This window comes from Actinospica acidithermotolerans (genome assembly GCF_018139625.1).
Lineage (GTDB): Bacteria > Actinomycetota > Actinomycetes > Streptomycetales > Catenulisporaceae > Actinospica > Actinospica acidithermotolerans.
Genome location: NZ_JAGSOH010000045.1, coordinates 1 through 51319 on the forward strand (window position 1 = coordinate 1; position 51319 = coordinate 51319).

Annotated in this window: 39 protein-coding genes and 2 pseudogenes; 24 read left to right on the forward strand and 17 right to left on the reverse strand. The window is 67.8% G+C overall.

The genetic code is table 11. From position 1 onward, the window contains the following. Positions 1 to 100 precede the first annotated feature (100 nt). From KDK95_RS16425 to KDK95_RS16435, 3 genes are all read left to right on the forward strand, one after another. Positions 101 to 433 carry an integrase core domain-containing protein gene (locus tag KDK95_RS16425; protein ID WP_212519050.1) on the forward strand — a complete coding sequence of 111 codons (333 nt, stop codon included), beginning with the start codon at positions 101 to 103 and terminating at the stop codon, positions 431 to 433. Between the two features lie 47 nt (positions 434 to 480). Then, the gene (locus tag KDK95_RS16430; RefSeq protein ID WP_212519051.1) at positions 481 to 789 is read left to right on the forward strand and encodes a hypothetical protein; all 309 of its coding nucleotides are present in this window, start codon (positions 481 to 483) and stop codon (positions 787 to 789) included. A gap of 287 nt (positions 790 to 1076) precedes the next feature. Further along, positions 1077 to 2387, forward strand: a complete 1311-nt coding sequence (locus KDK95_RS16435; protein ID WP_212519052.1) for an IS701 family transposase — start codon at positions 1077 to 1079, stop codon at positions 2385 to 2387. 123 nt (positions 2388 to 2510) lie between these two features. Here KDK95_RS16435 and KDK95_RS16440 read toward each other — a convergent pair whose 3' ends face one another. The 5 genes from KDK95_RS16440 to KDK95_RS16460 all read right to left on the reverse strand — a co-directional run bounded on the left by KDK95_RS16440 (position 2511) and on the right by KDK95_RS16460 (position 6009). Next, positions 2511 to 2933 carry a hypothetical protein gene (locus KDK95_RS16440; protein WP_212519053.1) on the reverse strand — a complete coding sequence of 141 codons (423 nt, stop codon included), beginning with the start codon at positions 2931 to 2933 and terminating at the stop codon, positions 2511 to 2513. Positions 2934 to 2946: 13 nt separating this feature from the next. Then, complete coding sequence (locus KDK95_RS16445) at positions 2947 to 3144, reverse strand: hypothetical protein (RefSeq protein ID WP_212519054.1); 198 nt, start codon at positions 3142 to 3144, stop codon at positions 2947 to 2949. A 50-nt stretch (positions 3145 to 3194) separates the two neighbouring features. Continuing rightward, complete coding sequence (locus KDK95_RS16450) at positions 3195 to 3968, reverse strand: DUF6928 family protein (protein ID WP_212519055.1); 774 nt, start codon at positions 3966 to 3968, stop codon at positions 3195 to 3197. A gap of 61 nt (positions 3969 to 4029) precedes the next feature. Further along, positions 4030 to 4227 carry a hypothetical protein gene (locus KDK95_RS16455; RefSeq protein WP_212519056.1) on the reverse strand — a complete coding sequence of 66 codons (198 nt, stop codon included), beginning with the start codon at positions 4225 to 4227 and terminating at the stop codon, positions 4030 to 4032. 423 nt (positions 4228 to 4650) lie between these two features. Beyond that, the gene (locus tag KDK95_RS16460; RefSeq protein WP_212519057.1) at positions 4651 to 6009 is read right to left on the reverse strand and encodes a hypothetical protein; all 1359 of its coding nucleotides are present in this window, start codon (positions 6007 to 6009) and stop codon (positions 4651 to 4653) included. On the opposite strand from KDK95_RS16460, the gene KDK95_RS16465 reads away from it, so the two are divergent. The 9 genes and pseudogenes from KDK95_RS16465 to KDK95_RS16505 all read left to right on the forward strand — a co-directional run bounded on the left by KDK95_RS16465 (position 6002) and on the right by KDK95_RS16505 (position 16980). Next, complete coding sequence (locus KDK95_RS16465; RefSeq protein ID WP_212519058.1) at positions 6002 to 6262, forward strand: DUF2716 domain-containing protein; 261 nt, start codon at positions 6002 to 6004, stop codon at positions 6260 to 6262. The two genes, KDK95_RS16460 and KDK95_RS16465, sit on opposite strands and share 8 nt — an antisense overlap. A 290-nt stretch (positions 6263 to 6552) precedes the next feature. Then, on the forward strand, positions 6553 to 7272 hold the full coding sequence (locus KDK95_RS16470; protein ID WP_212519059.1) for a hypothetical protein: 720 nt from the start codon (positions 6553 to 6555) through the stop codon (positions 7270 to 7272). 60 nt (positions 7273 to 7332) lie between these two features. Continuing rightward, positions 7333 to 7638 (forward strand): annotated as a pseudogene (locus tag KDK95_RS38245) (DUF4240 domain-containing protein); the annotation flags it as partial. A gap of 1005 nt (positions 7639 to 8643) precedes the next feature. Next, a complete protein-coding gene (locus tag KDK95_RS16480) occupies positions 8644 to 9453 on the forward strand; it encodes a Crp/Fnr family transcriptional regulator (protein ID WP_212519060.1) in 810 nt (269 codons plus the stop codon). Between the two features lie 122 nt (positions 9454 to 9575). Then, complete coding sequence (locus KDK95_RS16485; protein WP_212519061.1) at positions 9576 to 10523, forward strand: hypothetical protein; 948 nt, start codon at positions 9576 to 9578, stop codon at positions 10521 to 10523. A gap of 47 nt (positions 10524 to 10570) precedes the next feature. Continuing rightward, positions 10571 to 11125: a Pycsar system effector family protein gene (locus KDK95_RS16490; protein WP_212519062.1), complete on the forward strand. Its 555-nt coding sequence runs from the start codon at positions 10571 to 10573 to the stop codon at positions 11123 to 11125. 25 nt (positions 11126 to 11150) lie between these two features. Next, positions 11151 to 13082 (forward strand): dynamin family protein, encoded by a 1932-nt coding sequence (locus KDK95_RS16495; protein WP_212519063.1) that lies wholly within the window; start codon positions 11151 to 11153, stop codon positions 13080 to 13082. Positions 13083 to 13156: 74 nt separating this feature from the next. Then, a complete protein-coding gene (locus tag KDK95_RS16500; RefSeq protein ID WP_212519064.1) occupies positions 13157 to 14662 on the forward strand; it encodes a dynamin family protein in 1506 nt (501 codons plus the stop codon). Positions 14663 to 14754: 92 nt separating this feature from the next. After that, positions 14755 to 16980 (forward strand): Hsp70 family protein, encoded by a 2226-nt coding sequence (locus KDK95_RS16505; RefSeq protein WP_212519065.1) that lies wholly within the window; start codon positions 14755 to 14757, stop codon positions 16978 to 16980. Between the two features lie 10 nt (positions 16981 to 16990). Here KDK95_RS16505 and KDK95_RS16510 read toward each other — a convergent pair whose 3' ends face one another. From KDK95_RS16510 to KDK95_RS16520, 3 genes are all read right to left on the reverse strand, one after another. Next, entirely contained in the window at positions 16991 to 19474 is a 2484-nt protein-coding gene (locus tag KDK95_RS16510; protein ID WP_212519066.1) for a hypothetical protein, read from the reverse strand. A 642-nt stretch (positions 19475 to 20116) separates the two neighbouring features. Next, positions 20117 to 20446: a helix-turn-helix domain-containing protein gene (locus KDK95_RS16515; protein WP_212519067.1), complete on the reverse strand. Its 330-nt coding sequence runs from the start codon at positions 20444 to 20446 to the stop codon at positions 20117 to 20119. Positions 20447 to 20692: 246 nt separating this feature from the next. After that, positions 20693 to 20908: a hypothetical protein gene (locus KDK95_RS16520; RefSeq protein WP_212519068.1), complete on the reverse strand. Its 216-nt coding sequence runs from the start codon at positions 20906 to 20908 to the stop codon at positions 20693 to 20695. Between the two features lie 449 nt (positions 20909 to 21357). Between KDK95_RS16520 and KDK95_RS16525 the strand changes: the two genes are divergently transcribed. From KDK95_RS16525 to KDK95_RS16550, 6 genes are all read left to right on the forward strand, one after another. After that, positions 21358 to 22152 carry a nucleotidyl cyclase domain-containing protein gene (locus KDK95_RS16525; protein ID WP_212519069.1) on the forward strand — a complete coding sequence of 265 codons (795 nt, stop codon included), beginning with the start codon at positions 21358 to 21360 and terminating at the stop codon, positions 22150 to 22152. A gap of 299 nt (positions 22153 to 22451) precedes the next feature. After that, a complete protein-coding gene (locus KDK95_RS16530; protein WP_212519070.1) occupies positions 22452 to 24437 on the forward strand; it encodes a hypothetical protein in 1986 nt (661 codons plus the stop codon). Further along, positions 24434 to 26203 carry a vWA domain-containing protein gene (locus tag KDK95_RS16535; protein ID WP_212519071.1) on the forward strand — a complete coding sequence of 590 codons (1770 nt, stop codon included), beginning with the start codon at positions 24434 to 24436 and terminating at the stop codon, positions 26201 to 26203. Before KDK95_RS16530 ends, KDK95_RS16535 begins: the two co-directional genes overlap by 4 nt. Then, a complete protein-coding gene (locus KDK95_RS16540; RefSeq protein WP_212519072.1) occupies positions 26203 to 26889 on the forward strand; it encodes a vWA domain-containing protein in 687 nt (228 codons plus the stop codon). Before KDK95_RS16535 ends, KDK95_RS16540 begins: the two co-directional genes overlap by 1 nt. A gap of 305 nt (positions 26890 to 27194) precedes the next feature. After that, positions 27195 to 28058, forward strand: coding sequence for a protein phosphatase 2C domain-containing protein (locus tag KDK95_RS16545; RefSeq protein ID WP_212519073.1), 864 nt, complete (start codon positions 27195 to 27197; stop codon positions 28056 to 28058). Further along, on the forward strand, positions 28055 to 29698 hold the full coding sequence (locus KDK95_RS16550) for a hypothetical protein (protein ID WP_212519074.1): 1644 nt from the start codon (positions 28055 to 28057) through the stop codon (positions 29696 to 29698). Before KDK95_RS16545 ends, KDK95_RS16550 begins: the two co-directional genes overlap by 4 nt. A 413-nt stretch (positions 29699 to 30111) precedes the next feature. Here the strand turns inward: KDK95_RS16550 and KDK95_RS38845 are convergent, their stop codons facing one another. Further along, positions 30112 to 30480 carry a Pycsar system effector family protein gene (locus KDK95_RS38845; RefSeq protein WP_504798556.1) on the reverse strand — a complete coding sequence of 123 codons (369 nt, stop codon included), beginning with the start codon at positions 30478 to 30480 and terminating at the stop codon, positions 30112 to 30114. A gap of 226 nt (positions 30481 to 30706) precedes the next feature. Between KDK95_RS38845 and KDK95_RS16555 the strand changes: the two genes are divergently transcribed. Beyond that, complete coding sequence (locus tag KDK95_RS16555) at positions 30707 to 31456, forward strand: Crp/Fnr family transcriptional regulator (protein WP_212519075.1); 750 nt, start codon at positions 30707 to 30709, stop codon at positions 31454 to 31456. A gap of 136 nt (positions 31457 to 31592) precedes the next feature. Here the strand turns inward: KDK95_RS16555 and KDK95_RS16560 are convergent, their stop codons facing one another. Beyond that, complete coding sequence (locus KDK95_RS16560) at positions 31593 to 31760, reverse strand: hypothetical protein (protein ID WP_212519076.1); 168 nt, start codon at positions 31758 to 31760, stop codon at positions 31593 to 31595. Positions 31761 to 32927: 1167 nt separating this feature from the next. Between KDK95_RS16560 and KDK95_RS16565 the strand changes: the two genes are divergently transcribed. Together KDK95_RS16565 and KDK95_RS16570 are read left to right on the forward strand one after the other, a co-directional pair. After that, positions 32928 to 35201, forward strand: a complete 2274-nt coding sequence (locus tag KDK95_RS16565; protein ID WP_307844397.1) for a tetratricopeptide repeat protein — start codon at positions 32928 to 32930, stop codon at positions 35199 to 35201. A 12-nt stretch (positions 35202 to 35213) separates the two neighbouring features. Beyond that, the gene (locus KDK95_RS16570) at positions 35214 to 38000 is read left to right on the forward strand and encodes an ATP-binding protein (protein ID WP_212519078.1); all 2787 of its coding nucleotides are present in this window, start codon (positions 35214 to 35216) and stop codon (positions 37998 to 38000) included. A 217-nt stretch (positions 38001 to 38217) separates the two neighbouring features. Here the strand turns inward: KDK95_RS16570 and KDK95_RS16575 are convergent, their stop codons facing one another. The 3 genes from KDK95_RS16575 to KDK95_RS16585 form a co-directional block, all read right to left on the reverse strand. Further along, entirely contained in the window at positions 38218 to 39060 is an 843-nt protein-coding gene (locus KDK95_RS16575) for an SMI1/KNR4 family protein (RefSeq protein ID WP_212519079.1), read from the reverse strand. Positions 39061 to 39127: 67 nt separating this feature from the next. Beyond that, a complete protein-coding gene (locus KDK95_RS16580; RefSeq protein ID WP_212519080.1) occupies positions 39128 to 39664 on the reverse strand; it encodes a hypothetical protein in 537 nt (178 codons plus the stop codon). A gap of 156 nt (positions 39665 to 39820) precedes the next feature. Continuing rightward, on the reverse strand, positions 39821 to 40621 hold the full coding sequence (locus tag KDK95_RS16585; protein WP_212519081.1) for a retropepsin-like aspartic protease: 801 nt from the start codon (positions 40619 to 40621) through the stop codon (positions 39821 to 39823). A gap of 423 nt (positions 40622 to 41044) precedes the next feature. Here KDK95_RS16585 and KDK95_RS16590 point away from each other — a divergent pair, with 423 nt between their 5' ends. After that, on the forward strand, positions 41045 to 42334 hold the full coding sequence (locus tag KDK95_RS16590) for a tyrosine-type recombinase/integrase (protein WP_212519082.1): 1290 nt from the start codon (positions 41045 to 41047) through the stop codon (positions 42332 to 42334). Between the two features lie 307 nt (positions 42335 to 42641). On the opposite strand, the pseudogene KDK95_RS38250 reads toward KDK95_RS16590, so the two are convergent. Continuing rightward, positions 42642 to 43106 (reverse strand): annotated as a pseudogene (locus KDK95_RS38250) (DUF4232 domain-containing protein); the annotation flags it as partial. On the opposite strand from KDK95_RS38250, the gene KDK95_RS16600 reads away from it, so the two are divergent. Next, entirely contained in the window at positions 43039 to 44748 is a 1710-nt protein-coding gene (locus tag KDK95_RS16600; RefSeq protein WP_212519083.1) for a hypothetical protein, read from the forward strand. The pseudogene KDK95_RS38250 and the gene KDK95_RS16600 sit on opposite strands and share 68 nt — an antisense overlap. A 175-nt stretch (positions 44749 to 44923) precedes the next feature. Here KDK95_RS16600 and KDK95_RS37425 read toward each other — a convergent pair whose 3' ends face one another. Then, complete coding sequence (locus KDK95_RS37425) at positions 44924 to 46483, reverse strand: restriction endonuclease (protein ID WP_212519084.1); 1560 nt, start codon at positions 46481 to 46483, stop codon at positions 44924 to 44926. A gap of 216 nt (positions 46484 to 46699) precedes the next feature. Beyond that, a complete protein-coding gene (locus tag KDK95_RS16610) occupies positions 46700 to 47188 on the reverse strand; it encodes a hypothetical protein (RefSeq protein WP_212519085.1) in 489 nt (162 codons plus the stop codon). On the opposite strand from KDK95_RS16610, the gene KDK95_RS16615 reads away from it, so the two are divergent. Beyond that, the gene (locus KDK95_RS16615) at positions 47181 to 47483 is read left to right on the forward strand and encodes a hypothetical protein (protein WP_212519086.1); all 303 of its coding nucleotides are present in this window, start codon (positions 47181 to 47183) and stop codon (positions 47481 to 47483) included. The genes KDK95_RS16610 and KDK95_RS16615 overlap by 8 nt on opposite strands. A 1429-nt stretch (positions 47484 to 48912) precedes the next feature. Here KDK95_RS16615 and KDK95_RS16620 read toward each other — a convergent pair. Then, a partial coding sequence (locus KDK95_RS16620) for a DUF8371 domain-containing protein (RefSeq protein ID WP_212519087.1) occupies positions 48913 to 51319 on the reverse strand: 2407 nt, incomplete at its 5' end.

A 51319-nucleotide genomic window follows, 5' to 3' on the forward strand; every position in this document is an offset into this window, starting at 1 on the left:
GCTGTCGCCCTGGCGATCAACAATCGGCCCCGCAAGATCCTCGGCTGGCGAACCCCGGCCGAAGTCTTCGAAGAACAACTATACTCGGTATCAGCAACCGGTGTTGCAACGACCCCTTGAACCCAAGCAATATACGAGTTTTCGCCTCGCGGCCCACCTGGCCGGGGAGCACATCGCCGCCTCGATCGGCACCGTCGGCGACGCGTTGGACAACGCGCTGATGGAGTCCACGATCGGCCTGTACAAGACCGAGCTGATCAAGCGGCGCGGCCCGTGCCGCACCCTGACCGACGTCGAGCTCGGCACCGCCGAGTGGATCGACTGGTACAACAACCGACGCCTGCACGGTGAGATAGGACACGTCCCACCCGTCGAGTACGAAACAGCCTTCTACCTCAGCCAGCCAAACCTGCAGCTGGAAGCCCAACCCTAGAGTCTGGCGGGAAGCCGGAGCGGTTCAACGCCGAGGTCGCCCAGCAGTTGGTCAACGCCAGCGATGGCATCAACAAGCAGGTCGCAGACGAGATTTCCGGTGCCGCGCGTGATCCCGCGCAGTTCAACATCACAGGCCTGCAATCCGTGGTGGGGCAACTTGGCGAGGTTCTCACCGAGGTCACCGCCGCGGTCGCGGTCCTTCGAAGCGACACCGGCCGCACCGACACCGCCCCCACACCCCCGGCCCGAGGAGCGGCGGCAGCCGCCAAGACGGTGTTCTACGCATTCTTGTGGGGAGTTGTGGCTGGCGCAATCGCGTGGGCCTACCTCGCGCACCACCTCGCCCAACGCTGAACTGCGCCCGGACTGCGCCGCCGGCGTCGAGACGGCGCTCAACCAGTTGACCGGCAAGATGGAGCCGAACGCTTACGCTTCGTGGTTTCGCGCATCCCAGGTCTGATCGCTCGGGCTGACGTAGAGGTGGCTTTCAGCTACCTCGGCTTTCGTCGTTCTGGCAGGGGTGTGAGGGGTAGCCGGATCGGGTGGTTTGGGGCTGATTGGCGGCCGGTTGCGCCCAGCAGCAGAGAAGCATCGGCGGTGTATATCACCTCGGGTGAGGGGATCCGCCGATGCTTCCGGACTTGACGTTACCCGCATCGCTGCTCGCGGTGCTGGAGAATCTGCGTGGTTCGTTCACCGCGCCGACGTTCGCCACCTTCGCCGCCATGGTCACCGGCCTGATCGCGCAGACCGGCAAGGGCACGGTGACCGGGATGCTCACCGGCGCCGGGCTGGCCCGGGCCTGGTCGCACGATCGGGCCCACGCTTTCTTCTCCCGGTCGGCGTGGAACGCCGAGATCCTCGGGATCGTGCTCGCGCATCTGATCGTTCGAACCCTGCTGCCATCCGGGGCGGTGGTGACGGTGGCGGTGGACGACACGCTGTTCAAGCGGCGCGGGAAGAAGGTGTTCGGCGCCGCGTGGCAGCATGACGGTGCTGCGACCGGCGAGAAGCAGGTCGGGCGGGGCACCTGCTTCGTGGTGGTCGGGATCATCGTGGAGCTGCCGTTTCTCACCCGGCCGGTGTGCCTGCCGGTGATGGCCCGGCTGTGGCGCCCGAAGACCGGGCCATCGAAGGTCGAGCTGGCGGCATCGATGATCCGGTTGCTCTCGGTGTGCCTGAACCGGCCGCTGCACGTGGTGGCCGATGCCGCCTACCACGGCAAAGCCCTGCGGCACCTACCCGCCTCGATCACGGTGACCACCCGGCTGCCGAAGTCCGCCGTGCTCTACGACCTCGCGCCGCCGCCCACCGGCAAGCGCGGCCGTCCCGCGCTCAAGGGTGAACGGCTGGGCACTGCGGCCCAGTCGGCGGCCACTGCGCACTTCACCACCGCGCAGGTCAACCGGTACGGCCGCACCGACGCGGTGCGCATCGCCGAGATCAGATGCTTGTGGTACGGGTCCTTCCACACCCAGGTGGTGCGCGTGATCCTGCTGCGCGAGCCCGGCACCGACACCGGCTACGACCTGGCCCTGGTCAGCACCGATCTGCACAGCCCGGCCGCAGCGCTGATCACCCGCTATGCCTGGCGATGGTCGATCGAGGTGACCTTCTCCGAGGCCCGCGAGCACCTCGGCGCCGGCCAGGCCCGCAACCGGACCGAGAACGCGGTGCGCCGCACCGTCCCGTTCGGCCTGTACTGCTACACCATCACCGTCATCTGGTACACCCTGCACGGCCACCACCCCGCCGACGCCGCCGCCCGCCGCGAACAGTCACCCTGGTACACCAGCAAGACCGAGCCCGCCTTCGCCGACATGGCCGCCAAGCTCCAACGCGTGATCGTCGCCGCCCGATTTTCCGCTATCAGCCCAGGCAGGCCCACAGAGGCCGAAATCCGCGCCGTCCAGAACGCCTGGGCCCAAGCAGGACTCGATCTCGCGGCTTGATCAGCCCAAGCCTGCCAGAACGGCGAAAGTCGAGAGCTACTGATTTGGCCCCATTTCATCCGGCGGATCCAGCTGTGGCCCCGGCGGCTTCGATGATGTGGGCGATGGTCATCGTCCGTTCTCTCATGCGGCTCCGTCGTCTGCGGTGCTCCAGCGGGCCGGTCCGGCGGGCCCCTGGCCATCCATGAGCAGGGCGGCGGCACGTTCGGGATCGCGCATGTGTGTTCGGTACGTCAGCGCCCGAGTGACAATGTGCACCGCAGTGCGATCAACATCCTGATCGCCGAGGGCGGGGAGCAGCAGGAGCAGGCGGGCGTGCGGATCTGCGGTGGTGCCGCCGGGTAGGCCGTTGGACGCGGCCGCCTCGAGTTCGCGCCAGGAGAGCCCAGGTCCGGCGAAGTGGCCGTCGTCGCTCGCCAGTGTCTCCGCGTGATCCCAGCCCGGGTGGTGAAGGAGGTAGTCGACGCCGTGGTCCTCCGGACTCGTGCGGTAGACGATGTAGAGCCGATGGCTGCGGGGGAGTGGAAGGGAGAAAACGACGGCCACTGTACGGACGCCATCAGTTCACTGTGGAACTGCTCGGCTGCGTCGTAAGCGTCGCCGAACAGCGCTTCCTCGGCCTCCTCGCTGTGCACGCACCCGTGAGGTGGGCCAGGATGAACAGCGGCTCGTCGGGCAGTTCTGGCCGGTGGATGAACGGGCCGCCCTCGTAGCCGGGGATGTGCGCCGGTATCGCTCCGGCCGACTGGTGGTTCACGGCTTGCCCTACCGCTTCGTCACAGGGGCCTCGGACCATGACCCGTCGGGTTATAGGTAGAGCGAGCGGCGTGGCGGCATCCGCGCGATCAGCGCGAGGCGCTCGGCATCGCGCTCTTCCCTGGTCGGGCCTGCCGGGTCACGTAGTTCGAAGCCGTGGACGGGGATAGCGGAGGCGTCGATGTCGCCCGGCTCGCGTCGACCTTCGATCACGAACCCGGCCAGCGCCCGCAGCGCGGCCTCTCCGAGCGCGAGCGGGTGGAACGGCAGCGGGTACCGGTCACCGCCAGGTGGGCCCAGCGTCGGGCGGACCGGGTGCTCACCTGCCCAATAGGCTTCCTCGAACCCCAGGCGATTGCCGAGGTCCTCGGCGATCCCGCCGTGCGGCGAGATGCTAAGCGAGCGCCCCAGTAACCCCTCCTTCCACACGGCGAAGGCCAGTGTGTCGCTCGCGCTGTGCATCGCGTGCAGAATGACGGTGCTGCTCTGGCCGGCGTCGAGGTAACGCTGCGGCAGCCGGGAGGGGTAATCGGTCATGACATTCCGGTCGCACAGGATCTGGAGGCCGGGGAAACAGGCGACGTAGGCGACGTCCTGCGGCGGGTACACCGATTCGGAGAGGTCGACGACCGCATCGGGGGCCTCGTACGGCTCGATCTGCCAATCCGGATAGATCCTGCGCAGCAGCGCCTCGGCGGTCTCACGCCCCGATTCGATAGGACGAGTGCGCAGGGGCTGGGCCGCGTCGTGCGCAGCGTAGATCAACAGAGCCGTCTTCGCCCCCACCAGTGCGCCTGCCTTTCGCGTACGCGCCTTGTCGCGCATGGGAGCGTACACCGGGCCGATGACAGCCGCTCACCTGCGTGTCGGTTGCCATGCCGAGTGTTCAGTACCACTGCATTACGCCGATGGCTCCGAGACCGCGGGCCTCCGCTTCGCACAGGACGCCAAGAGGGCCGCTCAGAAGCGTCAGCGGCTCGAGATTCGGTTCGTCGGCCATGACCGAAATCCACGCCGCGCATCGTGCAACGAAGTCTAGCTGGGCAAGACCGGGTCCCTGGAGGAGGGCTTCGAGTTCATTCATGGAGGAGCGCACCGCGGTCGCATCGAGCAGGAAGCAGCCGAAGCGTCCCGGGAGGCGGCGTGCCGCGGAGAAGCCTAAGCCGTAGCAGAGGGCGGCGACGGGATCGCCGCCCTCTGCGCATGCCGACGTGGAAGATCTCCGGGGTGCTTGCTGAGTCGAACGCGTCCATACACCGGTCGCGGAACTCCGGGTCTGGACGGTGCGCCTCGATCGCGTCGGCGAAGCACAGCGCGGCGTCGGTGGGGCAGTGGCTGCCGTGGCCGTGCTTAGCGGGCTCAGCCAGGGCGGCATCCTCCATGGTGCGCCACCACGCGAGGTCCGCATCGGCCGGTAGTGGCGTGTACGCGCTCGCGGGAGCAGTTGAGCGCAGTTCTTCGACGAGGGCGGGCTCGGTTGACCCGATAATCCAATGTCCTGTCACGCTCACTCGCTGTTCCCCCTCGTGTGGGGAGCGGATATCAGCCTCTGGATGGCTCGGCGGAGGTTGTCGTCGCTGCGGACGCTTGCCGTTTCCAGACCTGCGGACAGAATCCGGCGTTCCCGCTCGGCCAGTGCGTGTAGGCGTGCTTGGATCGGTGGGGGAAGCGGAGTGCTGAGGTGTGCGAGCACGTCGACGGCGCGGTGCTGCGCGGGGAAGGAGGTGCCGTTCTCGATTGCCTCGGTCAGGTATGCGGCGAGTTCGTGCCGGCTCTCCCCGCCCCAGCGTTGCGGGTTGATTCTCAGCAACGCGTGCGCGGCCGCGGGGCAGGTGGTCGGGTGGCTCAGTAGCCTCTCAAGGTCGGGCAGCAGGTTCTGCGCGTCGGCGGCGAGGTGGGCGGCGACGTCGGCGGCTGCGACTGCGGTCCACTGGGTGTGGTCGTGCTCTGCTGCCCAGTCGAGCGTGCTGCGCACGGCGGGCAGGACGAGGTCCGTGTCACCGGTGTGCTGCCAGTGGGCATGGGCTGCGTGAAGACGGGCCTCGACGTCTGGCTTGGTCCGCCCGGCCGCCGTGCTCGCGCGTAGAGCGCGATCGAGGTTGGCGCCGAGTTCGGTGTCCGGGCCGGGCAGTTCCATAGCCGCGATCGCCGCGGCGGCGAGTTCGGCGCGCTGGCGGCCGAGGCCGACGATGACGGCCTCGCGCAGGGCCGTGGTCTCGCCCGTGAGTATCTGGAGTGCGCGCCCGATGGCCAGGCGGTCGGCGATCGTGCCGCTCCCGGGCGCCTCGCGCAGTCGCTCGAGGCTGTCGGGGGAGAGGTGGGCGAGCGCGGCGAGCGCGTCGGCGGCCTGGATCGGGTGGTGGGGCAGGAGCTTGGCGAGTTCCGCTTGCGCTCCGGCGGCGCCCGGGCCCCAGGCGCGCAGGATCCCGGCGAGGTAGATCGGCTCGTTATGGCCCTGGAGGCGCTCGATCAGCCCGGACGGGCTCCCTCCCGTCGGCACGGCGAGGTCGCATAAGCGTTGGCGTATCGCCTCAAGCAGATGCTGGTCAAACCTGATCGGTGCCCGGTACGGGTCTCGTGTGTGGTCGAACGCGGCCTGCAGAGCGAGCGGCCGTGCCGCGATCTCCTGCGCCAGTAGTTGGAGGGCTCGCGGGTCCTCCCATTCGATCAGGCATGCCAGGGCGCGATCGGCGATCGGGGTCTCGGTGTTGGAAGCCAGCTGCAGGATTGGCGCTGTGGCCTCCGGTGCTGCTTCGGGGCCGATCAACCGCAGAAGGCTGAGAGCGTCATTGCGGTCGTCCGGCCGGTCGAGGAGACGGGTCAGCGGCCGTATGAGGGTGGCGGCCGTGCCGGGGTAGGTGCGCACGAGATGGCGTGCCGCTGCTCTCAACGGTTGGGAGTTCGATCCTCACCGCGTCGGCGCGCCGGGACAGCCGCTCTGGCCCGGTAGAGCCCTTGCCGACGACGAGTACCAGTTCCTCACCACCTCAGACGCCCGCCTGGGCACGTTCGCCCACTACACGGAGCAGACCCTCGTCGTCTTCGGATACGACCTCATCGAGCAGGTGACTGAAGATCTCGATGACCTTCTCGGCGGTGGGACCTGGACGTTCAACTAGACAGGCTGCAAGAGGCCAGGTACCGCCGGTGTCGTCGGGATACGGTTTTCGAGCCCAATGGCGTGTCTGAAGCTGTTGCTAGGGTGACCGCCGTGACGAGCCGCAGTTGGACGACGATGCCCTGCCCAGTGGATCTGTCAGCTCGGTTTCCGCCGCTGGCCGACACGGCGCGCGAGACCATACGCCTGCACCCGCGCCCGGGTGCGCCCGATGCGCGCAGCAGCTCATTGGGCGGGCCGCTGCTGTGGCCGCCTGGGGAACCGTGGCCTACCTGCGACTCGCCCTGGTGCATGCTCGAGGACTCGCACGCGCCGGAGAAGATCCCGCAGGGGGACTCGCCGCTGGTTGCGATCCTGCAGATCTTCCGCCGGCACGTGCCGAACCTGCCATTCCCAGACGGCTGCGACGTCCTGCAACTGCTGTGGTGCCCGTTCTCGCACCAGGCGTGCGAACCGCTCCCACGCGTCGTCTGGCGGCGTGAGGCGGACCTCGACGACGCGGAGCCGAGCTACGGTACGCCCCACGCCGACGCCCCGCCCGAGTCCGTGCCCACGCCGTGCACCGTCGCGCCCGAGCGCGTCATCGAGTACAGCTCGGAGGAGCTCAGCCGCGAGCAGATCGGGAAACTCGCCGAACTCTCGGACGTGCTCAAGGCCGAGACCGGATGGGACGTGTGGTCGGATCTGCTGGTCGCTCCGGGTACGAAGCTGGGCGGTCACCCGTCCTGGGTCCAGGATCCGGAGTGGCCGGAGTGCGCGTGCGGGGTGCGCATGGAGCATCTGGCAACGATCGCGAGTTGGGAGTACGACGGGGCGTTCAGCCGCCGCTGGGTCCCGCTCGAAGAGCAGCCCTTGTTCGATCTGGAGGCGACGGCGGGGGAGCTGTTCGCGCAGCATCCTGAGATACGCCGCCCGCACGGGATGATGCTGGGCGACGCGGGCAACTTCCACGCGTTCGTCTGCGCCACGTGCCCGGACCGGCCGACCGAGCACCGATGGGCGTGCTCGTGAACATCGAGGAGTTCTGGACACTCATCGAGTACTCCGCGCACGACGGCCGAGTCGGCGACCCGAGGGCACCGGTGGCTCGAGGAGAAGCTCGCGCTGCTGCGCGGGCGTGCGATCGTCGACTTCGAGATCCATCTCAAGGAAACACGCCATCGCGCCGACACCTACGACATGTGGGGCGCGGCAGTTCGCATCACCGGCTCCGGCTCCCAGGACGGCTTCTTTCCTTCCTGGCTCATAGGCCTGGGCCGCGAGGTGTTCGACCGCGTCGTTGCCCATCCCGACGCCCTCGCCGAGGTACCTGTGGTCCGCGTGCTGGCCACACTCCCACCAGGTCCTGACCCCCTATGCGGGCGCCGACCAGCGTAAACGCATAGCAGTGCTGGTTAGCAAACGTTATCCATGACGAGGCGAGGTCGAATCTGCAGGTCAGCGCCGCGTGGCTCGAGCTGGCGCGCCACAACGAACTTTATGCATGACAGTGACTGCGGGGCGGCGCGTAGGTGCAGGTCAAGGCCAGATCTGCCTGCTGCGCCCACACGTGGCCGCGCATAGCGCTCGTTACGGCCGATGCTGGGCGTACTGGGCTTTGACCTGCGACTTTGTGCTTAATGCAGCCATGTACGGGGCGAAGCTGGGGAAACGCGCTGATCACTTAGCGCGACATTTGGCCCGTACGTTCGGGCCGACTCAGGTAAATCTCAAGGCTGCGGGCTATGAACTACCAGTTCAGCGAGCCGCAAGAATGTTCTGTACCTGATTACTCTTCGTTCTCAAACATAATCTCTCTTGTGGCATGTGGGGGTCGGTGACCTGCGAGTATTAATCGGTCACCGGCTCCCGCCTCGCATTATGCTGCGATCCCGTGCGGTTCTCTGCAGATCTCTGCCATCTGCTGCCGGGTTTCGCTTCGGATCTTCCCCAGATTTTCCCCACTTCAGAGGTCTGATACATAGCACGCGGGTGATGGCGCCACCTGGGACATTGTAGTCGAGGGCGGCGCAGGGAGTTGAAGTGAGCCGTCGGCGGGAAGTCCGGCCGGGGACGGAGTCGGCAGCCTCTCCCCTCGGACGCAGACTGAGACCGGAGTGTCTGCGGGTCCGCATTGAGTCGTCAACGGCTCGCGACGCGGGTGCCCGGACGTGCGCGGCGGCTAGCGCCGGTTCGGCACGCGGTACACCACGGGAGCGCGGTGAGAAGCATGCTGAGTGTCTCCGGTGCAGGAGAGATGTCCGATCAGGTCCGGTCGGGCAGCTCGTAAAGCCGCCGCAGGTTACCGCTGTGGCCATGCTTGAGTACCACTGCCGTCGCATCTCGATCACCTATAATCAAACTCGTTGATTCCCGACTTCGTCTGCTGTGGCCCGAAGGGCGGTGCTCGATGCGGAGGCGCGGCTCCTCGATCTCCTCGGGCGTGCAATGACCGGGCGCCCACACGCTGCTGGTCCGGGCGTTGGCCTTGCAGCCCGTAGTTGGCCGCCTGGAACCCTGCTGCATGAGCTGCATCCGGCCGGTCGTTTGGCACTGATGCGATTTGGGGCAGGCCGCAGGTTCCAGGCCGGTGAGACGCTCATCGTCGCAGGCGACCCGCCCGGAGATGTCTTTGTGCTGCAGGACGGCTGGGTTAAGGCCGTTGGGAGTGCTGTGGACGGGCGTGCGGTTCTGCTTTCGCTGCGGACTACAGGCGATGTGGTGGGCGAGATGGCCGCGCTCGACGGTGGACCCCGCTCGGCGTCGGTGGTGGCCGCCACCGGGGTGGCCGCTTTCGTCGTTGCCCGTGACCGCTTCTTGGCCATCGTGAACAGCGATCCGGCGGCAGCGATGGCGGTGAGCCGGTGCGTCACCGCGAAGATGCGCCTGGTGACCCGGCACCGGATTGATGTCACCGGCGCGCCGGTGCTTCAACGCCTGGCCAGGGTCCTCGTATACCTCGCTGAGTCGTACGCCACGGAGTGCGCCGAAGGCCTGCGCATCGGGGCGCCGCTCAGCCGCGCCGACCTCGCCGCGCTCATTGGCGTCGCGGAACCGAGCCTTTACCGGGCGCTCGCGTACCTGCGCGACCAGGAAGTTCTGACCACGAACGGACAAATGCAGATCGTGCGCGACTTGACGGCGCTCGACATGATCTCCCGCGGGACGGGCACCGCGGCGGACGGCCGCAGCGATGAATCGGGCCGTGCATGATTCCGCAGGATCTCGAACTCGGGTCGGCTTTTTCGCTCATTTGATAGGTGCCGCCCCTCGGCTTCGACTTATCATCGGGGCAAAGAGAAGAGGCGACGAACTGCCGTGGGAGGGGAGCCCGCATGTCCAGGTCGTACCGGAACCGCCTTTGCGTGGTGACGGACATCGAAGGCTACAGTTCGCATCCCGGTTCACAGCATGCTGATGCTCAGCGCAGGCTCTCGCAGATCATGAAGTTCGCGTGCCGGCACGCCGGGTACCCGTGGATCCGGTCGGAGGACCGCCAGGATCGCGGCGACGGCCGGCTCTTCCTGTTGCCGACGCAGATCGATGAGATGGTGGCGATCCCCGCCCTGGTGATGGGGCTGCGTCACGGGATTTACCTGGCGAATGAGGCGCCGGGGGAGTTCGGCCGGATGCGGATGCGCGTGTCGATGGCGCGCGGTGCGGTCACGCATGGTGACACCGGCCTTCTGGGGCAGGCACCGATCACCGCCTGTCGGATCCTCGATGCCGAACCCGTCAAGAGGCGCCTGCTGGAGACGCCGTCGGCTGACATTGTCCTCGCGGTCACCGACGAGATCTACAAGGACGTCATTCGGCAGGAGTTCCCCGGCCTGCCTTCGGCCGGGTTCTCGGGGATCGACGTGCGCGTTAAAGAGTTCCACGAGCCGGCGTGGGTCCATCTGCCCGAAGCCGGTCCCACCCTGCTCAGGCGGGCAGACGCTTCGTGGTCGGCGATCGCGGCGAGTGCCGCTATCGCTCCGGCTGCCGTCGGGATCGGGGGGGCCATGCACCCGGATGGAGAGGGCTGGTGGACCGAGGACGGTGATGAAGTCGACGGAGCGTGGCCAGACGAGGGAGTCGGAGGTCACGGGGATCACGCGGTCTGCGGCGAGTTCGGTGAGGGAGGCGGGGCGACGGCGGCGGACTGGCTCGGCTTCGGACCCGGTCCGGACGACGGGGGCGATCGCGGCGGCGCAGTCGGCTCAGATGAGGTGGATGGCGACACTGACGGCGATCAAGACGGCGATACGTTCGACGACTATGGCGCGGAGTTGGTGATCTGATGATCGGTTCCGGTTCCTCGGTCTCGATGCGCAGGCGGTTCCGGCCGTTGGCCGGCCACGAGACCGCGAACAGCGCCGTAGCACAAGTCGATTCGGCAGCGCCCGGCGAACCCGAGCGGGCTTGGCGGGTATTCGACGCGACTGTGCAGTGGATTGCGCATGCCGATGGAAAGGCCGGTCTCACACTCGGCAGCGCCGGCGTGGTGGGCGGTGTGCTCTTCAGTATCGTCGGGCGGCAGAGCCGACCAGACGTCGCCCTCGTCTGCATGGCAGGGCTCTGCGCTGCGGCGGCCGCGGCGGCCTGCCTGTTCGCGACGGTCGCCCTCTGGTCCCGGTTGCAGCCTCCCGTGCAATCGGCGAACCCGATCTTCTTCGGCGACATCGCATCCGGCTATCCGGACGCGGCGGACCGCGACCGGTACACCGCGTCAGTGCTGGAACTCACCCGAAGCCCGGAGCGGCTCACCCTGCTGATCGCCGAGCAGGTCTGGGCGAATTCGCACGTCGCGCGCCGAAAGTATCGCTGGGTGAACCTCGCCCTCACCTCCCTCGCGGCGGCGCTGGTCGCCCTCGCCGGAACGTGTGCCCTCGTGTATCTCTGACCGACCGCACGACGAAGGATGGAGCATGCGCTCTTTCGACCAGTTGCGCGAGATCGTCCTCGCGCTCTTCGATCGCTTGGACCGGCTCGCCGCGGATCAGCCCGGTGACCGGCCGGTCGGCACGCAGCGCTTCGCCGCGGCACGGGAGCGGCTGGAGGAGGGCCGGCTGGTCACTGCCGTATGCGGTGAATACAAAGCCGGCAAGTCGACCTTACTGTGCGCGCTGCTCGACGAACCAGGGCTCTTCCCCGCGGACACGCTCCCGGCCACCAACGCCGTCACCGTGGTGCGCTGGGGTGAGACCGAGCGCGTTACCGTCACGACGCGTATCGGCGACGACCGTACGGAGACGATGCTGATCGACCGGAGTGAGATCGCCGACTATGTGACCGAGGGCGGTAATCCGAACAACGAGCGTGAAGTCTTGCTCGTCGAGATCGAGTTGCCGAATCCGAAGCTTGACTCGGGTATGGTCCTGGTGGACACACCCGGGGTGGGCGGAGTCCAGACCGATCACGAGGCGGCGACGTTCGCGTATCTGCCCGCCGCAGACGCGCTGCTTTTCGTCACCGATGTGGAGAAGCCGCTTCTGGAGAGCGAGTCGGACTTCCTGCGTCGGGCGATCGGTGCGGCGCAGCTTACTGACGACGCCGACAGCGTGGTCGGCGTCATGACGAAGATCGACCAGGGGGGAGAGTATGAAGTCCTGCTGGACGAGATGCGCGCCCGGGTCGCCGAGCTGACCGGACGCGACGTAGACGAGTTGGCCCTCGTCCCGATCTCCGCCTGGTTGAAGCTCCGATACTTGGAGACCGGGGACGAGGAGTATCTGGCGGAGAGTAACTTCCCCGCACTCGACGAGGCTTTGTGGGCGGCGCTCGGCCGCAAGCGGTCACGGGTACTGCTCGGCGACGCGTTGCGGGCGCTGTACGACCGTGCGAACGGCTGTCTCGCCCCGATCGCGGCCGCCGAGAAGGCGGCCAGAGATGAAAGCGGGCAGACGCTCGAGATACTGCGCAAACAGGCAGCCGAGCGGAGCCAGTACCTGGCGAAGCTCGCTGCCGACAGCAAGCTGTGGCGGCCGAAACTCGAGGAGGAGTTGAAGAAGGCCGCGAAACGCGTCAACGCGAGCGCGAGCGCGCGGCTTGAGGACAACTGGACGGTGTTCCGCGATCAGTACACAGCCGAGAACAGCGAACTGCTCGACGCGCCCGAGCGGCTCTCCGCGCAGTTGACCGCGGACTTCGCCGCACTGCTGGGTGGCCTGCTCAAACTCGTGCGCAAGGAGGTGGCGAAGGCTGTCGAGCGTTTCTCCGTCGATCAGGGATTCACGCTCGCGCCGCCGCGGATCTCCGCGCTGCCGGATCTGCCGGAGCCTAAGCTGCCCAGCGGTTCCTCGATCATCGTGAGCAATACGTATAAGGGTGCCGGCGCGACCAAACTGCGTACCGCAGCCATGGGCGCTGGCATCGGGGCCGCGATCGGCGGCGGGATCGGCGCCCTGTTCGGGCCTATCGGCATTGCCGTGGGTGGCGCTGTCGGCGCTTGGCTGGGCGCCAGGATCGGCCATGACGAAGGTCAGTTGGCTGTAGAGGCGAACACGGAGCAGAGTCGGCGAACCGAGATCATCAGGGTCTTCAGCCCGTCCAAGATAGCCCAGGCTACGTACATCCAGTCGCTGATCACGTTGCAGTTCGACGAGATCCGTCCGAACGCCGTGACCGAGCTCACTAGTCGGCTGGAACAGGAGAAGGAGGCTGCCGAAAACATTCTGGGGCGCCTGGGTGCGGACCAGCGGGAGGTCGAGAAGGACCTGACCGTGCGGCTGGCCGGGTATGCCGCAGAGCGCAAGCCGTTCGACGATATTCTCATCGAGCTTGAGACGAGAGCCCGGGACATCGACCTCCTCGGGGTGCGTCCCGAAGCCGGCGTGGGTCCTGATGGCGGTGAGGCGTGACCCTGCGCGAGCGCGCGGATGCCGCATTCTCAGCCGCGCTGGCCGAGCTGTGGGCCGACCCCGAACTCGCCTCCGTGCACGACCAGGTCGCTGATCTGCGCGAACTCTACGCGCGGAAGATGAGCGTCGCGCTGATCGGCCGGGTCAGCTCGGGCAAGTCCACGCTCGCCAACGCCCTGCTCGGCGGCGCCTTCGCGGCGACCGGAATCGAGGAGTTGACCTACAATGTCTCCTGGCTTCGCCGTGGAACCCTGCCCGGTGTGACCGTGCATTTCACGGACGCGGACGGCCGCCCTCCCGAGCGGCGGGCGCGAGACGAGCTGGACTCGCTGGCCACCAGGGCGCATGCCGATGCACGCGCGAGGCAGTACCTCGCCGCGATCTCCTACTTGGATGTCGTCGATCCTTGCCCCGCCCTCGAGCCCTTCGACCTGATCGACACGCCTGGCCTGGACGCCGTTGCCGGAACAGTGCAGACCCGCAAGACCCTGGGCATCCTCGGGCGCACCGTGCGAGACATGCGCGCCGACACCGTCGCCTTCGCCGCCCGCGCCGACGCGCTCATCCTCGTCTTCCCGAGGGCGATGGCCGGATCGGACGCACAGGTCGTCGACGACTTTCTGCGCGCCGGCCTCGACACTACGGACCCGATCACCGCCGTAGGCGTGCTCACCCAGATCGAGAAGCACTGGCCCCGGTACGATCCCATGACCAAGGGGGCTGCGGACGCTCGACGTCTGATGGCCGCGCCGTACGCGCGTCAACTGCTGTTCGAGCTCAAGCCGGTGGCCGGGAAGCTGGCCGCGGGCGCAGCGCTCCTCGACGAGCGTGACTACGAAGACCTCTGCGCGCTGAGCCGGTATCCACAGGACGAGCTGTTGCGACTGCTGGAGCTCGGCAACAAGTTCCGTGTCGCGGAATCCGCGAACCTGCCACTCCCGGCGGCTCGGCGCACCGTCCTGTTCGATCAGTTGAGCGGCTACGGCATCCACCTCGCATGTGACCTGGTCCGCGGTGCCCCCGATGTGCGACAGGCGGCTTCGGTGGAGCAGTTGCGCGAGCGACTGGTTGAAAACACCGGCCTGCCGGACCTGCGTCGCCTGCTGTCCGACCACTTCGCCCGGCGAGCCGACGTCATCAAGCTACGTCGCGCCATCGGTGACGCGTCGGCGCTGCCCAAGCGACTGCCCTCCGGGCTCGACGAGCGGCAGCGGGATCGAGTCGGGCGCGCCGCGGCCATGGTGACAGACCTTGAACACGAGCTGGTCTTCCGCGTGCTGAACGCGCTCGGTCACTACCAGCGGGGCGAGCTGGGCTTCACTGTGGAGGAAGGCGAGGAACTGCTGCGGGTCAGCGGCGAACATGGTGTCGGCCTCGAGGCGCGCCTCGGCCTGCCGACTGGAACCCCGGGGACCGAGATGGCCGCGGCGGCCACGGCGAGGCGACGCTACTGGTCTGCCGCCGCGCGCAGCCTGCGATATCAGGGCCCGAGCCACGGCGCGTGTGAGGTCATGCGGCGCGCGTACGACGGGATCGCCGAAGAAATCCGAGCGCTTGAGACATCGCGGGAGGACCGATGAGCGAACGGTTCCGGCTGTGGCAGAACCCGTACTCTGGAATCCGGGCGTCCCATCCGGCCGCCCCGGTCCCGGTCCACGAAGAAGAGCCCCGTATGGCAGCTCCCATACTGGCGATCGACTTCGGCACGTCGAACACGTCCGCAGTGATCGTCGTGGACGGCCGTATGCTGCCGCTACGCAACGCAGAAACCGGCAGGTTCTCCTGGCCCACCGCTGTTTTCCGGGACGGCGACGAGCTGAAGGCGGGGTCCCAGGCGGAGTGGGCGAAGCTTTCCAGACCTGACCTCTACTGCGACGGCTTCAAGCGCTTTCTGGGGTCGCCGGAGACGGTGGCCCTGGGCGACGCGGGCTTCCCGATCGTGGATTTGATCGCCAGGATGCTGCGACACCTGCGCGACGAGGCCACCGCGCTAATCGGCCAGCCGATCGGGCGGACCGTGCTCACCATCCCGTCGAGCTACGGCGAGCACGACCGTCGGCGAACGCTGATGATCGACGCGGGCCTCAAGGCCGGGTTCACCGATGTGGAACTGCTGCCCGAGGCCGTGGCCGCCGCGCTCGCGCCGCTGGTCCGCGCTCCGCTCGCGCCCGGCAGCCTGGCCCTGGTCTACGACCTGGGCGGAGGTACGTTCGACGCGGCCCTGGTGCGCATGGCTGACGACGCCGAGGTCACGGTGCTCGACCAAGCCGCGTTGGAGCACAGCGGCGGCCGCGCCGTCGACGAGCGACTGGTGGAGTACATCCGAATGCACACGGGACCAGAGGCGGCCGCGATCCTGGACCCCGAGCCGGATCAGGCGCCTGAGGTCGCGGCGCGCGCGGAACTCATGGCTCACGATCTTGTGCGCAGGCTCAAGCTCATACTCAGCGGGCAGCAAACGGCGACGGACTACTCGCTGCCCTCCGTGCCCCCGATCCGGCTCGCCCGCGACGAGATGAACAGCGTCATCGACGACCTACTGGACAACACGGTCGAGTGCTGCAAAACACTGGTCGCCAGGGCCGGCCTGACCTTCGACGACCTGGACGCGGTGATCCGCGTCGGCGGCAGTTCGCGAATCACCAGGGTCGGCGAAGTACTGGAGCGGCTGGGCCCTCCAGTGTGCGAACCCGAGGACCACGAACTGGCCGTCGTCCAGGGCGCGGCCCGCTGGGCGGCGCGGGCGGTGCAACGCCGGCTGCCGCACTCGCCCGCCGGACCGGGTGACCGGCCACTGCGCTTCGACCTGCCGGGAGGCCAGACCGCGCGGCTGACTCGCTGGCTGATGCCGCGCGGCGCCGTCTACCCCGCCGGGTCCGCTCTCGCCGTGGTGCGGCTGCGGGACGGCTCGCTCTGGCACTTGTACGACAACGCCGCCTCGCCCGGTCTTCTGCACCACCGGCAGATCGACGCGGGGGATCAGATCGCCTCGGGGGACTGGATCGCCACCGTGCGTCCGCCCGCGCCGGCCAGCCGCTTCGGCGAGGACGGCGGCGGCGCGACCGAAGCGGCGTTCAGCGCCGACGGAGGCTCGCTTGCGGTGGCTGTCGACGGCACTGTCAGGATCTGGAAGACAGCGGACGGCACCGAGCCTCAACTGTCCGAGCAGGCTGGCCGCACCGCCCTCGCACGGGGACTGCAGCCGGGTGACGGAATCAAACTCGTCACATACCACAACGGAACCGTGACCCTCTGGGAGCCGACCGACGGCGCGCAACTGCTGCGCATCGACGCCCCGGAGCCTCTGATCCCGGCCGCCGCGCATATCGCCAGCGGCCAGATAGCGCTCGTGGCCGGGAACGGTGAGAGCGCCGTGATTCGGCGATCCGACACGTCGGGGCTGGGCGAAATCCGGTACTCCGCCCACGTCCAGATTCATGACATCGTTCTGAGCCCGGACGGGAGAGCTGTCCTCGCCGCCGGCGAGGACGGATTCGCCCGGATCTGGAATGTCGAGACTGAAGAATCGCTCGCGGCTTTCGAGCACGACTCCGCGGTGGTCACCGCGCGGTACAGCGCCGACGGAGCTCGTGTGGTCACCAACGCTGAGAACTACGTGGCGCGCGTGTGGGATGTGGCGAGCGGCGAGCCGATCACGGAGTTCCGGTATGGGAACCACCTGCACTGCATCGCGCTGAGCCCGGACGGCACCTTGCTGGCGGTCGGCGGTTCGGGAGGCGGCGTGCGGCTGTGGGACGTGAATGCCAGCAAGGAGATGCTGGCGCTGCCGGGGTCGGGGTCCGTCAGCGCCCTGGTGTTCAGTCCCGATGGCAACCGGCTCGCGGTAAGCGCGGCCTCCCGGCCGGTCGAGGTCTACCTCCTCGCCCGGCCGGTGTGAGCGGCGTGGCTCAGTGATCGGTCGCCATGAGCTCCCGCAGGGAGAGGAACACCGGGAGCATGAACGCGTATTCGGACAGTTTCGCGTTCGGCGGATGGCTCAGCCGCGGCTGCCGGACGGGGTCCGCCCCGTCTTCGGTCGGCTGCCTCTTCGGCGGATTGTCGGAACCCTGCGCCGAGATCGGCAGGAAGTAGACATCCTCCTTGCGGAAGACCGACTCCAGCCGGTCGATCAGCCGCGATCGGACCAGGTCGGAGAGCGACTGGGTATCCGCGGTGCGCCCGCCCTGCTGATCGGTGGGTTGATGGCCGAGCGCATCGCCGAGCGCGCCGAGTGCTTCCCTGGCCCGGTCCGAGATGGTTCGGGCCAGCTTCAGCTGCTGCTGGACGACCGGGTGGCCGAGCTCCGCGACCTTGCCTGCCGCAGCACCGGGGCCGGCGGCCTTCCAGCCGTAGCCCGCGGCGGAGCGGTACGCGGCGATGTCGGCCTCGCCGCCGTCGGCGCGGCCGCCCTTGACCGTCGCCGAGCGGGCGGAGCGGGCGAGCACGCCGTCCGCGATCAGCGACTCGTAGAAGGCGGTCAGGAACTTGACCTGCGGTTCGCCGGGATGCGCGCCCGTGCCCAGAGGACCGACGTAGAGGTCTGCCTTCGGGATGATGCAGACCACGTTCGGGCCGCCGCCACGTAGGTCGTCTCCGCGGATCTCGCGCAGATCGGAGATCATCCGCTCGAGCAGGTCGAGCTGGCTTACCCGGGCACGGCTGCTCTCGTCCTTGGGCGTCCCGTCGGCGTTCTTTGACGTACGGGCCTCGAGGACTGATTCAGTGTTGCGCAGCAGTGCCTGCCACTGTGCGGAATCGTGCGAGTGCTCCAGCTGCTTGAGCACCGCCTGCTCGATGGAGAGGTCGAACAGGAAGACCAGCGTCTCGGCGTGCTTGAGCACGCCGAGCACGATGGGATCGGCGCCTTCGCCGCGTACGCTGCGCGCGGCCTTCTCGCCGGGGATGTCGGTGAAGACGAAATTCGCCCCGAGCGAGGGCACCTTGGTCGACTCCACGCGAAGCTGGATGCTGTTGCGGGCGCCGGTGGGCGTCGGGTCGGGGAGGATCCCCTGCCAGTAGCGGTCGACATAGCTGTCGTATTCGCGCAGATCCTTGTCGGATTGGAAGCCGACCGTCGCGCCGAGGGCCTGTGCGTTGTTGTAGAACTGCAGCAGTCCGGTGAGCATCAGCGTGGACTTGCTGGTGCCCGGGCTGCCGATGAACACCACCGGGTGGGTCTGTTCGGCCTTCGGATACCAGCCGCAGAAGTCGGGCTCCTTCGCGGCGTAGTCGGGCGATGTCGCGCCGGGCTGGGCGGACGGGTTGATCGGGCGGCCGGACGGGCCGCGGCAGACGAAGACGACCAGCTTGTGTGTGTCAGGGCCGAGCAGTTCGACGAACTCCGCCACCGTCGCCGAGACGTCCCCCGGAGCCGGTGCGCCCAGATCGCCCGGCCGGGCCCCGTCGCCGGCGAGCAGGTTGAAGTAGTCCTCGGACAGCCGCAGCCCGGTCAGATCGGCGGCCGAGGCGGAGACGAACAGAAGCGGCAGCAGCTTCGGAGCCACGACTACCCGCCGCGGCAGCGTGTACGGGACGTGCGGCTCCACCAGGCCGGGGAACGCGGTCCAGACGTCCGGGCTCTCATGCCCGAGGAGCAGGACGAGCATGAGCCGGACCCGCCGCAGTTCTCCGAGCATCCGGCCCGCGTTCTCGACCTGCTCCTCGCCTATCAGCTGCCTGATCAGCTCGGGTTTGCCGAGTACGTCTTCGAGTAGGGCCAGATACCGCGAGAGCGTCGGCGCGATCTGCGGCTTCCCGCATAGAGCCGCGACCTTGTCCTCAGCGGGCCGGGCACCGGGGGAGTCGGGGGCCGTGGCGGTCAGCCAGCGCCGGATCTGCGGCTGGTCGAATACCAGCGACATGACATGCCCCATCATCCGCAACGGCTCGATCCCGCCGAGCAGCACCTCCACCACGGCCGCGAAGGGCGGTTCGGCGTCCTCGTAGCCTGACGCGCCGCCCCCGAGGCTCGCCGCGCCGTTCTTCGCGGCCGCGAGCGCGGCCTCCAGCTTCGCGATCGGCAGGAGGTCCTCGTGGATCAGCCTATGGAACGCGTAATGGTCGAACCGCTCCCACCACTGCTCGCGCACCAGGTCGGCCCCCTTCGTCGTGAAGATGCCGCGGGTGAAGACCCTCTCGGGGAGGTCGTCGCTGACGCGGTGCGCGTACGGCGCCGTGTCATCCCGAGTGGAACTCGCGATGTTCCGCGACGTCGCCTCGGCCTCAAAGTGAGCCAGGAAGGCGGCGTACTGCATGATGATCTCGTTGAACTCCTTGCGGGCGTTAATGGTGAGGTTGAGCTCGAACGAGCCGGGATTGCGCAGGCTCATCGGCACACCACAGGCCGGGCAGGCGAACTCCTGCGCCGAGCCCGGGACGATCGTTCGGAGCAAGTCGGCAGCCGTATTGTCGGGCATCGTCTCCCCCAGCAGAAATAGCACGTGTGCGGTCGCGAACCGCGTCCCATCCGCTGCCATCATCGCTGGCGCCAAATGTGTGAGTACTCTGCGTTGTGGGATTGTTACCACATCCCTCTCAATTGCGAGCCCGGCAGCCGCGCGAGCCGGCGGGAACAGCTTGGTGCTGCCTCGCTACGCAGTGGCCCAGTGAAGCGGGCTTGGGGGACGATCTCTGCCCGCGCCACCATGCGCCGCCCGGTTCGGCCGCGCAGTTCGGGCGGCCAGCCCTCCACTTGCGCTCTGGTCGGCGCCGCCGCAGCCTGGTGATCACCCGGAAGTGGTGGCTCGACGTTGGTTCCGCCAGTCGTGTTGATACAGCCAACGGCCATCGCGAGAGTTTCGCCGCTGCTCGGCGCCGTGCTCGCCCCGGCCACTGCGACCTGCCCGTGGAAAGGCCGACGGTTCTCCGCCGACTGAGGTTCGGGCGCGTCGATCGCTCCAACCCTCGTCGAACCCACGATCGTGGCGGAGATCAGCGCGGCATCTACCGGCACCTGTGAAGTTCCTCCGTGCTCGGGCGGAGCTGCATCCGATTGACGTGCAGCAGTTCGACAAGCCGGAGGAAAGTACCGGCGATCAGTACGCAAACGAGAAGTCGTAGCGCCTTAACGTGGCCCTTTCTCGAAGCTGGCCGCTCGATGCGTCGTGAGCTGGTATCGAGGCGATGGCGCATCGGCAGCCCTCGCGGGTACGCCAGCTCGCGGAGCGCTTGTAAGTCGCGCACGAGCGGTTTGCGGCTATGGGGTCGATGATGCCTTGGTCGCGTAGCTGGCTGAGGGCGCGTTGGGCCGCGATCCCGGTGTAGCCGACCATCGTGCCCAGCTCGATCCGGGTCAGATCGACTCCGATGATGACGCCCTTGTTCGGCAGGGGCTGGCCGTATTCCTCAGTGAGCGCGACGAGCACCCGCGCTAGGCAGACCACTGCTTTGCCGCCGGAGAAGTGGATGTGGCGCTGGGGCGCCGCGAGGAGTCTGCGTCAGCTGCAACAGCAACCGCGGATGGCGGGCGACCAGCTGGTTGAAACTCTCCAGGTCCACGGCCGCCGTGCGTACCGGCTCGCGCCCGCAGGCCCGTACCGTGGCGAGCCGCCAGCCGTCGCCGCCGACCCGGATCGCCAGCCACGCGTCCTCGCGATTCGCCAGTTCCGCGGTCACCTTGACGTACGTGGAGAGCAGGAAAAAGACGCCCGCGGCGGCGTCCCCTCGTGCATCAGGATCTCGCCGGGTGCGAAGGGGATCGCGCGGGCGGTGTCGAGCAGGTCCGCGAGCACGGGGACCTGGGTTACGGCCACGAAGCTGTGCGGCGGCCAGCCGCGGTCGGCTCGGCTCGCCCGGTCCCGTGGATCCTCGCTCTCGGCTCGCGCCACGGGGTGCCTCCACATCTCGCCGACGAATGTCGGGCGGCTACGAGAGCGGATCCCGCCGTGCTTCGGCCACATCTGCCATCGACAATTCTCGCCCGCCGCGAATGGCGCTGAACGCTGACTCGCTCGATTTTGCGCCGCCTGTGGGCGTTCGCCGCATCGGTGTTCGAGGAAACGGGCGCCGAATCCCGTCAAATGACGGTCGACGTGCCAACGGGGCGCATTATGCCGATACTTGCGTGCGCCGGGTGAGGCGGCGTGTCGGCTTAGGGCAGGGTGTTTCGCGACGTCGGCCGCGCTGCGCGAGTGGAGCGATGGTGGCACCGCTGACCAGCGCGCGCGAAAAGTAACGAATCGATTGCTGTAAGGATTCAGCTTTCAAAAAGGCCACGCGGCCGCCACCTGGGCTCAGGAGCCTGGCTGCGGAGGGTCTTTCTGACAGGGGAGGGACGATGGCCGCTGAAGACGCGACCCATCACTCGATTATGGCTTTGGATATCGAGGGATTTACCCAACGCGACAATCCAGCCCAGATCTCGCTGCACGACGCCGTATACGGCATCGTCGGCGCCGCCGCGAGCGACGTCGGCATCGACCTCGACCAGATCGGGCAGGCCGACACCGGCGACGGGATGCTACTGTTCTTCCCCGCCTCCGTGCCGACCGCGCTCCTGGTGGGCCCGCTGGTGCGGGCGCTCGGTGATCGATTGGCCGAACGCGCGAAGCAGTCCAGCGCGCAGTACACGCCTCGGCTGCGGATCGCCCTGCACCACGGCCTCGCGCACCGCGGCGAGCGCGGTTGGACCGGCGACGCCGTGAACTTCACCTGCCGTCTGGTGGACGCGCAGCCGCTGCGGGAGGTGCTGGCCGCGGCGTCGCGGACGAACCTGGTGCTCATCGCCTCGGACCAGGTCTACGAGGCGGTCATCCGGCACGACTACCGGGCGGCGGATCCCGCGACATATCGCGCCGTCACCTTCAGTGTAAAGCAGCTTAAGAACATCAGGGCTTGGATCTATGCCCCGGGCTATCCGAATCCTCCGGGTCTGCCGTCCGAGCCGCTTGGGCCTGCCGCGGCCGACGCCGGTGCCGACGAAGCCGACGTCGACGCCGGTGAGGTCGGCGCGCGGCTCGGCGCGGCCGCGGAGACCGTGGTGCGCAACCAGCCGCAGGCCGACACAGTCGAGGGCAACCAGATCGGCGAGATGCACGTCACGATCCACAATCCCGGGTCGGTACGTCTGTGACCACGCCGAAGGCCGCGCCGTCGACCGCGCCGGCCGCCCCGCCCCCCGCAACCGCTGCCAAGCTGGCCGAGCCCGGTTGGCGTCAGCCGATATCTCCGACAGTCCTGAGTCAGGATCCACCCGCGTCCGACGTACCGGACGCCGCGCCGGTGTCGTCGGATCAGGATTCGACCACCGATAAGACCTCGACCTCGACCACGGACGATGACGCGCAGGCGGCCACCTCGCGGCCGGGTCAGGGCACGCGACGGCGTGAGTATCTCGATCACGCGGACCGTTTCATCGTCGAAGGTGACGCCGTGGGACACAAGCACATCTACCTGGTCGGCGGCGCACGCAGCGCGCGGCTGCGCCTGCTCTCCCCGCTGATGCGCGAACCCGTGCGCCACGCGTTCGTGAATCCGGAGGGCTGGGACGACGTGCGGGCCGGCTTTGCCAAGAAGCGCACCACGATCCTGCGCGGCCCCTCCGGCAGCGGCAAGATGGCCGCCGCGATCCGGCTGCTCCAGGGGGCGGACCGGCTCTACCACCTGAGCGACGCGACCGACCTGAATCGCCTGGCGGAGTCGCTGGAGTTGGATGCGGACGAGCGTGGCGGGATCGAACGCAACGCGGGTTTCGTGCTCAACCGGCCCGTCGCTTTCTCCGCGCTGCGCGGTTCGAGCCTGCTGGGGCTCGACGAGGCGCTGCTGCGCGCGGACGCCAGGCTCGTGCTGACCGTGGACAGCGAGGACTCGATCCCCGATGACGACCTGGTGGACTACCTGGTCACGATTCCGCGCGGGCCGGCCTATGCCGACGTCGTGGCCAGCCACTTGAGGTGGCGGCTCGACGAGCATGCCGCCGAGCGGATTCTCGGTCTCGACCTCACGAAGGAGGTGATCGCCGAGCAGTTGGAGCGCCGTACGACCTGCCACATGGCCGCGCGGCTCGCCCAGGTGATCGCCGACGGATACGAGGCGAACCCCGGGGCAGCGCTCGATGCCGGCTGGATCAGGGATCGAGTATCCCGGCACGGCGCCGAGGATTTCGAGATCTGGTTCACGTCGCTCGGCGACTCGGAGACACGCTACTTTGCGGTGGCCCTGGCCGTCCTCAACGGGCTCGCGCACGAACGCGTCGCCGACGCCGCCCGCGCGCTCCACCGCCGGCTCGACAAGGGCCGCAACCTGGTGCTCGCCTCGCCGCTCGACGGCCCCTGGGAGGGGGACAGCCCGTTCCGGCTCACCCGCGCGGAGCGGCTGCACAAGCTCAGGGCACTGAGTCGGCCGGCGGACGTGCGCGGCCAGTTCGGCCGCAGCACCGCGCAGGTCGTCGAGTACCAGGACGCCGACTACGCCCGCATGGTCATCCGGCACGTGTGGAACCAGTACCAGATCCACGACGTGCTGGCCGACTGGCTCGGTGCGCTGGCCGACGACGCCGACGACCAGGTCCGGGTGTGCGCGGGCACCGCTCTCGGGCTGATCGCGGTCGACTCCTTCGAGTACGTGACGCGGCACATCCTGGGCCCGTGGGCGGCCAGCCCACGCCCGTCGCGCCGCGACGCGGTGGCCTACGCGTTGCGGGTGGTCGCCGCCGAGCCGGACCTCGTGGACAACGTGCGGCAGTTGGCGAGCGGCTGGTACGCCAGCCGGAACACGCCGGAACTGCAGGCCACGGCGGCACGGGTGCACGGGATCAGCCTCGCCTCCGCCGACCTGGACGCAGCGGTCGAGGCTCTGGACCGGCTGTCGGTCATCGACGACATCAGGGTGGCGGTTGCGATCGGTGACAGCCTGGCCGACCTTCTGGTGGACGGGAACGTCGACCTGGCCGCGCGGATCCTGCCGCAGTTGGAGGACGCGCTCGGCGTCCGCGAACGCACGGTCACGGCTCAGCTCTCCTTCCTCATCCTCGCCGATTCGCTGATGACCGACGCCGACGAGCCCGACGGCACCGGGCCGGAGGTGCCCTGGCCCTCGCTGCTCTGGCTGGCGAATCAGCATTCCGCAGTCCGCAATCCGCTCGCGTTGCTGTGGCGGCGCGTGATCAACGAAGGGGTCTTCCACGCCGAGGCGGAGAAGATCATGACCAACTGGGCGGCCCTGGCCGAGCCCGACGACGCGATGCGCGACGTCCTGCTCCGGCTACTGCGGGCCGTCATGCGCGGCGACGACCGCTCGGTGCGCATCCTCGAGCGCTACGCGGACCATTGGGTCGCGGAGGAGAACCTCGCGCCGCTTCCGTTGATCAGCACCGCGCTGCGGTCCGTCATCGCCGTCGAGAAGGAGTATCTGCCGTGACCGCCACGCTCCCGCTGATCCTGAGTTCCGAACCGGTCCAGCGCGGCCTGCTGGCGCCGGCGAAGCCGTCGCGGCCCAACGTCGCGGTGGTCTATGCGACCGGCTTCGGCGAGGTCGCCTGCTTCGACGGACGGCCGTTGAGCCGATCCCAGCAGCTGATGTCGAAGTACCGCATCCGCTACGAGGTCGATCTGAGCGATCATCGGCGCACGGCCAAGCTGGAGAGTTCCCCGCTGCCCGCGCTCGGCGACGCGTACTACTTCGAAACAGTCGTGGACGTGGGCTTCCGCGTGGTCGACCCGGAGGCCGTGGTGCGTCGCAACGTCGACGACGCTCTCATCATCGTCTACAGCTTTCTGATCGAGTGCCTGCGTCCAATCACGCGGCGGCACGATATCCAGGACGCGCAGGGCGCCGAGGACGAGGCGAACGGGCTCTTCCGGCAGCCGGCCCGGCTGCCCGAGGGCATCGAGATTTATCGCTGCGTCGCGCGGGTGAGTCCCGACGCGGCGGCCCGCCGGCACATCCAGTCGCTGGTCGACGCGCAGCGGCAGAGCGCGGTCGGCAGCGCCCAGCATTCCCTGGCCGTGGCCAGCACCCAGCACGAGCAGCAGATTAGCGCGATGCAGCAGCAGGCCAGGCTGCGGGCCGAGGAGCGCGAGCAGGCCGCGATGGCCGACCGGCCGCTGGATCTGCCCGGGCTGATCACCATGCACCTAGCCAAGCACCCGGACGAGACCTCGTACGCGCTCGAGCTGCTCTCCCGGCACCAGCAGGCGCAGCAGGATCAGCGGAACATCGACGACCAGCGTTCGATGGACCTCGTCCGGTTCATGATGGAACGGGACCTGATCCAGGCCGTGGACGTGGACCGGCTGCGCAACCAGACGCTGACCCGCGTTCAGGAGATCGCCACCACGCGCCCTGCCTCGCTCCCGCCCGCCGACTGGGACGACGACCTGCCGGCGGCCGTGCCCGGGAGGGTGATTCGCGGGGCGGCCGAGTCCGACGACGCCATCGCGCTAGCACCCGCGTCCGCGCCGCGCCAGGTGGAGTCCTCCCCACCGACTCAGGCAGCTCCGACGGACACCGCGTTGCCCGTCTATCTCGCGATCGACGAGTCCGCGGCGGACCCGGCCTACTCGGCCGCGCTCAACAACGCGATCCAAGGCATGATTGCGCAGCTGGCCGGCTCGCCCGCGGTGGTCGGCGCCCTTCGGGTCGCGATCCTCGGATTCGCGGGTGATGTGGCGGTCCGGATGCCCATGACGACGGTCGGCGTCGGCGGCTACGTGCCGACGATCGAACCGCGCGATGGCGGAGCCGGCATCGGCAGGCTGTTCGACTACCTGATCGACACCATTCCCACCGACATCGAAAGGCTCAAGGGCCGCGGTCTGACGGTGAGTCGGCCGATGCTCTATCTACTCGCCGCGAACACGGTGCCGGACGGCGACGACTGGCGGCAGGCGCACCAGCGGCTGACCGACCGCGCCGTGTTCCGCTATGCGCCGAACATCGTCGCCTGCGGCATCGGTTCGGCCGAGGCAGCGATGATCGCCGAGGTCACCAGCCGACCCGAGCTCGGCTTCACGGCTCCCGCCGAGATGCCGATCCTGCAGGCGGTCGCTCAGTATGCCGCGTTCCTCGCCTCAGCCATCTCCCAACGAGGCCTCGCACAGCTCACGGGTCGACCCGAAGCAGTGCTGCAACAGCCAGCGGGCTTCCGCCGCATCACCGAAACGATGACAAGGGACACCAACTGATGGCCGACAACAGGGGCGTACTGCTGCCCGTTTACATCCTCGCGGACGAGTCATTTTCGATGAAGTCCTTGGAGAAGGACCTTAACGAGGGGCTGGCCTCACTGCACGAGTCGCTGCGCACCGAACCGATGACCGCGGCGAAGGTGCGTGTCGCGGTGCTCGGCTTCTCCGACGACGTGGCGGTTCGGATGAAGCTGACCGATGTGCGCACCGAGCGAGAGCTGCCGCGAGTCGCCATTCGCGGAGGGACCAGCTATGCCGCCGCGTTCCAAGACCTGCTCACCCGGATCCCCGGTGATGTGGCGTACCTCAAGGGCGAGGGATATAAGGTGCACCGGCCGACGGTGTTCTTCCTGAGCGACGGCCAGCCGACCGACGGCGAGGGCTCGTGGCAGATCCCGCACCAGCAGCTCATCGACAAGTCACGGACGCCGGTCGCGCCGAACGTCATCGCGTTCGGCCTCGGCCAGGCGCTGGCCGAGACGATCCTCGCCGTCGCCACCCGACCGGACTTCGCGTTCATGGCGGTGCCCGGGGTGAATCTGGGCGAGGCGATCAGGAAGTTCTTCGAAACGCTGACCTCTAGCGTCGTCGAGTCCGGCCGGGCCATCGCCAACGGAGACCCCGAGGTCGTGATCGAACGGCCGGATCCGGACGTCGTCCGGATGGCGATCGACTTCGTGTGAGTGACGGCATGCCCTTCTGGAAGAGCAGGGAAGATCAGATCGCGGAGTCCGGCGAGGCTCCGCCGTCCGAGGCGGCACACCGATCGGGTGGTCGCGTGCTGGGCGACGGTGCCTCGATGGTGGGACACGAAGAACAGCTCTCGCAGCACGAGCAGCGTCACCTCGCGGCACGGGAGACGGGGCGGCGGCCTTGGCGTTCGCCCGGAGAACCGGCCCCGGGACGGCACGCGGAGCCACCGCAGCCGCGACCCGAGGCACCCGGCATCGGAATCCGATACCCCGTCAGAGACTGGACGCCCATTGTGGTGGACAGGGCGATCAGCAAGTTCGAACCCCAGCCTCCGATCCGGACCGGACTCAATCGCGCCGATACCGAATTCGACGGCTGGAGCAGTCCCGAACTGACCCTGCGTTCGGCCTCGGTCCGTGGCTACCTACACCGGCACAACGGCAAGCCGCGGCAGGACGCCGTCGAGACGGCCTACCACCCCAGGACCAGGACCGTCGTGTTCGCCGTGGCCGACGGGGTCTCGAGCGCCCCGCGGGCCGAACTCGGCGCGGTGGTGGCCTGCCAGGCCTTTGTTGCCAACCTTATCCACCAGTTGGACCTAGGACAGGTCATCGAATGGCAGCAGGCAGTTGACTCCACGGTCGACGCCCTGCTCGTCGAGGGTTCCCGTCTGCCCGGTGTGACGGCCGGAGATCCATCACAGATCGAGCGGCAGCTCGCCACGACGCTGGTGGCGGGGACGATCTGGCCGACCGACGACGGCATGCTGCTGACGGTGCTGCAGATCGGGGATTCCACAGCGTGGATTCTCGACCGGGAGGGCTACCATCCGTTGCTCGCCTCGAAGAACGAGCGGCCGGGCGGTGTGGTTTCGAACGCGGTCTCGCCGCTGCCGCGCCGTCCGCAGGGTCCCATCGCCCAGGCCCGGTTGAACCTCACGCCCGGCCAGGTCCTGCTTGTGGGCACGGACGGTTTCGGAGACCCGCTGGGCGACGGCGACGGGCTGGTGGGCGAGCTGTTCCGCCACCATCTGCTCCCCGGTCCGCCTCCGGCCGTGGGCCTCGCCCACCTGCTTGACTTCTCCAGGGAGCTCTTCGACGACGACAGGACCCTGCTCGCGCTATGGCCGCTCGCGCAAGCCCGGGGGAGTTCGGGATGATGCCGCTGCGGCTCGCCGATCTGAACCTCGGCAGCGTGCTGGGCAGGGGCGGTCAGGGGGTCGTCTACGCGGTGCGGAACCTGCGCATCGACCAGTGCTGGGACGCCGTGTACAAGGAGTACAAGCCGTCCGTGCTGGCCGCGGCGGATCTCGTCGCCCTGGAGCAGGTGGTCGAGGCGCTCCCGGCATTCGCGACCACGGACGCCGCTTGGCTACGGGACAACAGCGCGTGGCCCGCAGGCCTAGTGCAGGACGGCGGCCGGATCACCGGCTTCCTGATGCGCGCAGTGCCGCCGGACTTCTTCTTCACGCCGCTCTCGCTCAGTTCGACGACACAGAACAAACCGAAGCTGTCCGCCTTCGAGTTCCTGTTCAACGATGAGTCGTACATGGCTGACATCGGTCTTCGGATTACCGACCACGACCGGCTTATGCTGCTGGCCTTCCTCGCCGGTTCGCTGCATCGGATGCATCGACTCGGCATCGCGATCGGCGATCTGTCGCCGAAGAACCTGCTGTTTCGGGTCGGCGCTAGGCCCGCCTGCTTCTTCATCGACTGCGACGCGATGCGGGTGGCGGGGAGCAGCGTCCTGCCACAGGTGGAGACACCTGACTGGGAGCTGCCCACCGGCGAGGAACTCGCGACCCCGGCTGGCGACGTCTACAAGCTGGGGCTGCTCGCCATCCGGCTCTTCGACCGGAATCAGAACTCGAAAGACCTATGCGCGCTCGAAGCCATCTCGAAAGAACTCGGTGAACTGGCGATGCGCAGCCTCGACGACAATCCCGCCAGGCGCCCGCTGCCGGTGGAATGGCTCGAGTCGCTCTACCCTGCGGCGCAGGCGCTACCGACCGCACCGGTAAGTTCGGCGACCACCGCTACCAACGCCGCGCAGACCACGCGGATGCCGGTCGCCGCTGGTATGTACGGTCCGGGCCCGCAGCAGTTCACTCCGGCTCCGGGACAGCAGCCGGTCGGCGTCGGACCCGCTCGACCCGGCAACGCGGGCCTTCGCGCGTTCGGCGCCACACTCGCAGCTGCGGCCGTCCTCGCAGGTCTGATCGCCGCGGGCGTCGGAATCGACCACGCCGTGCGCGACAGTCAGCGGGCTGCGGCCACGGGCGCCGTGTCGTCGACACCTACTGACACTGGTAATGCCGCCGTGATGCCGACTTCCGACAGTCCCACCGCCGCGCCCGCCACGACGGCGCCCACCAGTGTGGGCATCGTTCAGATTGCCCCGTCCCTCGCCTCGGATCCTCGGGCCGAGCAGGTGGCGGGCATGTTCAACACCTACTTCCAAGGAATCGACACGAAGAATTACGCGCAGGCCGTCAACGAGTACGACCCGTCCGGAGTGGTGGATCCGACCAACTCGACGCAGGTGAGCGACTTCGAGAAGGGCGTATCCACCAGCAACGATTCCCAGATCGACCTGCTCGCCCTCGCGCCCTCGGGCAGTGGTGCGGCGGCAACCGCGCAGTTGACGTTCCAGAGTCATCAGTCACCCGGATACGGGCCGCAGGGCAACACCGACGAGACCTGCACGGACTGGAACCTGACCTACACGCTGTCGCAATCCTCTGCGGGAGTCTACCTGATCCTGGGGACCCAGTCCGCAAGCGATTCGGCCTGTTGAACGCCGCCCGCGACCTCGCTACCACGGCTGTGCCGGAGTTGTTGTAAAGGTAAGTCGAGAACTGATTGATCGGCGCCGTCGGGATGTCGTCCACGCCACTTATCTGAAAGCTGATGTGGCTCTTCGGCCCGAGCTTGCCCTTCGCGGTGCGGGTTCCGTTGCGCGTGTCCAGCAGCCGGGTCGGCCGCCGTCTGGCCCACCGAGAAGTTGAGGTTCGACGTGCCGGGTAACTGCGTGTGTGCGCCCGACACGACCTCGGCCGAGCCTCCGCGGCTGTGCTCTTCTTCGTGGTCTGCTGGGCGCGTGTGTGCGCCGTGGTCGTGCTCGCCTCGGACGCCGCCGCCGCTGCGGATGCCCGTAGTGGTCGATAATTCGGCCACCGGTCTTGACCTGCTGCTTTGGCGGCGTGGTGGTCAGCGCTCGTGTGTGTCTCGTTGGTGTACCGGGCGATGGTCACGGTGCTGTCGTGGTTGGTGCTGTTGGCCTGGCCAACGTCGTGGCAGCACTCCCATGCCGGCGCAGAGCGCGCAGGCCAGCAGTTGCGCGGCACAGACGATCGCTACGACCACGGTCCAGGCTGTCGGTGTATGCGTGCCGTGCACGATACTGAACAACGCGCCACTCGCCACACCCGCTGCTCCCAGGATGAGGCCCGCCTTGGCGTCGGCTTCGCCGTTTCGAACTTCCGGTGCATTCGAGCAGGCGCCAAGCCTGGTCCCGCGACGGCGGGATCGGCGGCGGCGCGCCCGGGCGCGCCTCGCTCCGAACTTGCCGAAGCGCACGTGTCATCGCGCATCCCCCCTCCCCGTCCAGTCAGCCGCGGACGCGACGGCGATCGATCGCGCACGGCGCGCGCTGCGGGGCGCACACGGCGCGCGCCCCGCCGTGTTCCGCGCTCCGAGTGCCGTGTGTATTTCCACCCCCACCCTGTGAAAGCACGGACGCGGCGAAACGCGGCAGGTCAGAATCGGGGGAATGTCCGATCCTCCCACGACAACGGAGGAAAGCATGGGGAGTGCTTTCGATCAGGATGTGCGGGCTCTGATCGACTCGTGTCAAGCCGATTGGCTGCCGTCCAGTTTCCTGGGCCGGCTGCCACGGCCGGCGCTCGACGCGTTCCAGGCCGCAGGAACGCTCGTCCGCTTCAGGCCCAAGGAGATCCTGATCACCGAGGACGACGCGGAGACCGACGTCTTCCTGCTGCTGTCGTCCTGTGTGAAGGTCACCGCCGCGCTCGACGCCGACGGCCACGCGCTGCTAGCCATCCGGGTGGGCGGCGACATCGTCGGCGAGATCGCGGCGACGGACGGGGGACGGCGTGTTGCCACGGTCCGGGCCTGCGGGCGAGAACCCGTCTACGCGATCCGGCTGGCCCAAGCCGACTTCCACCGCGAAGCCTCGGCCTACCCGGACGTGCTCCTACGCCTGTCGGGGGCGATCGGCCGCAAACTGCGCACGGCTACGCGACGGCGCGTGGACTACTCGGGCCAGCCCCCGCTGATCCGCCTGGCCCGCGTTCTGGTCGAACTCGCCGACGACTACGGGCAGCCGCTCGGCGGCAAGAGCATCATGATCGGTGTCGATCTGACCAAACTCGAACTGGGCACGCTGGTCGGAGTCACTCAGACCACTGCGGAGCGGGCTCTGCGCACGATGCGCGAACAAGGGCTGATCGACACGCGCGGCCGTCGGCCGATCGTCCGGGACGCAGAAGCGATGCGAGCCCTCGCCCGGCCGCTCTCCCAGACCGACAAATGACGGTTTAACAGAACTCTCGGACCGAACCGGCCGATACTGCGTACCTACGTATCTGCGTACTCGGACGGTCTGCCTCGCCGAGCGGGAGGGGGCGGTCCGGCCTCGCTGCGACCGTCGGGAGAGCCCGTTGCGCCACTCAGTGTCCGACCGCGTACGTCGGTTGATAACTTTCGACGACATCCGCGGATACCACAACCACAGCACGACCGCGCAGCAACTGCTGCTGATGTCGGTCGACGCCGCGCGACGGCGCGCCGCGCAGAATGTCGGCCTCGATCGCGGAGCAGCGGACATCCAGTCGCACGGCGACGGGGAGATGGTCCGGTGGCCCGAGGACGTCACGGCCGTCGCGGTGTTGAACGACTATGTCCGAGAACTGTGTTCCGAGTTGGCCTCGCTCAACCGGGAGAGGCCCGAAGGCCGACCGATCCAGTTACGCATGGCCGTGGTCGACGGATACTCCGCGCTGGAGGGCGACAACCTCGCCGGCCGTGGGCCCGTCACCGCATCGCGACTGCTCGACGCCAAGCGGTTGCGCGAGGCGCTCGCGCTCGCGCCGGGCCACCCTCTCGCTGTGATCACCACGGACGAGATCTACCAGAATATCGTCGCGGACCCGTACCGCCAACTGCAGCCCGAGGACTATGTCCGGGTTCTGGTACGCAACGACCGCAAGGACTTCGCACAGACCGCCTGGCTGACCGTGCGCCAGCCGGGCCGAGCAAGACCGACGGGCCGCGCACCGATCCCCGACCCGAAAGCGGCCCGCCCGCAGGCAGCCGGTATGTCCAGCACAACACGCCCGGCGCCGGCGGCATCGTCTTCGCCTCGCAGGGCGGCGTCCAGAACAACACCATCGAGAAGGGTGCCGATCGGCCATACTCCCGGTTCTTGCCGGAGTACCACGCGTCGATCTCGCGGCCCTTCTTCGAAACTTTCGTCTCGGCCAGTCGATCGGTCGCCATCAGTGTGCCGTCCAGGATCAGATAAGCGCATCTCGCGGCTTTCGCCGCTTCCAGCGCCTCCTGCAGATCAGGGGCCTCATCCGAGAGGACCTCAAGAACCTCGTCGCGGTAGCGATACGCGGTGGTGCGCGAGAGGCCGAAGCCGGCCCCGAGCCGCTTGACGTCGCACCGATCGCGCAGCCACGTGGGGGAGTGGTGGGCGCGCTGGAGTTGTACCCGCAGCAGCATCGGCGCGATGTCGGTCCGCGTAGGGATCGCGCATCGACGTGCCCTGAGGAAATTTCTCATTTTGCGTGTCTGCGGCATGCTGCGGTGCAACTATGAGATTTGGAGGTTCGCCGTGTCCGCGTCGCGTTCGAGGGGGATGAGTTGCTTTCATCGACGTCGCCACTGGCCGCACGGTGATTCGAGTGCTGAGATTCCTCGCCAGGACGGGACCGTTCACATTCGTTCTTCTGGCAGCGGCGGTCTGCGCAGTCGTGGTCTTTCACGAGAGCTGGACTTTCGTGATTGGCCCGGTCGCAGCCTATGTCGTCGTCCTGGCCTGCGCGGGTGCATGGTATGGCCAGAGTGGTAGGCATTCTTCGTCGGCGGCTCTCGTCCCGCCGGGATTCAGCCCGCCTGCACAGCTTCCACCGTTGCCCCTGTTCGTCGGCCGGGGTGACGAGCTTGAGCGCTCATTGGCGGCCTTGCACGATGAGCGGCGGGGGACGAGAAGAGATCCGCGGATTGTCCTGGTGACCGGGCATCCCGGGATCGGAAAGACCGCCTTCGCCGTCCGACTGGCCCACGCCGTCGCCAGCGCGTGCCCAGATGGCAGCCTGTTCAGTCGAGTCGGTCGTGCGACGGTACTGCCCGGATCGACGGAGGACGAGCAGCCCGAATACGTCCAGGCGCTGATCTCAGCGCTGCGGGAAGCGCATGCAGTCGACCCGGGTGGTCATGCCTCGCTCGGAGAGTTGACGCAGGGCAAAAGGCTCTTGTTTCTCATCGACGATGTCAGCGACGAGTCAGACCTGGAGCCGCTGCTCGACGTATCGCCAGGCTGCATCGTCATCGTCACCTCGCGAAGCCGCTTAGCGCGTCTTGCGTGGACGCACGAGGTGGAACTCGGCCCTTTGACGGACACCGAGGCGGTGGATCTGCTCACCGTGATGCTCGGCGCGGACGGCGTCGACCAGGTCGCTGAGAGCAGCGGAGCCCCCGAGGAGGTCGTTCGCGCCGCCGGCAGATTCCCCTTGGCCGTGCGCATGGCGGGCATCGCCCTGGCGAACGGCCCGTTCGCCTCGCTATCCAGTGCCCTCGAACGGATCAACGAATTCCAGCCCCGGCCTGCCGTCGAGCCGTCCGACGGGCTCGACGTCGGCTACGCCTTGCTTGCCGATGAAGAGCGCACCGCGATTGATGTCATCGGGACGCTCGACGGCCAGATCCTCGCGCCGTGGACGCTGGCCGCGCTCTTGGACGCGACCGCACGAGCATCGACCTACGATGACGAATCCGCGCAGCGCATCCTCGACGCCCTTGTGCGCGTGCGCTTCCTCGAACGGTTCAGCACCGACGGCGCCAGCGTCCCGCTGTTCCGCGTGCACGACCTGATCATGGTCTATGCGCGGCGCAGAGCGGAACGACTCGGCCCGGACCACGTCGCAGCGTGCCAGCGCTCTCTCGAACTGTCACGCTTGGCGCGCAGCGATCTTGGACTCGAACGTTCGGTCGTCCACGACGCGCTGGACGCAATGGGAAGCGGCGATTTCGACAGGGCACTGCGGCTTGCGCGTGAGAGCGTCGCGCTGGGGCGCGAGAACCGCAACCCAGCGGTCGAAACGATCGGACTGGTCACGCTCGCCGAGATTCAGATTGAGCTCGGCGGGACCCGTCAAGCGAAGGAACTCGTCCAGGCGGCGGGCCGCGTCGAGATCGAGGGCCCCTCGCCACAGGCGCTGCGCTGTATCGGGAAGATCGATCGCAGGCTCCGCAAGCTCGATCAGGCGGCCGCCGAACTTCGAGAAGCAGTGCAGTGCGCGAAAGCCGTGCATGACGACCACGAAACGGTGCATGCGCTGCGTGAACTCGCAGTCGTGTACTCCGAAGCCGACCGTCCAGACCAGGCACGCGAGGCGACCGCACAAGCGACCGAGATAGCCCGATCACTCGGCGACGCCGGCGACAGGCTCCTGGCCGGTGTGCTGTGGGCGCTCGGGCGGATACACCGCCGCGCAGGCGACTTTACCAAGGCCCTCGACGCGCTCTTAGACGCCGACGTCGTGGCCCAGCAGACAGGCGCCCGCCTGTGGCAGGCATGGATCCGGTACGAGACCGGCAGAACACGCCTCGCGCAGGGCGCCGCCGACCAGGCATTGACCGACGGAGCAGCGGCGTTACGCCTGTTCACGGGTATGCGCCACGAATACGGCGCTGCATACTGCGAAACGCTGCTCGGTGAAGCGATGATCGACAGCTCGCAAGAGCCCACCGAGGCTGCCCGGATCCTTGAGCACGCCCTCACCACATACCAGCGATGCGGTGATCCGTGGATCGAAGCTGAGACCGCACGCATCGCAGCCGCAGTCCGCATCATCCAAGGACGGCACGCCGAAGCCGCGCGGCTGCTTGAGACGGCCGCCGCGGCGTTCGACGACGTCGGCGACCACGGGCGTGCGGAGGCCGTCCGCAGACAGCACCTTGCGAATCCCTGGGCGCGGCGCGGCGGCGTACGTGCTCTGCTCGGTCGCCGACGCGGCGTACTGACCGAATTGCGCCAACCGGCCGGACGATAAGCGGCCTGCGACATGCGACGACTCCGCCGTAAGATCAGCAGGCGTGCGCGCCTGATCGCGCTGGCGATCACCGGATTCGCCTTGATCAGCGTGGCGCCGCTCGGCGGCCTCTTCGCTACGTGGACCACGGCCAAGTCTCTGCAGGTGTACGCGACGCTCGGCGGCGGAGTCCTGGCAGCGGTCGCCGCCATGATGGCTACGAAGGACGAGCCGCGCGGCCAGATCCCGAGGCGCCTGCCTAAAGGGGCCGAGGTGTTCATCGGCCGCGAGCGCGACCTTGAGAAACTGCACGCGCTCTACGCGGAGCAGACGGTCGCGGGACCGAGCCGCTCTGCCGCCTCCGTGAGCTCCGGTCATTCCGCGCGCGCCCGCACGATCCTGATTCACGGCCAGCCAGGGGTCGGCAAACGCGAGTTGGCCCGAGCATTCGCGGCGAGCATCGAAGCCGACCACCCGGACGGATCACTCTACTTCGACCTGGCTACCGCGACCGTGCCCAAAGGGCCGGGCGAGGTGCTCGGCGCGATGCTGCTGGCGCTCGGGGTGGAGCCCGGGGCAACGACCGAGGAGAGGATACGGCAGTTCCTGACGCGCACCTCCCGCCGTGACGTACTGATCCTGTTGGAAAACGCCACCGACCTCGATCAGGTCAAGAACCTGGTACCGAACCACCCCGGGTGCACGGTCGTGATCACCAGCCAGCGCACGCTCGGCGGCAGCTTCGGCCCTCGCTCGATACGGATCAGCCTTCCGGATTCGAGCAGCGCCGCGCGCATGCTCTACGCCCACGGTTCACTGCGGGCGAACACCGACCCGCTTGAGGTCGCCGAAGTCATCGAACTGTGCGGGCGGCTGCCGTCCGCGCTCCACGTCGGGGGTCAGCTCATCGCGGGAGACCCAACCGCACTCGCTGATCTGCCGGCCCGCCTCGGGCCCGAGCACGGGCGGCTGCGCGCCCTATGCGGCGTGGACGGCCCGGTGGAACAGGAGATTCGCCAGTCATACGACCGGCTCGGACAGCGGGAACAGCGCGCGCTGCGCCATCTCGCGCTGGTCGACTCGACCACCTTCTTGCCTTGGGTGCTCATTCCATTGCTCGGCCTCACCTACGACGAGGCCACCGCGGTGATGAAACGGCTCGCCGAGGTGGAGTTGGTCCAGCGCGTCGCCGCTGACAGGCTGCTGGGGATTTACCGGTACCGGCTTCACGCCCTCACGCGCAGCTTCGCCCGAACCGAGCTCGACGAACGGGAAACCACTGCAGAGCAGGAAACCGCACGGCAGAACCTCGATACCCGGTTTTTAGCGGTAACCGAACTGATCCTGGCCCGCCTCGAACCGCAGCCGGCCGGCCTGGGAGCTGTCGGCCCGTTGCCCGTGCCCGGCTTCGAGCACGCGATCGTCCAGCTCTCCACCCACCCCGATCATTGGGTTCGCGCCGAGTACGGCAACCTGGTGCGCGGCGTCGAGATTGCTTACCAAGAGAAGAACTGGGCCCTGTGCTGGCGCATCGGAGCGCGACTCGGCGGCTGCGTGCCCCAGTACGTGGACATGGCCGACTGCCGGCGCGCCTTCACGAAGGCCTACAAGGCCGCGAACGCAGACGGCAGCAACTCCGGCGGCATCCGCGTCAAGATCGCCCACGCCGCCTACCTCGGCGCAGTCGAAAATTACGCCGCTGCTCTCAACCTCCTCGCCGAGGTGGACCAGCTCATCAGCGCGTACACTCCCGCCACGGCAGAAGACCCGAACCCTCACTCCCTGCGCGCCGCACAGCTGCGGACCGAGGGCGAGATCTGGTTGCAGGCCGCCTGCTACCACCGCGGACAAGCAAGGCTTCACACGGCGCTCGAACAAGCACAGGCCTGTGACGACGAGACAGAGAGGCGCCGCATCGAAGTGCTGGCCGCCGAAGCGGCCTCCGCGCTCAGCCCGGAGCAATGGCTGACAGAACCCGCCCATGCCGGTCCTGGCCCGACCGACGACAGGGCCCTGTTCCGCACCTATCTGGCACGCGCGGAATGGGCCCGGCGCAAGATGCGATGGGACGAGGCGCGCACATCACTGACGTCGGCGCGCGATGTCAACCACGGGGACGCACGACGGCGTGCAGCAGTCGAGTACCGGTTCGCGAAATTACGGCTCAGCCAATGCCGCGATGCCGAGAGCCCGAACCTCCAGGCCGAGCACGCTGCCGACGCCCTCGTCCACGCCGCGACCGCCGCATACCGCTTCAACCGCATGGACAACCACGCCGGCGAGATCCGCGCCAGATGCATGATCGTGCTCGCCTACATCGAAATCGGCGAGCTCGAAGAGGCCGCGCTCCACAGCGCCCAAGCTCGCCAGAAGCTCGAGACGCTAAGAGCCGTTCCCGGCGATGCCGGCGAGAGCGTGAGCGCGCTGGGCGCGAGAATCGACCGCGCCGAAGGACTGCTCGAATACTGCTCCAGACAGTTCACCAACGCACGGATGCACCTCAGCCACGCACACCAGGCGTTCACCGAACTCGGGGACTGGTGGGCGGCAGCGGAGTGCGAGCTCTACCTCGGCCTCGTCATGCACGAACTCGGCGAGACAACCAAGGCCAACGCCCGACTCTGGGCCGCACGCGACGCGTTCGAGATCTGCGGGGATGAGTTCAACCTCAGCCGCGTCAAAGATGCGCTGGCCGCCATCGCACTCGACGCCACGCCGAACCGGCGTCCTAGGCGCGGCCCTGCGGTGAAGTCCCGGTCCTTGGCGATCTATGCCGGCGCAGGCGCGAGGCGCTCTGGCCGACGGAACAATGCACGCTGAGCTGCATGAACAGCCAACCACTACGCAGCGGACGCTCTACCGACAATCTCTATGGCCCTCCCCACGCCATCGCTCTGCCGCGACCTCCGCGCAGCGCGCCGGGTCAGTGTCCGTGCCGTTCGCCAGAAGGCTCCTGGGTATGCCAGCCCGATCCGCGGCGCAAGCTCACGAGTGAGCCTCTTGACGGGCGTGCGTCCCGCGTGCCTGCTGCTGGCAGTCAGGTCCAGGCGGGTTCGCCGCGATGCGTCGTGATCTTCAGGACTTCGCAGCCCATGCGCTCGACCGCGTCGAGTATCACCGCTCGAGCCTTGGCTTCGTCGTCGGGCGGGTAGGCGATGCGGATCTGGTGGCCGTAGGCGGTCTCGTAGGTCAAGCGCCATCCGTGCTCGGGCGCGGCGAAGTGGTCCTGGTGGACGTCGCCGTTGTCGTAGGCGCGGCGGTCGAGCGTCGGGGCGAGGGCGTTGCGCAAGATGCGTAGCCGCTCGGAATACGGATGCCGGCCGTAGTCGAGTTTGATGTAGACGTGCTTGAGCTCGCGGTACGGATCGAACCAGGGCGCGGGCTGGTCGGGCTCGCGAGGGCTGAAGACCGTGGTCTCGATGCGGCCGGCCAGCCATCCGGCCAGGAACTCGACCGCGCCGACCGGAAAGACGTCGTAGCTCCAGCTCCGCTGGTTCCAGGCGATCGTCGTCCACTGGTCGGGCTCGCCCTCGGTCAGCCAGCACAGGCGGTCCCCGTTGTCGGTGCCCGCCCATTCCAGCAGGCCGCCTGGTTCGGGGTAGATCGCGTACGGGCTGTCCTCGGGATTCTCCTCGCGGAACGAGTGCTCGGAATCGAGGATGTCACGGGCGCTTCGCATCAGTAGATCGCGTGAGCCGAAGGGCGTGAGTGGGGTGATGAAGTCGACGAACTGCCCCAGGCCGTAGGCCTCGATGAGCTGTTTGAAGTCCGCGGGTAGGGCCAGTCCCAGTTCGGCTTCGACACTGTGCCAGTCCCCGCGTGCGTCAACGGGAGCAGCGGGCGGCGGCACCAGGCGGGTCAGCTCGTCGAATGCGGTCACGCCGCGAGTCTAGGCCCATACATAGCTGGCTCGAGCGTTCGCCATGAGGTGCGCGGCCTGGGACAGGTCACTCCGTTGCAAGGGCGTACCGCGCGGCGTGTTGGAAGGCCTTGTCAGGGCCGCGCTTCGCCTTGGCCGCGACCGTGAAGCGTTCCTGCAGGGGCGCGTTCTCGCCGGTGCCGCTGCCGACGGCGGCCTTGGTCCATTCGGTGACGATCATCTCCCATTCCCGCATGGCGGTGCGCAGGTCCTCGGCGGCGTCGGCCGCGTGGCCTGGCCCTGCGATGGTCACCGCGGCGGTCGCGGCGCTGAAGTGGGTCCAGGCTTCGTGGACCTCGCGGTATTGCGATTGCCAGTCGGCCGGTGTGCTCTCGGGATCGAGGAGGTGGTCGCTTGCTCGCCAGAGCTCGCGGGCGAGAGCCTTGGTCGTGGTGATCAGATCCTGGTAGGCAGCGCGACGCATCTCATCGCGCCAGCGGGTGCGATCGTTGGCGTGCTGCGAACGTTGAGACCTGGCTTGCCCCAGGACTGATACGACGCCACCGCCGAGGCCTCCGATGGCACCGACCCCTGTTCCGATGATCGCCGCGATGCTCGCATCCACCCAGTGGATATAACAGACACGCAAGACACTGGTCCACGGCGCGCGGGGGTTGTGCGGGCGCTACGGGGTCCCCAGGGCTGCTCGCGATTCGCCTCAGTTTGTTGGTATTCGAAGGGCTGGGCCGGGGTTGAGCCGTGTGTGGTCGTTGCGACTCGGTTAGCTCGGCGCTATACGACTGAGTGACCAGCGGCGGGCGGGGAAGTCGAAGAGCCAGTTCGCCTGGCGGATGGTCGGGTAGCCGAGGATGAGGTCCATGGGCAGGTCGAGGGTCGCGTTCACGGGTGAGAGGTCGATCGCGGCGACTGTGTGGGCGGTGAACTGTGCGCCACCGATCACCGGTCCTGTCATCAGGAATATCGGTGTCTGGAAGGAGGCGCCGGTGGCGTCGGTTCCGGTGGAGGTTCCGGCGGGCTCGAACAGCCGGGGGTGTTTGTCGATAAACGTCTGGTCGACGATGGTCAGTCCGGCTCCGGTATCGAAGCATGCCTGGGCTTGGGCGTCGGTCCAGTCGAGTTCGACGTAGCAGTGCTTGCGTTCGTCCATGACCAGTGGCAGCGCGGCGTCCGGGTGGGGGGAAGCCTCGATGCGTAGCTGCTGATGAGCGAGGTCGAAGCGGCAGCAGGCGCTGGCGAGGATGTCCATACCGAGCAGGTCGCGGGCCCCGGGTTGGGCCGCGGCTACCCGGACCACCTCAAGGTCTTGGGCGTGTAGCGGGCCTACGGCCAGTTCCGAGATGCAGACCAGTTCGTTGCTGGTTTCGGCGACCGCGCCGTAGGAGGCCTCAGTGCGCACCGTCGCCAGGCCCGCCGTGTGTGGATCGGTGAGCAGTTGGCTGCGTGCTGCCCCGGTGTCCAGGAGAAATCTGCGCGGGCGCCCGTCCACGGTGGCGTCGATGAGGACTTCGGCGGCTTCAGACTCGTCCGGGTCGGGTGCAATGATCAGTGGGATGTCCTGCACTCGGCGAGCCTATCGCCGCCGAATCTGGTGTGCCGTTTCTGCCGGTGCGGTGGAGTGGGGTGGCCGGCGGGGCTGTGAGTAAGGGGCGTCCCCGGCGCTCATCGAGTTGGTGTGAAGAACAACGAGAAGCAGGCCAGGGGCACCGTCCCTCGGCTTAGCCGCTCGCGCCGGGCGGGGGAGGTGACGCGACCGTTCCCACGGAAGATTAGTGCGTCCCGGTTCCGCGCGAGGCACTTGGGAGCCGCAGCGATCCGCGGCGTCGGCGCCATCCTGAGGTTCCCACGGCGGAGCTCGCAGGGCGGGGCGCAGGTCGGTGCCCGTAGGCATCACGCTCGCTTGTGCGCCGGAAAGTGCTTCGAGCCTGGCTTTTCGGGCCCTTCGTGATCATTATGGGGTGTAGGGATCTGTGCGGCTGGTGACGTGATGGCGTACGTGGAGCGTTGCGGGCGGGTGTGGCGGGGCCGTTGGCTGCTGGCCGATGGGCACCGGTACGGGAGCCGGTCCGGTTTCGCGACGAGGCGGGAGGCCAAGCGTTTCGCGGATGCGCGCGAGGTCGGTGAGCGCGCGCTGGCTGAGGCTCTGGTCGAGGAGCGGGAGACGGCCGTGGAGCCGCTGGTCACGGTCGGGGCGTGGTGGGAGCGGTGGTTCCCGGTGCAGGATCTGGCGCCGAGCACGCTTGAGACGTACGCGCAGCAGTACCGCCACCACATCGCTCCGCGGTTCGGTGAGGTGCCGGTCGAGCTGGTCACGGGTCTGGATCTGGCGGGTTTCTCGCGCGATCTGCGGCGAGGAGGTTTGTCGCCGTCGAGCGTGACGGTGACCATGAGTGTGCTGCGCGACCTGCTGGGCGATGCCGCCGCCGAAGGCGTGATTCCGGCGGCTCCGAAGATGCCCGGGCGGGGCCGTAGCCGGCGCGCGCCGGTGTCGGTGCGCCCGGGGCGGGTGCTGGATCTCGAGACCGTGCTGCGGGTGTGCGCGCGTCTGCCCGGGCAGTTCGCGCTGATGGTGGTGGTCGGTGCGTTCACCGGGATGCGCTGGGGTGAGGTGTGCGCGATGCGCTGCGTGTTCCTGCACCTGCCGCAGACCGGTGACGCGCCCAGTGGGGCGGGTTCGGCGTGGTACGAGGTCCACGCCCGGGTCGGGGCGGTGCACGAGGACGTGCATGCCCGCCGCTACTTCGGCCCGCCCAAGGGCGGACGCGGGCGTGTCGTGGATCTGCCGCCGTTCCTGGCCGGACTGCTGGCCCGGCACGTCCAGGCGGCCGGCGGGCGGGAGCTGTTGTTCGTCAACCGGTGTGAGGGGCCGATCCGGCACACCGACTGGCTCCATACCTGGCACGCCGCGTGCGAAGGAGACGGGAGCCGCGCCGGTGGCGAGGGCGGTGCACTGTGCCCGGGGGCGCGGTTCCATGACCTGCGTCACTCCCACGCCACGATGCTCGCCGAGCTCGGGGTGCCCGAGGCCCTGCGTGATGAGCGGCTCGGGCACCACCAGCCGGGGGCGCGCTCGATTTACACCCACACCACCCCCGCCATGCGCACCGCGATGATCGCGCAGCTGGAGGCCAGGTGGACGCAAGCTGTCGCACGGTCCGGCATTGACGTGGAGCGGCTGTTCGCCGACGACGGCCGCGCCCGGATCGCGGAGCACGGCAGGGCAGGGTCCGGCTCCTCCCATGCTCGGTGCGGACGCGGGGTGGCGGCTGGATCCTGAGCGGGCAATGCGTTTGCGGGCGCGCGTGGAGTGTGGATGGTCGGGCCGTTCGCGGCGACCGGCCGGCTAGGGTCTCGGCGGCGGTCAGGAGTTCGAGCGGCCGGAGGTGGCTGCTACCACCGGGTGGGCGGAGAAGTCCGTGCACAGGTCGATCGGCAAGCTGAACGAGGACGTCTTCGTCGTGTTCGGGGGAGTGATCAGAAGCGAGCCGCCGTCCGCGCCGGGGCAGTTCGCACTGACGGGCGAGGTGCCGTCGGTGGGGTGGTCGAGCCACTCGATGACGCCCGAGGCGTGCCCTCCCGGGGGAGAGCGTCACCGTCGTCACTCCTGCCGCGCCGCCCTCGTAGCCTGCGAGCGACCGCTTGGCGTCGAGCACCACCTGGCCGGGCTTGTCGGTGACCGCGGCTCCGGGGTAGTCGGACATTGTGCAGGTGGAGCCGCTGGTGTTGGTGAACAGGAGCACTAGGCTCTCGTGTCCGGCCGAGGCGTCCGGCATCGTCAACTGGACGCTGAGCTGGCCGTTCGCGCAGACTGCAGTCCCCGAGGCAGCGCCGTTCGCCGAACTGGCTGCGACGTCCGCGGGCACGCGCAAGCGCCCTGGTGTGGGACATGAGCCGCTCCAACGATGCCGCCGTTCCTCTGTCCCGGACCCTGGAGTAGAAAACCGGGCGATGAGACAGCCAATGAAGTGAGACGCTGTCTTCGTGGACGTCCAGTCGATCGCCGTGATGAGGGTCCCGTTCGTGTTCACGCAGGACGACCTGCTTCGCACGGACGAGTTCGTCGATGAGGCGAAGAGCCGCGGATTCGAGGTGGCCCTCGACGACCTGCGCCAGCTTCATGAACTGGGTCTCCTGTGCCCGCTGTTTCGCGTGGATGACGATCCCGACCCGCGGCTCGTCATCGACGTACCGCCGCCGATGGGAAACGATCCGGGCTACTCCGCCTTGCTCGCCGCGTCGCAGGGTCGACTGCACGACCCTGCCGCTGAGGGATACTCGGAGGCTTTCCCGTTCGAGATCCCCGAGGGTCTCTCGCCCCGCGAGTGGTGGAACGGCTATCTGTACTCCTCCTGGCAGTTGCTCAATCTGTTCGATGCGCTACGCGACCGGGAGTGGATCGAGCAGGGGATCGACCTGGCTGACCGCATGGACGGGGTGAGGCGAGCTCGAGCGGTGACGTTGGCGCTGGCCGCCTTGGCCCCGCGCTTCATGCCGGGGGTGATCGGCCAACTCTCCCTCCCGCCGTTCGCCGACCAGGAGGCTTATTTCGCGTTCCGCCATGAGGCGGGAGCAGCGAAGCTCCTGGAGGCGGTCGGGTATGACCCGGCCCGGCTCCGCCCAGAAGCCGAGCGGCTTCTGGGGTGGGCCCACACTCGGGACCCTTTGATCGACTGGCTCCCGGTGTTGCGGCACTCCGATCACACGGGATGGTTCAAGCTCAAGTTGCAGGCGCTTCATTGCGCCTGGGCCCGCGTCGCCGCGGAGGTACTTCTGCGCGCGCACGAGGAACTCGCCGACGCTGGCGCTCTCGAACAGCTGCCGAGCCTCCAGGGGCTGATGTGGCACACCGCGCTGCACGACAGGCTCGGCGCCAAGGCCGGCGAGGTCCCTTCGCTCGACCGCGCGCTGGGAAGCTTCGGTCTCTCGCCGCACCCGCGGGTGCTGATGCTCGTCGAGGGAAAGACCGAGCTCATCCACATTCCGGCTCTGCTCGCCGAACTGGGCTTAGCGAGATCGGACCAGGTCCGCGTGCAGAAATGCGGCTCGTCTGACATCAACGTACAGCTGATCACCCGCTATGGCATCACGCCACGGCTGGGCCAGAAGATCGGCGACGTGCAGCTTCTCGATCGCATCCCCACGGCCCTTGTCGTGGTGATGGATCCCGAGCACCAGTGGACGACCCAAGCCACGCGAGACAATGTGCGGCGCATCCTGCGAGATGCGATCCGCGAGGAGGTCGAGCTCCAGGGCGGCGAGATCGGCGACAGCGATCTCGACTGGCTGGTCAACATCCACGTGTGGGGCGAAGACAAATACGAGCTCGCGAACTTCACTAACGACGAGCTCGTTCCCAAGATCACGGAGATCGCCCTATCCCGCGGCAACCCTCTCGCGAGCACAGACGGCTGGGAACCAGAACTCCGTGCCAAGCTCGAAGCGGCACGGCAGAATCACCACGACATCAAGGTGCCCCTAGGGCAGATGCGCATAGGAGACATCAAGACGGCGCTGGCTACCGCGCTGTGGCCGGTCCTGCTGGCAAAGTGCGAGCTGGAATTGGCGTCAGGCAAGATCACGACACCTGTGCTCGAGCGCGTACTCGAAGTCAGGCAGATCGTCGCACGACTCAGCGGCACGGGATATGCGCTGCAGCGGCCACCGTATGACGAAACTCATGCCGGAGAATGAATCTGTACCAGGAAGGCTTTCGACCCCGCCCTCAACAACGTCCCCGGAGCATAGACGTAACCCATGTAGCGGCCATCGCGGTGAAGCGCGCGGTCTTCCAGTTGACTTCTCCGCGCCTGACACGGAGGCTAGACGCCTCACGCGCCAAGCACGCCCGACACAGTGTTGGTGTCCTTTAGCAAGTCTGAACCGAGCCGATGTGCCCGGGAAGCCCTTGCTCGCGGAGCAACTGGACAAGCTCGGGGCCGTCAATCAGCTTCAGTGGAAGTTCGTCTGCGAAGCTGCGTGAGTCCGGTCCGAAGCCTGAGGTCGTGACCAGGATTCCCTTGGCGGCTCCATGGGCGATGACGGTTCCGTACAGTTCGCGTACGACGGCGGGGTTTACCGTCTTGCGGTATCGCTTGACCTGGATGGCGATCTTCCCGCCGGTCAGCGGGTCGCGGTCGACGGCGAACACGTCGACGCCGCTGTCGCCGCTGCGGCTGGTGGTCATCACGTCGTAGCCGCGGCATTTGAACAGCGTCGCGACGAGCTTCTCGAATTCGAGTGGATCCATCTCGAGCAGATCGATGTCGTCGCCTTCCCCGTCGCGCAACTGCCCGCCGCGTACGGATTCCGGCAGCCGATGCGGGACGATGACCTGGAGTTGGTCAGGCTTCGCCGCGAGTCGGCCGCCGAATTCTTCGACGCAGCTGACGGGATCGGCGTGCCGCAGGTCCACGGCCGCCAGGGCGTCTCGCTGTATCGCGACCGAGACGAGCGGAAACTCCGCTTCGCGCCCTGTCACCGGGTCCACGGCCCGGATGAAACCGGTGAACACCAGGGACTTAAGACGCTGTGCGTAGTCCGCAGAGAAGAAGCGGTAGGCGGTACGCAGCGCGCACTGCGCGAGCAGATCGCGGTACAGGACGCGGCGCTCCGCAGCCGGCCGGTCGATCGATTTTTCCTGGTCGGTGCTCTTCACGTACCGGAATCGGCTCGATTCCGGTACGACCTGCATGCCCGGCAATTGCCAGGCCACGACCAGTTCGCCGCGCGCCGCGTCCCAGGCGGCGCGCCGTTGGATCGGGAAGGACTCCGGCCAACGGTCGTTGGAGGCGACCACGGAGAAGAACTGGAGCACCCCGTCGTCGTCGCCGTAGCCGTAACGGGCGGCGACATCGTCCATCGCCCGATTGTGCTCCTCGACACGAGCCTGCTCCCGACTGACCCACTGCTGAAATTCGCTGTGATACGCGGCCAGTTTCTGCAGGCGATCGCTCTCGAGCTGAGAAGCTCGGTGCCAGTCGGCTTCGTAAGCGGCCCGCGCCCGGGCGAGCGCCGCCTCGTGCTCAGCTCGTGCCTTGGGCGTGCGCGCCATGATCCCCGTCAGCGCCGGCACCTGGTAGTCCGAGGGCTTAGGCTCCACAACCGGCATACCGAGCGGCCCCGGATTAAAGCGCGGGGGATCGAAGGCCGTCTTGCACTGATAGATGCGGAAGGGGCCGGCGTTCACCGCGGTCGACAGGACGCTGCGCAGCGTGGCGAGGTCGTCCTCGATGAGCCGATTGCGCGCGGCGACATCCGCCTCCCGACCCTGCTGGTAGCTCTGCAGCGCCTCTCGGCTTCGCTGCGCCTGGGCCCGCTCGGCCGCGCGCTGCGCGCGGGCCTGCTCCAATTGCATCCGGCGCCACTGCCGAGCCTGAGCCTCCTGCGCGCGTCGAGCACGCTGCTGAGACTCGAGATACGCCGACACGATCTGTGAGCTAACGCTGCGCGCCACAAACCCACCTCTGCTGTCCCACCGCGGCCGCCTACCGCTACGTTGCTAAGAGTATTGTCACCGTTCAGGGGGTCGTTCACCACAGCAGGGGGCCCGATCGGCCAAGTGCCCGTTCCCACCTTGTGACCAGCGGGCGGGGTGCCGTTCGATGCAATGCCGTCCCACGCTGACGATCAAGCATCGGCCTGGCTAGCTGGTGCATGACCACGTGCCGGAGATGGTCAGCTCGGTCGCACCCGCCTGGTCCGCGTCGAGAGTGACATTCAGGGTGCCCGATTCGAGCGAGGGGTTGATGGTGGCGAAGTAGGTGGTGGTCGGCTTCATGTAGTACTCGTACGAGCTGGAACCGTTCGACAGGTAGTCGGCGACCGCTTGCTGGGATTGCACGTCGAGCGATACGGCGCCGTCCGGGACCTGGCCGGGGTACGAGTTCCCGATGAGTTGGTGTCGGCCGGGGGAGGGGTCGCCGATAGTCTGGCCGGAGGAGAGCGAGATCTGCCACTCGTTGCCCGGCGTCCTGACCGTGACCTGGGCGTCCCATGCCGCTGTGCTGCCGGGAGCCGCCATCCGGCACTCGGTCGTGAAGGCGTCCGGGCTCGTGTCGTACGACGCGGCGGTCTGAACCGGCCGATCATCGACGGTCCCGGTCGCGCTAGCGACGACAGCGCCGGTGAACACCAGATTCGTGCCCGGGGCTGTCTGCTTCGGCTTCGAGGCCGCAGTCGTTGTCGGAGGCTTCGAGGCGACAGTTGGCACCGCCGCGGCGACATGCGCCGGCCCCGAGGACCTCGAAGCTGCAGGGGAGGGCCGTGTTGAGAGCAAGCCCGTCTTGGGCGCCGCCAGCGTCTTATCGATTACAGCCGACCCACTGCTCGCGGTCGTTCCCGCGCCCATAACGACACCCACCACACCGACGAGGATCAGAAAACAGAGTACGGCGCCCACGCAGATCAACACGATCAGCGCAGGGTGAAGCTTGCGCGGCGGACGCGTCGGCGGCGGCTGGTACACGCCCGATTCCCTTCGGCTGGTGACAGTGCACTTCACGCTAGCTTCGCGTTACGCATCCGTCAGAGGCGTGATTCAGTTGTGGTCGGATCGAGACGTGCAAGAGCAGGGGAGGTGCGCGACTTCCAGGGGCTCGCGCGGCACGCACACCCCCAGGCCGATGCATGGTGAGGCCGGGCTCCACGGAGGCCACCTCGATACAGTCAAACCCCGCGAGCAGACAGGCGCCGACCTCGTCCGCCAATCCGTCGCACAGCGGACGCGACCGATGCAACAACGTGGCGTTAAGCAGGCTGTGCGTCATGCGGACCGCAACAGCCCTAAGCCTCTGGTTTGCCGTCACCGCACCTGGCGGCAGCCTGAGCGGGTGTTTAGATCCAAAGGTTGACCTAGATGTTATGCATGGATGAAGGAGATGGCACCCTGACCTGCGGGAACACGGGAAGGTGCAGAATAGCGAACGTTATGCATGATTCCATCCAGCTCCGGCCTGCACGCGTGCGGCAGCACCGCTCTGACCTGCGGGTATCGCGGCGACTCGTGGTTAGACAACATTATGCATGACGGCGGCCGCAGGCAGCGCCACGGCGCGGTCCGACGCAGGGTCCGTTATGGCCGATCCGGACGGTGCGGGGCCCTGACCTGCCATTTCGCGTTGCGCGCGGGTGTGCGGGCGGTGGAAGCGGGGAACTCTGACGGTCACGCAACGTAGCATTCGTCCGGGCATGCGAGCCCGTCACGGCAGACTTTCTGGTCATTTCTGGCAAAGATGCAGTTCAGTGGGCCAATGTGAGGTCAAGAGGCTGACTACGGATCGTTGACACGCATAATCTCTCGTCTGACCCCCCATATGCATTGACCTGCGCGTATGCGGAGGCTGATGGGTGTGACCTCGCAGTTTGCCGCCAGCGCCTGCCGATCACTGCCGATCTCTGCCGTTGGCTGCCGAAAACGGCACCACTTTCGGTCCAATCTGGGTCCAACACAGAGTTCTGATAGGCGCGAAACGCCGGTGTCGTTGACCAGGTGTGGGAGGCGGGACGGGCCCGGCTTTGGACCGCGTTGGACCAACTTGGACCCCGCACCGCTGGCCGGGCTGGCGCCGATCGAGCGATCATGAATGTCTATTGCGGATTCCGTGGCGGTGAGTCGTGGCCTTTGTCGAGCGGTGCTGGAAGTGTGGCGAACTCACTGGCTGCTGTCCTACGGGCGCCGGACGGGGGTCACGGCTTCAGTAGTCACGACGGTGTAGAGATTCATCAGGACACGCCCGGTGCGGACCGCCGCCCGACCTCGGCGAACCTGTTCGTCGACGATGCGGATGCGTTCGGTGTGTAGTGGCCTCGGCGGGCGCCGAGGCTTGTGGCAGCCGTCGACGAGTCCTCCGCGGAATGTCACGCCTTGTTTGCGCTGGGGTCCCTGCGCTCAAGGTTCAGGACGAAGGCTCTGATGTCGCATCCCGTTCGGGCGCTCTCGACCTCGATCTGGGCGTTCAGCCTGGCTTCGAGCTGGTCGCGGTCGAGCCTGCTTGCCGGTTTGTCGCGGCGGTAGTCGTCAGGGTCCCATTCATCCTGGGGGTACCAGCTGGCGAGGTAGATGCCGTGTTCAGTCTTGGCGGCGCGCATGTACTCGGTGAGCTGAGTGCGCACGCCGGTGTCGATGTCCTTGTTCCAGGGCCCCTTAATTTCGATCACGACGCGGCAGGGTTCGCGGTAGGGCGCCCGTCCTTCCGGGGTGCTGACTTGGCAGAGCAGGTCGATGCGTTCCCCGACGGCGCTCGGGTTCGTGCTGGTGCGCCCTACCTGGACCTCGCGGTCGGTGAATACGCCACGGGCTTCCAGATGATCGCGAAGGTGGCGGGCGATGTAGTCGGAGACGTCGGGTTCGTGTTTCGGCCGCCAGTGCGAGGGGCCGTCCTTGCTGCGCTGCTCGTCCCAGAGGAACCTCGCCTCGGCGGGCATGCCGTGCATGGCCTTCTGAAGCTCGCCGATCTCGTCGAGGACCAGTTCGAGCAGGTCGGTGCTGTCGCGGATGATGCGGCGACCGTTCGCGCGCACGAGGGCGTGCAGTTCGGCGGGGCTGGGCGTGTAGTGGGTGGCGGTTGTCTGGATGGCTTCCTGGGCTTCGACGAGTGCGCGGCGCATCCACCGGCGCTGCGGGTTGTCGCGTACGAGGGCGGTGACTTCCCGCAGTGCGCTGGGCATCGCTCGGTCGACGAGCATACGAAGCGAGCGCTCGCGCCAGAATTCGAGTTCGTGGCTGTTGTGGAACGGGTTGACCGTCTGCTCTTCCCAGGAGTCCTCCTCCGGCGGGACGTATTGCAGGCACCATCGGTAGAGCTCGGCGAGTTGGGCGTCGGCGAGCGAGGCGAGGATGGCAGTGGAGGAGTCGGAGCGTGCGAGCCGGAGTGCCAGAGTCCGACCCCATGCAGGGTCCGCGTGCATCGCGCGGAGCACACTCGGCCATGCGTCCTGGGGTTGGCCGGCGAGGAGTATGGCCGCGATCCCCGCGCGGTCGCCCGTGTTGGCGTCGGCGCGGTCGTCGTCGAGACGCGCGCACAGCTGGTCGAATGTCGCCTGATGGCGTTGGCAAAGCAGGAGGTGCGAGACGAGCTGGAAGTTGTTGGGCTCGGTTCGCCACGTGAGCGTGTCGAGTCTCTCCGCGAGCGCTGCGGCGAACTCCTCACTCCAGTACTCGGCGGCGAACCCGATCTCGTGTGCGGTGCGTCCCGCGGATTCGGCCGCGATCAGCATTCGCAGCGCTGAGTCCTGTGCCGTCTGGAGGGCGGTGCGGGCGAGGACGCGCAGCAGCGTGGTCTTTACCGGGACGGCGTCGGGCGATCCGCCGGCGACACTGTGGGCGACGATCGCGGGTGCCCATGTCTCCCAGATGCGCGGTGGGAGGCGGTCGAGGTCACCGGGCCGGTAGCGCAGCAGCGCGGCGAACGAGACGTAGCCAGTGCTCGCGGCGCGGTGCCATGTGCCAGGCGCGTCGATCCACTCGTCGGTGTGCGGGTGCTGGCCCTTGACGAACGCGGCGGCCGCGTCGAGGAGCCTGGGTATCGCGGTCTGATCGTCTTCTAGCAGGGCTTTGAATCCCGGGGTGAGAGTCAGATCGTCGCCGGGTACGTCCCATAGGAACGTCGGTGCAGGATCGGGCGGGGCCGACTGTAGGAGGACACACAGCCGCGGGAACGAGTCGGCAGCTCCTGAGCCGGCCGCGGTCAGGAGTTCGGCGAGCGAGGCGATGGCCGCTTCGCGGGCAGCCGGGTCGGGTTGGAGGTGGGGTTCCTCGGCGGTCACGGCCTGATGCGTCGCTGCACGCGATGGGATAAGGCGGTTCGCGGGTGCGCCGGCGAGGAGGGGTTCGAGTACGCGTGCGGCGCGGGAGTCAGGGGATTGGGTGGCGAGTTGCCTGTGCTGCGCGTTGCTCGGGTCGAAGACGGAGCGCAGGAGCGAATGCCAGAGGGCGGCGTGGGCTTCGTCGGCGGCCTGCTCCTGCTCGAGCATCCAGGCGAGGTCTTCGGTGCGTGTGAGACCGAGGCTGGTGGATATCGGGCTGTGGGCGAGGCGTGCCGCCTCCACAGTGGTGGCCAGGTCGTTGATGACGAGCGTTAGCAGGGTGCGACGGTCTCGTGTGTCGCGCGGCTCGTCGGGGATGCGCCCGGGCCAACTGCTGCCGTGGTCGGTGAAGATCTGCGCGTGAATCAGTTCGGCCAGTGCGGGCAGCAGGGGCTCGCGGTCGGCGGCGCGCCAGGCGCGGGAGACGAGCCTGTTGGTGATCTCGCGGGAGGGTCGGGTG

Bases quoted from the DNA above. Each gene is read 5' to 3' on its own strand.
- KDK95_RS16450 (WP_212519055.1), bottom strand. From the start codon at position 3,968: ATGCGCGACAAGGCGCGTACGCGAAAGGCAGGCGCACTGGTGGGGGCG.
- KDK95_RS16455 (WP_212519056.1), bottom strand. From the start codon at position 4,227: ATGAATGAACTCGAAGCCCTCCTCCAGGGACCCGGTCTTGCCCAGCTA.
- KDK95_RS16470 (WP_212519059.1), top strand. From the start codon at position 6,553: ATGCTCGAGGACTCGCACGCGCCGGAGAAGATCCCGCAGGGGGACTCG.
- KDK95_RS16485 (WP_212519061.1), top strand. From the start codon at position 9,576: ATGTCCAGGTCGTACCGGAACCGCCTTTGCGTGGTGACGGACATCGAA.
- KDK95_RS16495 (WP_212519063.1), top strand. From the start codon at position 11,151: ATGCGCTCTTTCGACCAGTTGCGCGAGATCGTCCTCGCGCTCTTCGAT.
- KDK95_RS16505 (WP_212519065.1), top strand. From the start codon at position 14,755: ATGGCAGCTCCCATACTGGCGATCGACTTCGGCACGTCGAACACGTCC.
- KDK95_RS16525 (WP_212519069.1), top strand. From the start codon at position 21,358: ATGGCCGCTGAAGACGCGACCCATCACTCGATTATGGCTTTGGATATC.
- KDK95_RS16540 (WP_212519072.1), top strand. From the start codon at position 26,203: ATGGCCGACAACAGGGGCGTACTGCTGCCCGTTTACATCCTCGCGGAC.
- KDK95_RS16550 (WP_212519074.1), top strand. From the start codon at position 28,055: ATGATGCCGCTGCGGCTCGCCGATCTGAACCTCGGCAGCGTGCTGGGC.
- KDK95_RS16555 (WP_212519075.1), top strand. From the start codon at position 30,707: ATGGGGAGTGCTTTCGATCAGGATGTGCGGGCTCTGATCGACTCGTGT.
- KDK95_RS16570 (WP_212519078.1), top strand. From the start codon at position 35,214: ATGCGACGACTCCGCCGTAAGATCAGCAGGCGTGCGCGCCTGATCGCG.
- KDK95_RS16590 (WP_212519082.1), top strand. From the start codon at position 41,045: ATGGCGTACGTGGAGCGTTGCGGGCGGGTGTGGCGGGGCCGTTGGCTG.